At 42.2% G+C, this 57,671-nt stretch carries 48 protein-coding genes (2 of these 48 only partly in view); 31 read left to right on the forward strand and 17 right to left on the reverse strand.

Annotated features, from left to right (window positions below):
* The 7 genes from LEP1GSC192_RS01405 to pgsW form a co-directional block, all read left to right on the forward strand.
* Positions 1-340 carry the 3' portion of an RNA-binding protein gene (locus LEP1GSC192_RS01405; RefSeq protein ID WP_020768040.1) on the forward strand. 20 nt of this gene lie to the left of the window's left edge, so the window shows 340 of its 360 coding nt (coding positions 21-360); its start codon lies beyond the left edge, outside the window; the stop codon is at positions 338-340.
* Positions 337-741: an FKBP-type peptidyl-prolyl cis-trans isomerase gene (locus LEP1GSC192_RS01410; protein WP_020768378.1), complete on the forward strand. Its 405-nt coding sequence runs from the start codon at positions 337-339 to the stop codon at positions 739-741. The genes LEP1GSC192_RS01405 and LEP1GSC192_RS01410 overlap by 4 nt, the downstream gene beginning before the upstream one ends.
* Before the next feature lie 275 nt (positions 742-1,016).
* Positions 1,017-2,534, forward strand: a complete 1,518-nt coding sequence (locus LEP1GSC192_RS01415; RefSeq protein WP_020768315.1) for a PAS domain-containing sensor histidine kinase — start codon at positions 1,017-1,019, stop codon at positions 2,532-2,534.
* 35 nt (positions 2,535-2,569) lie between these two features.
* Complete coding sequence (locus LEP1GSC192_RS01420; RefSeq protein WP_020768450.1) at positions 2,570-4,177, forward strand: SpoIIE family protein phosphatase; 1,608 nt, start codon at positions 2,570-2,572, stop codon at positions 4,175-4,177.
* A gap of 42 nt (positions 4,178-4,219) precedes the next feature.
* On the forward strand, positions 4,220-5,410 hold the full coding sequence (gene pgsB, locus LEP1GSC192_RS01425) for a poly-gamma-glutamate synthase PgsB (protein ID WP_020768327.1): 1,191 nt from the start codon (positions 4,220-4,222) through the stop codon (positions 5,408-5,410).
* A gap of 1 nt (position 5,411) precedes the next feature.
* Positions 5,412-5,876: a poly-gamma-glutamate biosynthesis protein PgsC gene (pgsC, locus tag LEP1GSC192_RS01430; RefSeq protein ID WP_020768050.1), complete on the forward strand. Its 465-nt coding sequence runs from the start codon at positions 5,412-5,414 to the stop codon at positions 5,874-5,876.
* A 5-nt stretch (positions 5,877-5,881) separates the two neighbouring features.
* On the forward strand, positions 5,882-6,985 hold the full coding sequence (pgsW, locus tag LEP1GSC192_RS01435; RefSeq protein WP_232420944.1) for a poly-gamma-glutamate system protein: 1,104 nt from the start codon (positions 5,882-5,884) through the stop codon (positions 6,983-6,985).
* On the opposite strand, the gene LEP1GSC192_RS01440 is transcribed toward pgsW, so the two are convergent.
* From LEP1GSC192_RS01440 to LEP1GSC192_RS01450, 3 genes are read right to left on the reverse strand one after another with little or no spacing between them, the layout of a single operon-like run.
* Entirely contained in the window at positions 6,982-7,959 is a 978-nt protein-coding gene (locus LEP1GSC192_RS01440) for an alpha/beta fold hydrolase (protein ID WP_020768123.1), read from the reverse strand. The genes pgsW and LEP1GSC192_RS01440 overlap by 4 nt on opposite strands.
* Positions 7,960-7,969: 10 nt before the next feature.
* Complete coding sequence (locus tag LEP1GSC192_RS01445; RefSeq protein ID WP_232420940.1) at positions 7,970-8,218, reverse strand: hypothetical protein; 249 nt, start codon at positions 8,216-8,218, stop codon at positions 7,970-7,972.
* Between the two features lie 52 nt (positions 8,219-8,270).
* Positions 8,271-9,506, reverse strand: a complete 1,236-nt coding sequence (locus LEP1GSC192_RS01450; protein WP_020768420.1) for a DUF445 domain-containing protein — start codon at positions 9,504-9,506, stop codon at positions 8,271-8,273.
* A gap of 175 nt (positions 9,507-9,681) precedes the next feature.
* Between LEP1GSC192_RS01450 and LEP1GSC192_RS01455 the strand changes: the two genes are divergently transcribed.
* The 6 genes from LEP1GSC192_RS01455 (at position 9,682) to LEP1GSC192_RS01480 (ending at position 17,934) form a co-directional block, all read left to right on the forward strand.
* Positions 9,682-11,346, forward strand: coding sequence for a PAS domain S-box protein (locus LEP1GSC192_RS01455; RefSeq protein WP_020768523.1), 1,665 nt, complete (start codon positions 9,682-9,684; stop codon positions 11,344-11,346).
* Between the two features lie 49 nt (positions 11,347-11,395).
* A complete protein-coding gene (locus tag LEP1GSC192_RS01460) occupies positions 11,396-11,869 on the forward strand; it encodes a cyclic nucleotide-binding domain-containing protein (RefSeq protein ID WP_020768072.1) in 474 nt (157 codons plus the stop codon).
* A 7-nt stretch (positions 11,870-11,876) separates the two neighbouring features.
* Positions 11,877-12,788, forward strand: coding sequence for an alpha/beta fold hydrolase (locus LEP1GSC192_RS01465; protein WP_036088654.1), 912 nt, complete (start codon positions 11,877-11,879; stop codon positions 12,786-12,788).
* A gap of 42 nt (positions 12,789-12,830) precedes the next feature.
* Positions 12,831-15,062 carry a PAS domain S-box protein gene (locus LEP1GSC192_RS01470; protein ID WP_020768308.1) on the forward strand — a complete coding sequence of 744 codons (2,232 nt, stop codon included), beginning with the start codon at positions 12,831-12,833 and terminating at the stop codon, positions 15,060-15,062.
* Positions 15,063-15,180: 118 nt separating this feature from the next.
* Positions 15,181-17,043: an ABC-F family ATP-binding cassette domain-containing protein gene (locus LEP1GSC192_RS01475; RefSeq protein WP_020768363.1), complete on the forward strand. Its 1,863-nt coding sequence runs from the start codon at positions 15,181-15,183 to the stop codon at positions 17,041-17,043.
* A 195-nt stretch (positions 17,044-17,238) separates the two neighbouring features.
* Positions 17,239-17,934, forward strand: a complete 696-nt coding sequence (locus LEP1GSC192_RS01480; protein ID WP_036088799.1) for a hypothetical protein — start codon at positions 17,239-17,241, stop codon at positions 17,932-17,934.
* A gap of 40 nt (positions 17,935-17,974) precedes the next feature.
* Here the strand turns inward: LEP1GSC192_RS01480 and LEP1GSC192_RS01485 are convergent, their stop codons facing one another.
* The 5 genes from LEP1GSC192_RS01485 to LEP1GSC192_RS01505 are packed head-to-tail and all read right to left on the reverse strand — an operon-like array spanning position 17,975 to position 26,347.
* Positions 17,975-20,419: a hypothetical protein gene (locus LEP1GSC192_RS01485; RefSeq protein WP_020768024.1), complete on the reverse strand. Its 2,445-nt coding sequence runs from the start codon at positions 20,417-20,419 to the stop codon at positions 17,975-17,977.
* Entirely contained in the window at positions 20,413-21,594 is a 1,182-nt protein-coding gene (locus LEP1GSC192_RS01490; protein ID WP_020768088.1) for a hypothetical protein, read from the reverse strand. Before LEP1GSC192_RS01490 ends, LEP1GSC192_RS01485 begins: the two co-directional genes overlap by 7 nt.
* Positions 21,584-23,491 (reverse strand): FecR domain-containing protein, encoded by a 1,908-nt coding sequence (locus LEP1GSC192_RS01495; protein WP_369749976.1) that lies wholly within the window; start codon positions 23,489-23,491, stop codon positions 21,584-21,586. Before LEP1GSC192_RS01495 ends, LEP1GSC192_RS01490 begins: the two co-directional genes overlap by 11 nt.
* Complete coding sequence (locus tag LEP1GSC192_RS20015; RefSeq protein WP_020768134.1) at positions 23,386-23,703, reverse strand: hypothetical protein; 318 nt, start codon at positions 23,701-23,703, stop codon at positions 23,386-23,388. The genes LEP1GSC192_RS01495 and LEP1GSC192_RS20015 overlap by 106 nt, the downstream gene beginning before the upstream one ends.
* On the reverse strand, positions 23,687-26,347 hold the full coding sequence (locus LEP1GSC192_RS01505; protein WP_020768248.1) for an adenylate/guanylate cyclase domain-containing protein: 2,661 nt from the start codon (positions 26,345-26,347) through the stop codon (positions 23,687-23,689). The genes LEP1GSC192_RS20015 and LEP1GSC192_RS01505 overlap by 17 nt, the downstream gene beginning before the upstream one ends.
* 217 nt (positions 26,348-26,564) lie before the next feature.
* Between LEP1GSC192_RS01505 and LEP1GSC192_RS01510 the strand changes: the two genes are divergently transcribed.
* From LEP1GSC192_RS01510 to LEP1GSC192_RS01525, 4 genes are all read left to right on the forward strand, one after another.
* Positions 26,565-27,020 (forward strand): peptidylprolyl isomerase, encoded by a 456-nt coding sequence (locus tag LEP1GSC192_RS01510; RefSeq protein WP_020768317.1) that lies wholly within the window; start codon positions 26,565-26,567, stop codon positions 27,018-27,020.
* A 124-nt stretch (positions 27,021-27,144) separates the two neighbouring features.
* Entirely contained in the window at positions 27,145-29,370 is a 2,226-nt protein-coding gene (locus LEP1GSC192_RS01515; protein ID WP_020768244.1) for a PAS domain S-box protein, read from the forward strand.
* 2 nt (positions 29,371-29,372) lie between these two features.
* Entirely contained in the window at positions 29,373-29,816 is a 444-nt protein-coding gene (locus tag LEP1GSC192_RS01520) for a response regulator (RefSeq protein WP_020768170.1), read from the forward strand.
* On the forward strand, positions 29,813-31,240 hold the full coding sequence (locus LEP1GSC192_RS01525) for a histidine kinase dimerization/phosphoacceptor domain -containing protein (RefSeq protein ID WP_020768018.1): 1,428 nt from the start codon (positions 29,813-29,815) through the stop codon (positions 31,238-31,240). Before LEP1GSC192_RS01520 ends, LEP1GSC192_RS01525 begins: the two co-directional genes overlap by 4 nt.
* On the opposite strand, the gene LEP1GSC192_RS01530 is transcribed toward LEP1GSC192_RS01525, so the two are convergent.
* Positions 31,237-31,707, reverse strand: coding sequence for a Csp1 family four helix bundle copper storage protein (locus LEP1GSC192_RS01530; protein ID WP_020768266.1), 471 nt, complete (start codon positions 31,705-31,707; stop codon positions 31,237-31,239). The genes LEP1GSC192_RS01525 and LEP1GSC192_RS01530 overlap by 4 nt on opposite strands.
* A 178-nt stretch (positions 31,708-31,885) precedes the next feature.
* Here LEP1GSC192_RS01530 and LEP1GSC192_RS01535 point away from each other — a divergent pair, with 178 nt between their 5' ends.
* Positions 31,886-32,926 carry a diguanylate cyclase gene (locus tag LEP1GSC192_RS01535; RefSeq protein WP_020768498.1) on the forward strand — a complete coding sequence of 347 codons (1,041 nt, stop codon included), beginning with the start codon at positions 31,886-31,888 and terminating at the stop codon, positions 32,924-32,926.
* A 146-nt stretch (positions 32,927-33,072) separates the two neighbouring features.
* Complete coding sequence (locus LEP1GSC192_RS01540) at positions 33,073-33,444, forward strand: hypothetical protein (RefSeq protein WP_020768313.1); 372 nt, start codon at positions 33,073-33,075, stop codon at positions 33,442-33,444.
* 3 nt (positions 33,445-33,447) lie between these two features.
* Here LEP1GSC192_RS01540 and LEP1GSC192_RS01545 read toward each other — a convergent pair whose 3' ends face one another.
* On the reverse strand, positions 33,448-34,221 hold the full coding sequence (locus tag LEP1GSC192_RS01545; protein WP_020768159.1) for an exodeoxyribonuclease III: 774 nt from the start codon (positions 34,219-34,221) through the stop codon (positions 33,448-33,450).
* Between the two features lie 64 nt (positions 34,222-34,285).
* On the opposite strand from LEP1GSC192_RS01545, the gene hisD reads away from it, so the two are divergent.
* From hisD to hisF, 10 genes are read left to right on the forward strand one after another with little or no spacing between them, the layout of a single operon-like run.
* The gene (hisD, locus tag LEP1GSC192_RS01550; RefSeq protein WP_020768328.1) at positions 34,286-35,578 is read left to right on the forward strand and encodes a histidinol dehydrogenase; all 1,293 of its coding nucleotides are present in this window, start codon (positions 34,286-34,288) and stop codon (positions 35,576-35,578) included.
* A complete protein-coding gene (gene panC, locus LEP1GSC192_RS01555; RefSeq protein WP_020768264.1) occupies positions 35,575-36,426 on the forward strand; it encodes a pantoate--beta-alanine ligase in 852 nt (283 codons plus the stop codon). Before hisD ends, panC begins: the two co-directional genes overlap by 4 nt.
* Before the next feature lie 6 nt (positions 36,427-36,432).
* The gene (gene mfd / locus LEP1GSC192_RS01560) at positions 36,433-39,870 is read left to right on the forward strand and encodes a transcription-repair coupling factor (protein ID WP_020768460.1); all 3,438 of its coding nucleotides are present in this window, start codon (positions 36,433-36,435) and stop codon (positions 39,868-39,870) included.
* Positions 39,871-39,920: 50 nt separating this feature from the next.
* Positions 39,921-40,661, forward strand: coding sequence for a lipoprotein LipL31 (locus LEP1GSC192_RS01565; RefSeq protein ID WP_020768097.1), 741 nt, complete (start codon positions 39,921-39,923; stop codon positions 40,659-40,661).
* Positions 40,662-40,681: 20 nt separating this feature from the next.
* Entirely contained in the window at positions 40,682-41,527 is an 846-nt protein-coding gene (locus LEP1GSC192_RS01570) for an undecaprenyl-diphosphate phosphatase (protein ID WP_036088658.1), read from the forward strand.
* A gap of 29 nt (positions 41,528-41,556) precedes the next feature.
* Positions 41,557-44,502, forward strand: coding sequence for an LPS-assembly protein LptD (locus LEP1GSC192_RS01575; protein ID WP_020768010.1), 2,946 nt, complete (start codon positions 41,557-41,559; stop codon positions 44,500-44,502).
* Between the two features lies 1 nt (position 44,503).
* A complete protein-coding gene (locus tag LEP1GSC192_RS01580; protein ID WP_036088660.1) occupies positions 44,504-45,919 on the forward strand; it encodes an undecaprenyl-phosphate glucose phosphotransferase in 1,416 nt (471 codons plus the stop codon).
* A gap of 24 nt (positions 45,920-45,943) precedes the next feature.
* On the forward strand, positions 45,944-46,234 hold the full coding sequence (gene gatC / locus LEP1GSC192_RS01585) for an Asp-tRNA(Asn)/Glu-tRNA(Gln) amidotransferase subunit GatC (protein WP_020768448.1): 291 nt from the start codon (positions 45,944-45,946) through the stop codon (positions 46,232-46,234).
* A complete protein-coding gene (gatA, locus tag LEP1GSC192_RS01590) occupies positions 46,231-47,691 on the forward strand; it encodes an Asp-tRNA(Asn)/Glu-tRNA(Gln) amidotransferase subunit GatA (protein WP_020768395.1) in 1,461 nt (486 codons plus the stop codon). The genes gatC and gatA overlap by 4 nt, the downstream gene beginning before the upstream one ends.
* Positions 47,688-48,455, forward strand: a complete 768-nt coding sequence (hisF, locus tag LEP1GSC192_RS01595; RefSeq protein WP_020768165.1) for an imidazole glycerol phosphate synthase subunit HisF — start codon at positions 47,688-47,690, stop codon at positions 48,453-48,455. The genes gatA and hisF overlap by 4 nt, the downstream gene beginning before the upstream one ends.
* Positions 48,456-48,702: 247 nt before the next feature.
* Here the strand turns inward: hisF and LEP1GSC192_RS01600 are convergent, their stop codons facing one another.
* The 5 genes from LEP1GSC192_RS01600 to folD form a co-directional block, all read right to left on the reverse strand.
* The gene (locus tag LEP1GSC192_RS01600; protein WP_020768286.1) at positions 48,703-49,680 is read right to left on the reverse strand and encodes an alpha/beta hydrolase; all 978 of its coding nucleotides are present in this window, start codon (positions 49,678-49,680) and stop codon (positions 48,703-48,705) included.
* Between the two features lie 365 nt (positions 49,681-50,045).
* A complete protein-coding gene (rlmB, locus tag LEP1GSC192_RS01605) occupies positions 50,046-50,789 on the reverse strand; it encodes a 23S rRNA (guanosine(2251)-2'-O)-methyltransferase RlmB (protein ID WP_020768056.1) in 744 nt (247 codons plus the stop codon).
* Positions 50,786-52,195, reverse strand: coding sequence for a cysteine--tRNA ligase (cysS, locus tag LEP1GSC192_RS01610; RefSeq protein WP_020768074.1), 1,410 nt, complete (start codon positions 52,193-52,195; stop codon positions 50,786-50,788). The genes rlmB and cysS overlap by 4 nt, the downstream gene beginning before the upstream one ends.
* Complete coding sequence (locus LEP1GSC192_RS01615; RefSeq protein ID WP_020768434.1) at positions 52,192-53,157, reverse strand: acetylxylan esterase; 966 nt, start codon at positions 53,155-53,157, stop codon at positions 52,192-52,194. The genes cysS and LEP1GSC192_RS01615 overlap by 4 nt, the downstream gene beginning before the upstream one ends.
* Positions 53,158-53,173: 16 nt before the next feature.
* Positions 53,174-54,028, reverse strand: a complete 855-nt coding sequence (folD, locus tag LEP1GSC192_RS01620; protein ID WP_020768509.1) for a bifunctional methylenetetrahydrofolate dehydrogenase/methenyltetrahydrofolate cyclohydrolase FolD — start codon at positions 54,026-54,028, stop codon at positions 53,174-53,176.
* A gap of 80 nt (positions 54,029-54,108) precedes the next feature.
* Here folD and asnS point away from each other — a divergent pair, with 80 nt between their 5' ends.
* Both asnS and LEP1GSC192_RS01630 read left to right on the forward strand, forming a co-directional pair.
* The gene (asnS, locus tag LEP1GSC192_RS01625; RefSeq protein WP_020768017.1) at positions 54,109-55,416 is read left to right on the forward strand and encodes an asparagine--tRNA ligase; all 1,308 of its coding nucleotides are present in this window, start codon (positions 54,109-54,111) and stop codon (positions 55,414-55,416) included.
* A 146-nt stretch (positions 55,417-55,562) separates the two neighbouring features.
* Positions 55,563-56,357, forward strand: coding sequence for a hypothetical protein (locus LEP1GSC192_RS01630; protein WP_020768093.1), 795 nt, complete (start codon positions 55,563-55,565; stop codon positions 56,355-56,357).
* Here LEP1GSC192_RS01630 and LEP1GSC192_RS01635 read toward each other — a convergent pair.
* Together LEP1GSC192_RS01635 and LEP1GSC192_RS01640 are read right to left on the reverse strand one after the other, a co-directional pair.
* Entirely contained in the window at positions 56,326-57,189 is an 864-nt protein-coding gene (locus LEP1GSC192_RS01635) for a hypothetical protein (RefSeq protein WP_020768106.1), read from the reverse strand. The genes LEP1GSC192_RS01630 and LEP1GSC192_RS01635 overlap by 32 nt on opposite strands.
* Positions 57,186-57,671: the final stretch of an ATP-dependent DNA helicase gene (locus tag LEP1GSC192_RS01640; protein ID WP_020768022.1), read on the reverse strand. 1,512 nt of this gene lie beyond the right edge of the window; only the last 486 of its 1,998 coding nucleotides appear in the window; its start codon lies off the right edge, out of view; its stop codon occupies positions 57,186-57,188. The genes LEP1GSC192_RS01635 and LEP1GSC192_RS01640 overlap by 4 nt, the downstream gene beginning before the upstream one ends.

The following is a 57,671-nucleotide window of genomic DNA, read 5'->3' on the forward strand; positions in this document are numbered from 1 at the left end:
TCTTCCTCAAGAATGGAAGGAAGAAGATTTGGAAAAATTATTTTCTAAATATGGAAAGGCAGAACATATTTCTATCAAAAAGGACAAACTCACAGGACGTTCTCTGGGATACGGTTCTTTGGAAATGGAAGATGCAGCGGCCAAAAAAGCCCTGGAAGCTTTAAACAAGTACGAGGTTTCCGGAAAAGTTTTGACGGTGGTGGACGCCGAAGAATGGAAAAAAGAATTCGATAAAAAACAAACCGTAAAAGGTGGGCCAAGTCACAATAAGGTGCATGGAAGCCAAACCACGGGAGGATTCGGAAGCTCCGTCAGACGTACTGGAGGTAGAGGAAAATGAATTTAAAAAGAATCTATATACTAACTGCAATTTTAATCTCAGCATTCGTTTTAAGCCTAGGTGTATTTGCTCAAGGGCAGAACGGTCTTGTGATTAAGGACATCAAAAAGGGTACAGGAAAAGAGGCCTTCAATGGGTCTAACGTAACCGTTCATTATACTGGGTGGCTTACCAACGGAAAAAAATTTGATAGCTCCAAAGATAGAGGGACTCCCTTTCGTTTTGATTTGGGTGCTGGACAGGTGATCCGAGGTTGGGACAAAGGAGTCCAAGGTATGAAAGAAGGTGGGATCCGTAAATTGACCATCCCTCCTGAAATGGGCTATGGAAGTTCCGGAGCTGGTACAATCCCTCCGAATTCTACGCTGATTTTCGAAGTAGAATTGATCAAAGTTTACTGACATTTCTGTGTTAATTCTGTTGCTTCTATTCTAACGGATCGGAAGCAACAGATGAAAATATCACGATTTCACTGCAATTCACGACAAACCAGCATCTCGACTTATCCTGCTTATTCTTTTTTTTCCAAATTTGTAATATTTAAACAAGCTCTCTCTTCCCATTAACTATAAGAGCCTGATCGGAAGATCTAGGATTCTTGAAACCCGAAATCGAATACTATTCAATCACTTAGTTTTGGTACGGATGATAAAAAGAAAGAAGGAGGAGGAAGGTCTTGGATCAAAAAAACACACTAGCCGCTGCGTCTTCTTCCGAATATCGTACCCTATTCGAACACCAACCGTTAGCCGCCTTTTTGGTGGAACGAGATGGAACCATCACACTAGTAAACCAGAAGTTCGAGGATATTTCCGGAAAGAAAAAATCAGAGATCGAAGGAAGAATGAGATGGTGCCATTTTGCGCATCCCGATGATAAGGAAAGCCTTCTGGACGCATTCTTAGACAAATCTAAACATGAAATTCCTAGAGTGTTTTCCGCAAGGACAAGACTTCTTTCTGCAAACGGATACAAAAAGGTATTTGTAAGAGCAAACCGGATCCCAACGGAAGAAGGCAGAGTTCTTGTTCAATTTCAAGAATTGGATGAGGAAGGTCTTCTCAAAGATTATTCATTGGAAGACTCGGACTATCGCTGGCGTTCCTTTTTGCTGGAAGGAATGGATTTTGTGGTCATTATGGACCTGAACGGCAATGTATTATTCATAAATAGGACATTTACCGGAGTTCCCACGGAAGAGATCCAGGGAAAAAATTTTTTTGAAGTATTAAAAACTTCTGATGCTTTAAAACTACAAGCAGTCATTACCCGAGTATTGAATACGGGAAATCCGGAAGCATTCGAAGAATGGAGCAGCTTCACAGGTAAACGAAGTCATTATTATATCAGGATCTCTCCGGTTACAAAACAAGGAGAGATCAGTGCGATCCTACTTGCGATCTCAGACACCACCCAACAAAAGGAATCCGATTCGGATCGTTTGAGAAGAATGGAATCCCAAAGGCATAGACAAAAATTGGAAGCGCTTGGTACCTTGGCGGCTGGAGTTGCCCACGAGATCAATAATCCCCTTACCGGCATTCTGAATTATGCCGAGCTGGTTCGTACTCAGGTGGAAGAAAACGAATCTCTCTCCAAAAATATGGAAGTGATCATCCGCGAAAGCGAAAGAATTTCCGGCATCGTAAGAAGTTTATTAGGTTTCGCTCATAAAGAAGAAGGTATCAAGGCGTTTGTTTCTACCGGAGAAATTATGTATTCTTCCATTCAACTTTTGTTGCCATTCTTAGTCCGAGACGGGATCCGAATTGAAGGAATGGATCGTTTAGTGGATGCTGATAGCGAAATTCCTTTGGTAGTAGGTGAGCCTCAAAAGTTAAAACAGGTTTTTCTAAATTTGATCACTAATGCAAGGGATTCTCTGAATGATAAGTATCCTTTTGAAACGGATCAAAAAAAGATCGAAGTGTCTCAGTCGATAATCGAAAGAGGAGATACCCGCTTCGTCAAGATCACGGTCAAGGATTGGGGAATCGGAATCAGTGAAGAGAATATTAATCGTATTTTCGATCCATTTTTCACTACAAAGCCAACTACGGTCGGAACTGGGCTTGGGCTATCCGTTAGTTATGAAATCGTTCGTGAAATGGGTGGAGAGATAGAGGTTGAAAGTTCCGAGGAAGAATACGCTACATTTCATATCATGATCCCAGCTTCGGAAAAGATTTCTTGACCTTGCTTTAGCTAAGGAGATACTTTTGATCTCCTATGTCAGAAGCAGAGGAAAAATCTTCCGGATCGCGCACCCCCTTCCAATCCGCTTCTAGAAAAGACGTAATTCGGATCTTAGAAAGAATTACGGACGCATTTTTGTCCCTGGACAGGGAACTTAAGATTTTATACGCCAATTTCGAAGCCGAAAAACTTCTGGATATTATCCGCGAGAATTTAGTAGGCAGAAGATTACCCGAAATACTTCCTCAATTTAATTATAGCGCATTGTTCCCTGCGATGATCGAATCCATGCATACGGGACTCCCCAAGGACTTAGAGATCTTAGATCCGAAAGAAAATATTTGGTACGAGGTCCGTATCTTTCCTTCCGTCGAGGAGATTGCTGTATATCTGCGTGATGTGACTTCCAGAAAAGAAGGAGAGGTAAAACTCAAAGAATCCGAAGAAAGACTTTCGGAACTTGTGAGAACTTCTTTGGATTCTATTCTTTCCGTGAACGAATCCATGGAAATCGTAATGATGAATCCGGCAGCCGAAAAATTGTTCGGATATTCTTCTTGGGAAGTGAACGGAAAGTCTTTGGAATTTTTACTCCCGAAAAGACGTAATAAACTTTTTTCTAAAGTGTTACGGAAGATAGGAGAAAGTTCCGACAGGGGAATTTTCGGTCCGTTTAGAGCCAAACGTAAGAACGGATCGGAACCAATTTTAGAAGCTTCCGTTTCCAAAGTAAATACTTCCTCCGGAAAAGGATATACTCTGATACTTAGGGATATAACAGACAGGATTTCCATCCAAAAGAAGCTGAGAGGAACCGTAGAAGAACTAAAAACCGTGGATAGAGAAAGGTTGGACCTCCTACAAAATCTGGAAGCGGAAGTGGAATCGCGCTCCAAAGAGCTTACCAGATTTTATCGTTTGATGAAGGAAGAATTGAATCTGGCAAAAAAGGTCCAGAACAGTTTACTTCCACCGATCGATTATTCCATTCCGGGAGTTCAAACTTTCGTAAATTATCTTCCGGTAATGGAGGTAGGAGGGGATTGGTTCGATATATTCGAATTTCGTCCCGGTGTACTTAGGGTAATCTTGGCGGATGCTACCGGGCACGGGGTACAGGCTGCGCTAGTCACGATGACAATCAAAGGTGTTTACGAACCGCTAAAATATCTGGCGGATTCTCCCTTGGAACTGATCAAGGGGATCAATACGGATTATTGTCGGAACTTTAAGAATTTACAGATGTACTTTTCCTGTTTTATCCTGGATGTGGATACGATCGAAAGAAAGATCCGATTCGCATCCGGAGGTCATCCCGCACTCTTATGGAAATCCAAATCGGGAATTAACCTTCTGGAAAGAACAGGCTCTCTTCTGGGTTTGAACGCGAAAATGGAATATTTGGAAGAAGAATTCGAATACTCGGAAGGAGATTCCATACTCATGTTAACCGATGGGATATTTGAAGAATTCGATTCGGAACAAAATCCATTCGGAGAAGAAAGAATAGAAAAAATTTTCAGAGAGTCCGGGCTAAGCGGGTTGGAATTACATTCTCAGATCATACGCGAAATGAAAGCCCATTTGGGAGATAAAGAACCCCAAGACGATATCACATTGATTTCTTTGAACTTAAGCTAATCTCAGTTGACCTAAGGACTTGTTTGGAAACACATTCTTTACGTGTCCGAATTGCTAATATTATTTCCATTACTTCTAATTCTGTTAGGATTCGGATTTGCAGAATATATTCTTCATATTTATAGAAGGAATAAGATCCCGATCCGAATTCATGTGAATGGTACTCGAGGAAAAAGTTCCGTCACTAGACTGATTGCATCCGGCTTGAAAAAGGGTGGATATCGGGTGCTTGCCAAAACAACAGGAACTGTTCCGAGACTTATATTACCGGACGGTTCCGAAAAAAATATTATCCGATACGGAGCCCCCAACATTTTAGAACAGAAGTTTGCGATCAAAGAAGCTGAAAAACAAGGTGTGGATGCGATCGTTTTAGAATGTATGGCCCTTGTTCCATTCAACCAGAAAGTTTCGGAAGAAAAATTAATAAGGGCCACGCATGCAGTCATTACAAACATAAGAGAAGATCATTTGGAAATTATGGGTCCTGAAAAGAAGGACGTAGCCTTGGCTCTAAGCGGATCCATTCCGGAATCGAAGGTCTTATTTACTTCCGAAAAAGAATTTTTTCCTTTTTTCCAAGAAATAACAAAAAGGAAAAAGACTGAAATCATTCCCACTCATCCCGGAAAATATTCACATCTAAACTATATGCAAGGTTTTGCATATTATGAACATCCTGAAAATGTGATCCTTGCGCTGGAAGTCTGCGAGTTTTTAGGGGTAAAACCTGAGATTGCAATCCAAGGAATGTGGTCTCACTCTCCCGATTTAGGCGCTAGTTTTTTTGCAGAATACGATCTGGGAGAAAAAAAGATCGCATTTGCAAACGGTTTTGCGGCAAACGATCCCAGATCTGCTGCTAGTATTTGGGAGAATGCCATCTTACGCTTCCCGGCATATTCATATAAAGTGGCTCTTGTCAATTGTAGAAAGGATAGACCGGAAAGATCCGAACAAATGGCAAAAGAAATCCTATCTTGGAAGAAAAATTCTCCCGACCTAATTTTGATTGCCGGAGAAGAAACAGAAGTATTCCAAAAGACCTGTTTGAAATTAAGTTCAGGAAATCCTAAAATGGAAAATCTGAAATCTATGAATGCGGGTGAAGTATTGGGATTTTTCAAAATATTTTTACCTTCTAATTCGATGATAGTCGGATTGGGGAACATAGGCGGTCTAGGCTTAGAACTTCTGGAACATTTAAAACAAACAGGAATGATGAAAGGATGATATGGACTTATTAAGTATTTCCATAGGTATAGGACTAGGCATCAGTCTATTCTTTTCCGAATTTTTCGGGATCGCCGGTGGGTTGGTCGTTCCCGGCTACTTTGCTTTACAGCTCCAGAATCCGGTCAATATTCTTCTTACATTATCGGTAAGTTTGGGAGTTTTTGGCCTAGGGAAATTCATTTCAAAATTTGTAATATTGTACGGAAAAAGAAGGACGGCAATCTTACTTTTACTTGGATTCGTTTTAGATGCGGTCGGCAACGAATGGATATTTCCTCGGATCTTTACGGAGGTTGTCCAGTTAGAATCGGAAGTAAGGGCGGTTGGCCATATTATTCCCGGTCTGATCGCCGTTTGGATGGATAGGCAAGGTTGGTTGGAAACTTTGGCGTCTTTACTCACGGCATCCGTGATCGTTCGTTTGATATTGATCCTATTTCTTGGAAAGGAGTTATTACCTTGAAGGGAATGTATTGGAATTCTTCTAATAAGTCCGTTCTATATTATTTGCTCTTAGTCGTATTTTCACTTTTTGGAATATTCTTAGTGGAATATTTTCTTTCCGAGAAAATTCAGCCCCACTATTCGGAAAAAATCGAAGCGGCAAAACTGACTGCTAAAGCGTTTCAAGAAATCAGGGAATACAAAGTATCGATAAACAAAAAGATAGATCCGGTTTCCGACCCATCCGATTCGGGATTGATCGGTGAATTTTTTACAGTTGTTACGAGCAATTTGGGATCGCTTAGGGCCAAACAAACTTCCATCAATCCCAACTTTGGAGCCTTAGTTTTGGAGTATCTCATCCAAGCCGGGGTCCAAAAGGGCGATACTGTCGCCGTTTCTCTGTCCGGATCTTTTCCCGCTTTGAATATAGCGGTATATTCCGCTGCGAAAGTTTTGGATCTGAAACTTGTGATCATCTCCAGTTTAACTTCTTCCCAATGGGGCGCGAATGATCCTGATCTTTTATGGCCGGATATGGAGAAGAGACTCTATACCCGAGGAATTTTTCCCTACATCTCTTTGGCTTATAGTTGGGGAGGGATTGAGGACCAGGCGTTCGGGATCCCGAAAGAAGGGTCGAAGCTACTACAAAATTCCGCTTCCAAACATTCTCTCCCCATGCTCCAATCTAGGAATTACTCGGAAAGTCTGGAAGAACGGATGAATCTGTATTCCGCAGGGAGCCCCATTTCAGAATATAAAGCTTATATCAATGTAGGTGGGGGAACAGTTTCCGTGGGAACTAAAAAAAACGAGGGAGAATTTTCAGCCGGATTGAATTTGAAACATCCCATCTCTCGACAGGGAAAAGATTCCGTCATGAGGCGTTTTGCGAATGCGGGGATACCGGTCATTCATTTGGTCCGAGTGGAAGAACTTGCGACCCAAAACGGATTTACGATCCAACCGAAAAAAATGCCGGAGCCCGGAGAGGGGAAAATATTTAAAAGATACGAATATGATCCTCGATTAGCCGCTGCGGTTTTAGTCGGAATATTCGTTTTACTTTATATATTTTTTAAAAGAGATCATTTTATAGAAGAAGATCGGGACGAATCTCTTTAAAATTGCAGAAATTTTAGTATTTCTCGGTCTCTTTCCGTATCTTCCAAAAGTACGGATTCATAATGGTTTTTGTCTTTTAATTCGTAAATTTTCAGATTTTGGATCTTTTCTTTCATCCTCTCTATTGCGGAAGATGGTAATAGTTCGTCTCCCGGTTTGAAATTCGGTTTTAGGGCTCGGATCACAAGCACGGGACAATGTAATGAGGAGTAGGGCATGACCTTATTATCTTGGACGGTTTTGAAAAATTCTTTTGGATTTTTCAAAAGTCTGGCAAAAATACCCGTCGGCTTCATGGCACCCCCCATGTTCTTTAGCTCGCTATCGATCACAAAGGGAGGAATAGAACAAAGCACAGGTCCGTACAAAGTATCTCCTGGCATCAAGGAAGAAGAAAGTATTCCGACCGGTTCCAGTTCATACATTAAGAAATTTTGAATATTCTTATTCCAGGCGGAAAGTAATGGGGACTTTTTAGCCTCTTGTAGATAAATTTCCTTACTAGGGATCCTTCTGCCTAAACGGGCTAAGGAACCTTGTATCATAAGAAGATTGGAAATTTTACGTTTGATGGAAAGTTCTCCGCCTCCGTCTATCAAAACCGCTTTTTCCAAAAAATCGGAGTATTTTTCCGCAAATCTGAGAGTGATCCAGGCGCCTAAAGAATGGGAGAGAATGGAAATTTTAGAATATCCTAATATTGATGAAAGATCTTTTAGGTCCTGAGCATGTACTCTTGCGGAATATTCCTCTTTGGGCTTGTCCGAATTTCCTCTTCCGCGTAGATCATATACGATTACGGTGATCCCTTTTTTAGAAAGCCCTTCCGCGATCGGTTCGAAGTTTTTTAAATTTCCGGTCAGACCATGAACGCAGAAGAGCGGGACTTTTGATTTGCCGGGAAAGACCCGATAGGCGATTCGGATTCCGGAAGGTAGAGTCGCTATTTTGGAATCCGAACCGAATTGTAACATTCTGTAATATTTAAGAGACTTCCGCTCCGAGTCGGATCAGAATATTCTCCAAATTTTTTTCCATTTCTTGCCGGAATGCTATATGTAGTAAAGCAATCTTTTCCCTTTTTTTGACGGCTGAAAATCCTTCCGCTTCCCTCTGCAATTTGAACCAGATCCTGGATTCACCTAATCCCGAAAATTTAATACAAAAATCGTCTTCTTTCAGATCGAATTTAGTGATCGCACCTAATTCTCCTCCGGAGATTGCTTTTGTCAATTTCCGGAGGAAAGATTCTGGATCGGAACCTTCTACCTTAATCAGCTCCATATTATACCGCGATCATGTAGATCCCTTGCACAAGACCTACGATCGCTCCTAAAACGGAACCGATCAGGATAAGAACGTACTCGTCTTCTTGGAAAGCGGATCTTAAGATAGGTTCGAATTCTTCCGGTGGGAGATCTTTCATACGTTTGAACATATTATTCTCTATGCTCATCGCTCTTCCCATATACGTTTCGAGTTTCGTAGAACTTCCTGCTAAGGAATCGCTTACTTTGCGGATGACTTCTTTTTTGGTATTTTCGAAATCGGAATCTTCTCCCTTATTCTCCGCATCCAGTTGTCCGGATAAGTTCAGCCTGGCAGCGGCGGATTCCGTTTCCGCTTGGATAGTCTCTACCAAAGTCCTTGCGGCTCTTTTGTATAAGATCTCTTCTAATACGTTTCTTGCTGTGAGAACTTGGGTTGCGAATACGTTCGAATATTTTTTGGAAACTTCTTCCTGTCTTGCGATGAATAAACCTCTATATTTGATCGGTCCCAATCTTTTTTCGTAAAGAGGACGGAATATCATCGTGAGCGCCACCCAGTTGGTGATATATCCTACGATCACTCCTTGGATGGGAAGCGTCCACCAGATAGGAAGATAATTCCAAAGCACTGCCTGGGCGATACCGAGTGCACCGCCGAGGGCCCAACCGCAATGTTCTATAAATTTGAATTCTTTAGAACCTACTTCCTCGAAGATGTTTACGATCCTTTCTACATTCGGTCCTGTAAGTTTACGCAAAACCAGGGATCTGAAATTGAAAACGGAGGATACGTTCTCCTTTACCTGGGTCATGATATTTTTCACCGTATGAGCGCATTTTTCTTGGACAGCTCTTACGATCTCTTCCCCATGCCCGTTCTCTAAATGTTTTCTTAAGACGGGATTGATATGATGAACGATTTCATGGGTTGCCGAAGGGATCAGATCATTTAATACAGGTTGGAATTCGGTCTCTAATTGATCCGGATCTACTTTGGAGAAAAAATCCTCTACCTTGATCAGCCTTTCGGTCATGATATTCACCGATTTTAGGGCCAATTTCTGGGCCTTTTTCGGAACGATCCCTTGCCATCCTAAATAAGGTGGAATCCCTACAAATTCCAACGGGTAGAAGGTCATTTTTAAGGCTACCACGTTGGTAAACCAACCTACGAATCCGTAGGTAAGGGGCATCATGAAGACCCCGATCAATTCTTTGGTTATAGTGATATTGAGGAAGGGCAAATCCATATTTTCAATTCCTGTAGCGTGCGCTATACTATTCGGTTCTATTGCAAAGTCCTTTTCGACCCAATGCACTGCAAGTTATTTTTCCCAACTTTCTGGGAACTTTCCCGAAGGTTTTGAAAAAAGATTTTTCAGAGTCGAATAACTCTTGGAAATAGTGCTCTCCAGTTTTTAAATTATGAAATCCTCCTTCTTCCCTTATTGGTGTATTCTAATGGATCCGTCCGGTTTGATCCTTGAGACAAATCTTCCTCTGGAATCCTGGAGACAAAATCCACTCTCCTATTTTTTGAACGGAACGGACAAGATCCAAGGGGAAAACGGAAGCGCTGTACTTTTTTGGCAACCGGGAAAAAGTCCCGTGTCATTTCCGGGAAACAAAGGTCTTCTTGCGAGTTGGTCTCTCACTCATGGGATGTTTTGGGTCAAAATGGAACCGCTGGAGGAAGATTCCGCTTCTCTAATGGAAAATTCCTTTTGGAAAGAATTTTTATCCAGCGACAGGCCCTTCCGACAGATTTTTGAGACAAACCAAGCAATTAAATGGATACTCGATCCTGACTCGGGCGATATTTTGTACGCGAATCAGGCTGCGAGCCAATTTTACGGTTACAGCCAAGAAGAACTTCTGCAGATGAAGGTCACCGATATCAATACTCTCACGAAAGAACAAATTTTCGAAGAGATGAGAATGGCTGCGATTGAAGCCAGACAATATTTCCGTTTCAGACATAGATTAAAGAACGGAGAAGTCCGCGATATGGAGGTTTACAGCGGGCCGTTGCAGTTCGGTGGAAAAAGGGTATTATTCTCCATTTTATACGATGTGACTGAAAGAGTAAGAGCGGTCTCTTTATTGGAAGAAAATGAACGAAGGTATCGCTCTTTGGTGGAGAACGCGTCCGATTCGATCATTATTACAAATTTTGAAACTAAAATTTTAGAAGTGAACAGGAGAATGTGCGAACTTTTAGAATATACCAAAGAAGAACTCCAAACATTTACATTAGAGAATATTCTCGATGAAGAAAGTTTTAGGCAGTCTTTGCATAGAATTCCTGCATTAGAGATCGGCAAACCTGTGATCCTAAGCAGAAAATTTAAAAGTAAATCCGGTAGAATTATAGAAGCGGACGTGAATGCCGTGCGAATAGACGAGTCCCGATATATGGGAGTTGCCAGAGACGTGACGGAAAGAAATTGTATGACGAGGACTTTGGAGAGATCCTTAAGGGAAAAAGAATCCATGCTCCAAGAGATCCACCATCGGGTTAAAAATAATCTGCAAGTGATCTCTAGTCTTCTTGGACTTCAATATGAGAATACGGAAGATCCTAACCTAAAACGAATCTTAAAAGAGTGTGAGAATCGGGTAAAGTCGATGGGATTTGTTCATGCGGAATTATATAGGTCGGAAAATTTCGCGGCAGTAGACTTAGAAAATTATTTTACCACGGTTTCTTCTAATCTGATCCGAGCGTATGGCGGACTTCCGCGAATACAACTGCATCTGGACCTCAGTTCTCTGGAGGTGAGTATTGAAAGAGCGATCCCTCTCGGACTGATCCTAAACGAACTTCTTACCAACTCCTTAAAATACGCATTTCCGAAAGATCGTTCCGGAAAAATACAAGTGCGGATCTTTAAAGAAGAATTGAATATCGTCTTCTCATATTCGGACGATGGGGTCGGATTTAGAAAAGAAAATCATATCGGTTCTGGGACTATCGGCATTCAGCTCATTGAGATCTTGTCCAGGCAGCTGAAAGGAAGTTCCGAATTTACTTCGGAAAATGGAGTTGTTTTTCGTCTTAGAATTCCGGACTGGAATCCAGGAAAGTAGCTTGATGGTTTTTTTCTAGGCTTAATACTCGGTCTTTGGTAAGGAACACATGCAACACACTACAGAAGAAATCCTACACCAGATTTATTTATTTTCCAGCTTCTCAATGGACGAGCTGGCTAAAATAGCCGAGAAGACCAAATACAAGGTGCTTGAACAAGGAGAAGCGGTTTACCAAGAAGGGAACGAAGCCAAGGCGTTCTATGTGGTAATGTACGGAACTCTGAAAATTTTGACTTCCACCGAAAAAGGGGACGATGTGAGCGTAACTACGATCGCTACCGGTGACCATTTCGGAGAATTCCCGTTTCTGGATCAGGGAAAACGAGCCGGAACGGTAGAAGCGATGGAACGTTGCGAACTCTTGGAAATCCCGTTCGATCATCTACAGCATATTTTGGATTCCGATAAGGAACTTGCTCTGAAATTTTATAAAGGGATCACCACCTATTTGGTGAAAAGAATGAGACTACTTACTCATGACTTGGCCTATGCTAGGGAATTAAAGAAACGTTATTCGTAATTTGACTATGCATAGGAAATTTTCCCCAATCTACTTATTGTTTATTTTTTTCGGGCTGACCTATTGTTCCGAGACTCTGGTTAAAACCGGTATCGGTTATGAAAGATGGAAAGCAGGACTCGAAAAAAAACAAACCAAGATAGAACCTTGGAACTGGGTATATTTAGAAGGGGGGCAAGGTAGCGAAAAGATCCTGATGGTCCACGGATTCGGCGGAGATAAGGATAATTGGACTAGATTTTCCAAGTGGATCACTCCTCAATACACAGTGGTGGCTGTGGATCTCCCCGGTTTTGGTGAAAACGATAGAATCGCAGGTCAGGATTATAATATCGTCGAGCAAGTAAAACGCTTGGACGAGTTTGTCGTTAAACTTGGCTGGGAAAAATTCCATATTGTAGGAAATTCTATGGGGGGAGCGATCTCGGGAGTGTATGCTGCGACGTATCCGCAAAAAATCTTGTCTCTCGGATTATTTGCACCCTCCGGAATTAATAGTCCTGAAAAAAGTGAATTGTCTAAAAACTTGGAAAAGGGAAAGAATAATTTAGTTGCGACTAACGCGGAAGAATTTAATGAATTGATGAAATTCATTTTTGTAACACCGCCTCCGGTTCCTTCTTTTTTGGCATCCTATTTTGCGGAACGAGCCGTCAAAAATTCCGAGTTTAATAAATATATATTTAAACAGATCCGATCTACCGGTTTTCCCTTGCAGGAAAATATGAATAAGATCCGGACAAAAACTCTTATCTTATGGGGAGATACGGACAGGGTGCTGAGCGTTTCCGGCGCCGGGGTGTTAGAAAAGGGGATTGCGGGATCTAAAAAGGTGATCTTGAAGGATATGGGTCACGTTCCCATGTTAGAAAGACCCGAAGAAGTTGCGAATACTTACAAAGAATTTTTAGTGAAGTAAGCTCTCGAAAACCACGGTTTTTAGGAGTTATTCGGAGTTGCGATGGCTTTTGCCAAACTTCTAAAATGGTTTCAAAATCGGAATCTTCGAAAAAAAATTGATAAAGAGATCCGCGCGCTTGCACCCGAGGTGTTTAACGATTATCTTTACCGGGTAGACGTATTAGATAACGGAAATCTAATATTAAGCTGGGCAAACGACGGTTTTTTGAAATTCTGCGGGATAACCATCGACGACTTAAATAGCCCCTGGGCAGCCGCAGATCCCAAATATTTTCATCCCGACGATCTGGAACTGATCAGACAAAGAATAAGATCATTATTATCCGGAGCTTCTCGTACGGATGAATATCGAGTGTACGGTCCGGACGGTGCGATCCGTTGGCTTCGGGACCACGCACATCCTATTTGGGATCCGATCAAAAAAAGGGTAACCGAGATCTACGGTTCCATCCAAGACTTAACTCCATTACGAAAAAGTGAAATAATTCTACAAGACCAACTTTCTTATATCGGCATTCTTTTGGATAGTACGGAAGAATGGGTCATTAGAGTTAACCAAGCGGGAAAGATACAATATGTGAATTCTTCCGGGAGGTCCGAGGTCAGAAAACAATTTGGGATCGAATTGGCCCAAGATTCCAAGATACTTTCGTTGATCTCGGAAACACATCGGGAAATTTTCCAGGCACAATTGAATAAGGCATTTTCCGGTGCGAAGGTTAAATGGCATTTTTCCAAATTATTTCCAGTACAACCCAATTCGGAATTGGAAGTTTCGTTCGCTCCATTGTCCAAGGAAGGAGCAATTAAAGAAGTCGTAATATTCGTAAAAGACGTGACTCTTAGGACCGTTTGGGAAACCGCCCTACTTGCAAGTGAGGAAAAATACAGAAAACTAGTGGAAGTTTCTCCCGACGCAATAGGTTTACATGCGGACGGAAAAGTAATATATATAAACCAAGCCGGGCTAAAAATGCTCGGATACGATACTGTGGAAGAGGTGGAAGAAAAGCCGATTATAGAATTCGTACATCCTGATTCGAGGCAAATCGTTGCCGAAAGAGTGCTGAGAGCAATGCTCAAGTCCGAACCTCTCGAACCTATCGAGGAAAAATTTATTCGAAAAGACGGAACAGAGATCTCTGTTGAAGTTTCCGGTGTTGCTTTCGAGCAAAGAGGGCAAAAGTTAATGCAGGTGATCGTCCGAGACATCACGGAAAGAAAAAAGGCCGAACATGAGTTAAGTGAACTGAGAAAGAAGATATTACAAACGAACGATAGACTCCAAGCGATCATTGAAGGTGTGAAAGACTCGATATGTGCGGTGGATATGGATTTAAGAGTTATCTCCTGTAATACCGCATTTGAACTTATGGTCTGGAAACTGTATGGAAAAAGGGTTACTGTCGGCCAAAGGATCTGGGATATCGCTATAGATAATGCGGAAGAAAAAGAAAGGATTATCCAGAACTGGAGTAGGGCACTTACCGGTGAAGTTTTTAAATTAGAGAGAAAAATTTCCGGACTGATTAAGGACTCCGTAGTACTCGAGATCAATTATAGTTCTATCCGGGATGAAAGTCATAATATGATAGGGGCTACTCAGATCATTAGGGATGTAACGGATCGATACCAATATGAAGAAACGTTACGGAAATCTTTGGACGAAAAAGAAGTGATGTTAAAGGAGATTCATCATAGGGTCAAAAATAATCTGCAAGTGGTTTCCAGTTTGTTAAGTTTACAAACTGATTTTACGGATGATCCAAAACTGGTTTCTATTCTGAAAGAATGTGAAAGAAGGATCCAGTCCATGGCTTTGGTACACAAGGAACTTTACCAAAACGATACGATTGCTGATGCGGACTTCACCGAGTATCTGAACAATTTACTTGTGGCGCTCGTTCAGTCTTACGGTGCGAACAAAAAAGTGGGTTATTCGATAGAATCTCAGGATATACGTTTAAATTTGGATTTTGCGATCCCGCTCGCATTGGTTTTTAACGAACTAGTTTCAAATTCCTTAAAGTATGCTTTTCCCGGTGAGCAAAAAGGGGAAATATTCATCTCTATTTCCAAAAAAGAAAACGGGCTTTCCATTTCTATAGGAGATAACGGTGTGGGACTACCTAAAACGGTGGATGTCAGGAATTCCGAAGGATTGGGGCTACAATTAGTCGGAATGTTATTGGAGAAGCTGAAGGCAAAATGGGGACTTGAAACCGTAGAAGTAGGCACCAGATTTAAAATAGAACTTCCTATTCCTAAATAGATCTTTATAATCCGTTCCGAAATTTTGTTTTTCTTAACGTGTGTAGTCTCGAGTTAAACGCCCGGGGCAGGCTCTTAAAAGAATTGCTTCTAAGCCGGATTCATAAAGGCTGGAAGCGATGAATCTAATCTCCGTAGATAAGGTCGGAAAATCCATCGGCGAAAAACAGCTCTTTCAAAACCTAAGCTTTGGGATAGATGAGGGAGAAAAAACAGGATTGCTTGGGATCAACGGATCCGGAAAATCCACTCTACTTAGGATCTTACTCGGAATGGAAGAACCGGACACAGGTAAAGTTGTCCGCAATAGAGAACTTAAAATTTCATTCTTATCCCAATTCCCGGAATTCGATCCGAATAAAACGGTATTAGAACATATACTTTCGGGTTCCGGGATACTTTTGGATACGGTAAGAAGGTACGAAAAAGCTTGTATCGAATTGGAAAACGGCGGAGATGAAGCCGAAAAAGAATACCATCTTGCAATGGAAGAAATGGATTCTAAGCAAGCTTGGGAATTGGAATCCAAACTCAAAAATATATTAAGAGAACTGAATATACCGGATCTATCCCGAAGGATGGGAGAACTTTCCGGGGGAATGGCCAAAAAAGTGTCACTTGCACAGGCCTTAACGGATGAGTCCAATTTTTTAGTGTTAGACGAGCCAACCAACCACCTGGATATAGACGCGATTCTTTGGCTCCAAGAATTTTTAAAAAATACGGATAAAGCGGTTTTGCTCGTTACACACGACAGATACTTTCTGGAAGAGATCGCAAATCGTATCTTAGAAATTGATAGAGGGAACTTCAGGATCTATCCGGGAAATTACGATCTTTATTTGGAAAAAAAAGTAGAGATACAGGCGATAGAAGAAAAGGAAGAAGCAAAACGAAAATCCTTTCTTAGAACGGAGCTGGAATGGCTTAAGCGTCAGCCTAAAGCAAGAGGGACGAAACAAAAGGCAAGAACGGACCGTGTTATCGAAGTTCTGGAAAGAAAAAAGGCAGGTAAGGATATCGTCCTCGATATTTCCGTTTCCGGCAGAAGGCTTGGCGGAAAAATATTAGAATTAAAGAATATTAAAAAATCTTACACAAACATGGAACTGATCTCCGGATTTTCCTACGTATTTAAGAGTAAGGAAAGGATCGGAGTTGTAGGCCCTAACGGTGCCGGGAAAACGACACTTCTAAATTTGATCACCGGGAGAGAGAAGGTTGACTCCGGAGATGTGGCAACGGGTGTGAATACAAGTTTCGGATATTTCGATCAACTTAGCAAAGAACTCCCAGGGTCCAAAAAGGTATTGGAATACGTAAAGGAAGAGATCGCGCCGACGATCAAAATGAATGATGGGACTTCTTGGACAGCGTCCCAGTTTTTGGAAAGGTTTTTGTTTCCTCCTCAATTACAACAAACCAAGATAGAAAGACTGTCAGGCGGTGAAAAGAAAAGGTTATATCTCATTCTACTTCTTATGAAAAATCCGAACTTCTTGGTTTTGGACGAACCTACAAACGATCTGGACATTCCCACACTCTCAGTGCTCGAAGAATTCCTGGATGATTTTCCCGGTGTCGTGCTCGTAGTTTCTCACGATCGTTACTTCATGGACCGTGTTACCGATTACTTATTTGTGTTTAAAGGAGAAGGTAAGATAGACAGGTTCCCGGGAAATTATTCCGAGTATTTGGAGTATAGGGAATTCGAGGAAAAGGAAGCGAAGAGCGGGGTTCCTAAGCCCAATGAAAAACAAGCAGATAATAAGAAGAAGGGACTAAGCTACCAAGATAAAAGAAAACTGGAAATATTGGAAAAAGAGATCCACTCTTTGGAAACGGAAGAGAAGGAGCTCGTCCAACGCTTGCAATCATCGGACCCTGAGCTGGCCAGAAAATCAGGGGAACGTTTGACTCAGTTACAAGATGAATTGCACCTGAAGGTAATAGAATGGGAAGGGCTTGCTTCCAAAGAATAGAATCTGCTCTAATCAGCCAATGCCGTGGTGTTCCAGAATAAGAACCTAAATCCTGCTAGCTAAATTAGACACTGTTAAACGAACTAATCCAAAGTGATTAGTTTTCATTACGGAATATTCCGAATTTTATGATTTTTGTTCCTTTGTCTCGCTCGTTGCTTGACTAAAAAAAGAACAAGAAAGATCTTCCATCCTATGAAACGTCTGACGGTGCTTTTTCTATTTTCTTCTCTTTCTTTTACTAATTGCGGCAGTGGACCAAGCCAAGATCTAAGCGGCTTACTATTATTATTGGCCGGAGGAGGAGGGGGAAATTCTACTTTTCATTGTGGTCAGACAGTTGCGAATCCGGTTTCAGTCTCATTCGGTGCCTCGAGCGGAAATTTTGTGACTGAATCAGACTTACTTACAGCTCTAGGCGGAGATAATTGCAGTACTCCTAGTCTTACAGATAATAATAATGGAACGGTTACAGATTCAGAGAATCGTTTCATTTGGACACTTTGTGTACTCGATAATGCTTCAGACGCTCCGAATACCTTTACCTCTCCAAATTGCAGTGACTTCGATGCAAATGATTCTAGTTTTAATCAGACTAACGCTTTGACTACTTGTTCCAATTTGACATTCGCAAGCCGATCTGATTGGATTTTGCCAGATGCAATCCAATTGCATTCCCTTCGAAGTACAAGTTCTCCCTATGTACTCGGAGCTTTTGGAACTGCAAATAATTCTTTAGGGGATTCTCAGACTGCTTGGTCCAGCACCATTATTAACGGTACAACAGAAACTCTAGGGATCACTGCACTTTATGAGGCTACAAATGTGTTTCGGGCATTTACACCTAACAGCGTAAGCGTAACAACTGTAGTTTGTGTCGCAAAATATTAATAATATTTAAAATTCTTAAACCTTGTTAATGGTTGTTAATTTAAAAACAACCGGCATCGTCTAACTCGAAAGCTCCGATCGTATAACCTGCCGAGCCGCTCGGAGTAGTTCCGCCAAACGAGGTCGTTCTAGTTACCGGAGTTCCGATGACTGCATCTAATTTATAAAATGGATCGAAACTATTCAGATAGCCGGAAGTTTCCACTCCACCGAATGCAATCGCGCATGGTCCGCCGTTGGAGGGGGTCATCGCTAACCAAGGTTGCGTCAGAGGATATCCGTTGAAGGTTGGCGTTGAAATAAAGTTTTGATTGGATCGATTTGCTGTGAGCACATCGTTCATGAATGCTGTTGTTACGAGGCAAAGTCCGCTAGAGTTAAACGTTCCGTCTCCGCAAAAAATGGAAAAGTTTGTGGAACCCGCTGCCACAAATATTTTTGTACCAGCTGCACAAGATAGATTATTTCCTCGGAATGTTGCATTAATTGAAGGGGTATTATCAAAAGTAGCACATACTCCGTTAGGCCCCTGAGCCATGATCAAATTATTCGTCATTTGTGCATTTGTTCCTGAACCTGACATGAAGATCCCGTAATTTGATCCGCCGGATGCACCTGCAGAATAGATCGTATTCCCTGCAATATAGTATTTTGTATTCGGAGAATCTTCATAACTATAAATTCCGTAAGTATAAGTGGAAGTTACTGTACCATCCGAATATTGACGAAAGTTCATCGTATTGTTAATGATTGCGACAGCGGGATCATTATAACTTGTAAGGCCGATTGCTGCCGAAGTGAATCCTTTATCCCCACTAATTCTATTTCGGAATAAAAACGCAGTGGAGTCATAGTTATAAACTCCATAAGAAGTATCTGCTCCGAAACCACCCTTAAGCACGTTTGTATCTATCTGATTATTCGATTTTGAATTTAGTAGATAGATAGCTCCACGGATACCTCCCGCTGCGGAATTTTCCAATCCGAGCCCGCCTTGTCCTCCGGTAATATAATTTCCGAAGATAAAAGAATAACTATTTGCATCTCCATTTATGATACGGATACCGAATGAGAATTTTTTTGTCTCATCCGCAAAAATACTGAATCCTTGTACCACATGCGCTTTAGAGGTATCCCCACTCATTCCGTTTGGTGAGATCATGATTGGAGCACATTCATTCGTGCCTAAGGTGCTTCCTGCACATTGTGCCAGAGTTCGGTTATCAATAATGCGGGTTGGCGTTATATCCATATTTTGTATGGAATACGAAGGATCGAAACTTCCTAAAAGTCGTACTCCCCCTGTAGAAGTGAGAGAGATGGGTGACGTTGTACCTGAAATGATATAATCGCCGCCTTCAACAAATACCGAACAAACGCCGGAAGCAGAACATTGATTAACCCCCGTTTGTATCGTTTTACATGAATCGCTAGGGTCTGCACAGCTATTGCTATCATCGCCGTTCGTATCACTTACGAAATAAACATCACCGTCCATCATTCTGACCGTCACCGACAGTGCGGCCCCATTGTTCGCCGCAGCCACTGCATCCGCACAACCTGTCAGAGTAAAGTTCACTTGTAGAGGGAAAGTTAGAGCTCCAAAAGACCAAGGTAAAGGGGTCGGAGCTATCCTGGCATTATTTCCAACATAAGTCACACCAGGGCCTCCGCTAGCCGTTCCTGCGGAATAAGGAGGACCTCCTCCGGTTGAATCTAACACACAACCGGTAACAGGGCCAGAGAAAGTAAATGTCATCATCTTGGTGGAAGGCATAAATCCGCCTGCAGCCACACTTGTTTTCATTAGACTTAAACAGCTAACCTGTAGGTTTACATCCGCTCCACTGATCGTCCCATTTGCAGGGGAGGTAACAACCTGACAGGTATGTGTAGAAGGAACTGTAGGAACCGCACCTATAGTGATATTATAAGGAAGACCGTCTCCGACATCGAAACTGACGGTTCCGTTGGAGGTCCTAGTTTTTAGGTCCGTGCCATTATTATAAATTTGTAAATTTGTATTGTTTGTGCTGTCTATTCCCGTGACGCTTACGTTGGCCTTATACCAATTCTCCGCGCAGTTTACGACGAATGTAGTGCTCGCAAAAGTAAGATTGAGGTTAGGATTGCTAATGATGCAGGTTTGTGTGGGAAGTGTTGCAGGCTGTGATACAATGGTTAAAGTGTAAACGATATTCGGATCAAAAACCCCGGTAAACGTATCGGAACCGGCTGCAGTGAACGTCAGCTGTTCTCCTGTGAGGGCTAACTCCACAACAAGCGTTCCGGAGTTGGTTAAGCCGTTTACCTGTACGTTCAACGGAAAGGAAGTCCCTGTTAAATAGGATACAAAATTAGATATGTTCATAAAATCTAAAAGACCCGATTTTTTAGGACGGCTATAACAGCCCATCGTATTCAAAGTAAAAACGATCAAAAGAAGCGAATATACTTTTGGGAGAAAATTCTTCAAAGTTACCATGCGAATTCCACTCCTAATTCCATTCTCTGTTGTAGAAGATAAGAATTTCCGGAAGCGTACGTAGCCGCTTTCTCCGATTCTATTGCGTTCCTTAGGATCGGAGAAACTGTTACGGGGGCGTCGGTGCCTTCCACTTTTACTTGTTTAGGTCCCGGGAAAAATCCGGCGTCTACCACGTTGATTATATAAAAAAATCCTAATATTCCTAACGCGATTCCTAACTGGTTATATTCCCCTACGGCGCTGGAGTATTTCGGTGAGATTTGTGTATAATTGTACAATGCCAAATTGAATAATGCAGGATCCCCTGATTGTAAGAATGCGGAGTTGTATAAAATGTTACTTTGTCTTGCGGCATCCAATTCATTAATGGAGCTCATATAAGAACTTCCTCTTGCTGCAGCGTAACCGCCGGCGACTAAAACCAAACTGGGGAAAATAGCGGTCCTAAATGCGGATTTTTTTTGGTAATACTGTCCCCATCCTGGAAGGACTGCGGATCTTGCCGCTGCCCCGAGATCGAAAGTTCCCGAGGCTCCTGAATAAGAGGATTTGGATTCTAACGCCGCCAATTCGTCTTCAGTCTCCGCGACGAAGAAATAATTTTCCTTTTCCGTAGATTTATTCCGCGGATTTTCCAAACGTAAGGAAACTGCACCTTCCGGAGCCTTTTTCTTATCTATGGTAACTACCATAGTTTCCGAATTTTTAATATCAATGGACTTAACGGGGATCTCATTCCCTTTAGAATCTTTTAATATTACTTTTGTAGCTTCAGTGAAATGTTTTCCCTTGATTTCGAAACTTTCGGGCATGTCCTTGGTTAAGAATTTATTTTTTTCTGCGGCGATCACTTCGGGTTTTTGGGAAAGAATAACTTCGAAAGGGATCCAAGCGGAAAAGACGGACACTCTACCGTACTTGTTTAATACGCCTATTCTGTGTTCGTAAGCGCCTGGAGGTAATTCCAATTGGATCTGAGATGCATTCGTTTTTTCTCTGGTAATCTTTCCACGAGAATCTTTGATCTCTACTTGGTAACCGCCTGCGTCCGGAATAGGTCTCCATTCCAGTTTTACACCTTCTTCCTTTGCACCAAGTGAAAGAGAGAAAAAAAGGAAACCGACTAAAAGAGCCGCAATCGTATTAGATTTTTGGAATCTTTTATTCAACATAAAATTCCTTAGGAGTCAAGATCTCCGGCGCTTTGAAAGTGGCGGACATGATGACTTCGAAATCCCGGGTCAAAGGAAGGGTGGTACGGAGTTGTCCGGAGCTGTCCCTGTATTTTGCGCTCAATCTCCACTGGTATTTTCCTTCCCTTAACCTATACAACTCTCGATAGTCGTAGGATTCTCCCTTAATTTCCTTTTTGAATACGGTTTTTAGGGTTTTTTGATCCGCCTCTAATAGCTCCAATATGTATGCCTCGGATTCGCCTTCAATTTCCCAATAAAATGACAAACTTGCTTTCTCATCCAGATCTATCTTATCTCTATCCCGTGGATATACAGGAGATACAAACGGAGCAGAGTCCGAGGTCCTAAACCCGGAGGAAGGACTGCTTGTCAAAACCTCTCCCTCCGGCGAAAGAAGAGTAACTTTCCAATAATAGTCCCCCGGACCCGCAAGGGGCACTGAATTTTGTCCAGATCGCACGGAGGTTTCGTATATCCTAGAAACGAAATTAGGATCTTTAGAAACTTCTAATTTATAAGTTCCGCTTGGATCCGGTCTATCCCATCTAAATTGTAATTTACCGTCCATCGGATGTCCTAACTCGGATCCATCCTTAGGAAAAGAGAGTCTGATAACACCTAGAGGTTTTAAAGTGAACTTACCAATCGAAGAAGAAATCTCTCCTTCAGAATTAGAACTTGCTTTAATTCTCCAGAAGAATATACCTTCCTTCCAATCCAGATCCGGTTTCATAAAATTCGCGTTAGTCGATTTGGAGAAAAGAATATTTTTGAAATCGGAATCGGCGGCTATTTCCAGGGAATAAGATTTGAATTCCTTGTTGGAGCTCCAACTGAAGAAGGAGCCTGCTTTGAATATACGGATCCCTATCTCTTCTCCTTGCAGAGGTTTTAGAAGTTTAGGAGGTTCTGCCTGTTCCGATTTACGTAAAACGAAGGAGATCGCATCCGAGCTCATTTCGCTGAATCCCTGTTTATCGGAACTCATTTTGACACGAGCGAAAAATTGTCCTTCCGATCTAGGTTCCCATTTCAAAAAACCTGCGGCAGAATCTCCGGAATAAACGATTTGTTTAAAGTTCGCGTCCGAAGATACTTCCAGTTTATATTTGGTCTGGGAATCGAAAGTATTCCATTGGAATCGGACCGGAGGTGCGGTTTCCGTATACGAGAATACTTCCTTATTGTTAGGTGAGAGCAGTTTGGGTTTATTCCAAGAAACTAATTTAAAGTTTTTGGAAGAACTAAATTCGTCTTTTCCCGACTGAGGATTATTTCCCGCAACTCTCCAATAATAAGAACCGTTCGGAAGAGAGATGGAGGCGTTCGTTCCGATTGTATTCAATTTTTTTAAACCGGTTCTAAAGCCTGAATCTCTGGCGATTTCCAATCTGAACGTTTTAACACCTGGAGAATTCTTCCATTCGAACTTGATGGGGAGAGTTTCCCCCGATATAGGAAAGTAGGTCTTATCGGGAGGTAATACTGTTTCCAGATTTAATGAATGGACTTCTACTTTTCCGTCTTTTAGTTCCGCGGATTGATTTTTGCCTACGGTATTCTCTCCGGAAGAGGAGACCACTTTGGCTTCTCCTTTTTTTACTTCTAGATTTAGGCCTTTATTCTCATCCTTGGAAATTTTCAAATCCGAATTTCCGAGGGAGATCTTTGTATCACCGGAACTAATCTGTAAATTGCCCGATCCTCCGCCGGTCGCGGAAAGTGAGCCGGACACAAAACTGATCTTGTCCGTATCTTCCACTAGGATCATACTTCTTTCGTCCATTCGGATCTCTGCGGAATTTTCTCCATCAGTAAAAAGTAGTACTGCTTCGGAGCCTTCTTCCGTGCGGATTGTGTCCCTGTATCGGATCGGATCGGATCGGACTCGTCCAATTCCTCCCAGATGACTTCCGAATCAAGTTTTCTTAATATTTTGAGTTGTTTTGTCTTAAGTTGGCCAACGACCTTATTGGTCCCAGTTTTAGGTCCGGCGTTGGCATAAAGATATAAAAGCCCCGAAAAAAAGAGCAGTAGTAGAATCAAAGCAGTGACGACGACACGTCCGTCAGTCAAGTATTTCATACTTTAATTCCTCTTCCTCATCTCCTGTTTTAGTTTTTTTCTTGGATTCGTATTCTATTCCGAGCTTTTTTCTTAGCTCGCTTAGGTCCTTCGGACGATCCACATCGTCTTTTCTTCCTAGGACCGCATAAATGGTTTGCGGTTCTTCCTTTCCCTTCACCTTGATGGATTGCATTTTTTCGACCGCAAAAATATCCCTTACATGATCGAGTAGATCTTGTGTGATCAGAATATCCGTACCGAAAGGTTTGTTTAAAGCTTCCACACGAGAGGCGAGGTTCACTGCATCTCCGATCACTGTATATTCCAATCTTTCCTCGGAACCGATCTGACCTGCGATCACCGGTCCGAAATTGATACCACAACCGATCCGAATAATCGGCTTTTTATCTCCACCCCGTCCTTCATTGAACTTGATTAGCGCGGCTCTCATGAGAAGTGCTCCGTTTACTGCATTCTCCGCGTCCTGGTCGGAGGAACGGACGGCTCCCCAAGTTGCCATGATCGCATCTCCGATAAACTTATCCACAATACCGTGTGTATCGTTCACACAACGTACCATCTCGGTCATGTACTCGTTTAAAAATTCAACCACTTCTTCCGGTTGTAGTTTTTCCGATATGGAGGTAAAAGATCGTATATCCGAGAAGAAGATCGCACACATCTTTCTTTCTCCACCTAAGGTAAGTTCCTTGTTTAAAACCATTTCGGCGATCTCTTTGTTTACGAAACGGCCGAGTGCGTCTTTTACCTTCTCCCTTTCTTCCAGACCTTTTCCCATACTCACGAAATAATCGGTTAAAACGCCGATCTCGTCCTTTGTACTGGACTTGATCCCGATCCTGAAATTTCCTTTTGCGATCTCTACCGTAGCGGTCAGAAGTTTTAAAACAGGAATGGTAATTGTTCTCGCTAAGAAGAATACGATGATAAGTGCGATACAAAGTGCGATCGCCATGATAAGAAGGTTTTTGGTCTGGATCCGGTACACCATTTCGAAAACTTTTTCTTCAGGGACCGAGACGATCACTCCGGCCCCGCCAAAGCCTAATTTTTGGTAGGAACCGTAATATCTAGTTTTGGTGGAATCCTCGTACCTTGTCTGTTGGCTATCCTCTCTTACGGAAGAAAGCATTGTTTCGAAAATAGGCAAGTCCGCCCAATTCGTCTGAGAGGCAAGAAGTTGGAGATCATGATGTGCGATCAGGTCCCCGTCTCCATTGACTAAGAATGGGACGTTAATATCTTGTTTCTGGAATACGGCTAAAAGTCTTTCCGCTCGGATGATATAAAGTAGGATCGACTTACTCTGCGAATCATAGACTGAAATGGAAAACGTAGGTTCCTTAAAATTAGGAGTGAGATTGTCTATCCTTCCTCCCGACTGGATGGTTTTTAAAAAATAAGATTCTTTTTGGGAAACCGCCGCATCCAATTCTTCCCTATTGGAAGAGATCCCTTCTAAATATGAATCGTTGTACAATATCGTTCTTTTTTTGAGTTTGTCTCCTTCTGCGGAATAAATCCCGGCCAAAAGAAAATCCGGTTCGTTCCGAAAGAAAAGATCGGCATAAGCGCCAGGACCCTTCGGGTCCAAAAGTTTTTCCGTAAGAGTTTTACCTTTGTCACGAATATCCTTAAGATCCGATTTTACTTTGATCCCTAAAATATTTACCAAAGAAAAATTGGTCTCTAATACTCTTATCTCGTAGTTCTTTTTAAATTCACTGGACGCGTATAAAATGACGGTGGAAACCGTAACGGTGAGGAGCAGTGATATAACTGCCATTAATTTTAATTGAAGAGGGAATTTCGCACTCGTTGCCAGATCCGCACTCTCAGGAGATGGGGTAGGAGTGGATTCCTTTTTTGGAATATTCTTTTTTTCTGATGTTACTGCGGTAACTTTCGGCTCTTCCGATACGGGTGATTTTGTCCCTGATTCCTGTTTTTCATCCGAGAATACGGTGTCGAATGAAATAACCGGTTTACTTTCCAAGGTGCGGAAATTCTCCGCTTCTTGGAATTTTGGGACCTTCTTCTTTCCGTTGGAGTCCTTATGGCCGTTTTTGAAAACCCCAAGTTCGATTCCGGAAATAGCCAAAGGAAGTTCCTTTAAAAATATGGAAAATTCCCCTCTTGTAGGATCAGGGATCTCTTTGGGTGCCTTTTTGCGGGTAGCATAGGATTTGAATTCTCCTAAAAATCGAGTTTCCGCTTCTCCTTGTAGGCTTGGGAACCATGCGCCTAACTCTCCTGAGGCGATATGAGGATAGGAAGAAATTACCATTTTGGAAAGTATAACTTCCCATCTTTCTTCCACTTCTTCCGGGATCAAAAATAAGATATTGGATTTTCCCGCAGCAGAAATTAATTTCCACGCGGAGAAAAATACGGACTCGTTCGTTTTCGGTCCGGGAGGGATCTCTAAAGCAAAAAGTTTCCACTCTCCCGCATGTAGGACTTCTTCCAACTCTGTAACGAGAGAAGAACCTTTTTCCGAGAATACACAGACTACAGTTTTGATCCCTAGGTCCGCCCAGGCGCGAATTTCGTCCTGGTTCTGGATCTTATCAGTTGCTTTGGCCCAGAAGGCGACGGCACCGTTTGGTCCGAAGGGAATATATTTTGTAGATGATGGCATTTCGTTCCTAAGGAAAGTTCCAGAATAAAAATTCTCTTTTTAGAAAGCTAAAAAATCGATCCGTCTAGCGGAAAGTAGATTCTGGAAATCCTCCGTTAAATTATCGGAACAACAGCATTCTATATTGAAAGCAACTAGAATAGGTTCTCTCCCAATAAGGATACCTATTTAGTTGATTATACGGACATCGGTAAGAATCTGGATTTTGAGGATATTTATGGCAACTGCTAAGTTTACCACCAATCGGGGGACATTCTCCGTTTTATTGGAAGATGAGAAGGCTCCGATCACAGCCGGGAATTTCATCCAACTCGCCCAAAAAGGCTTTTATAATGGTTTGGTCTTTCACAGAATTATTGCAAATTTTATGATCCAAGGCGGTTGCCCACAGGGAACCGGAACTGGTGGACCGGGGTATAAGATCCAAGATGAGTTTCATCCGGATCTCAAGAATAAGAAGTATACTATCTCTATGGCCAATGCCGGTCCAAATACCGGAGGTTCTCAGTTTTTCATCAATGTGAGAGACAACCTTTATCTGGACAATCGTCATGCTGTTTTCGGACATGTGTCGGAGGGAGAAGATATTGTCCAAAGTATCTCCGAAACTCCTACAGCACCGGGGGATCGTCCTCTCCAGCCTGTGGTGATTGAGAAGATAGAGATCATCTGACGTATCCCTTATGGGATGCTTATTTCATAGACTCCACAAAAAAACGAAATATGCTTGAAAATATCCATATTTCGCCATAATTAAAACCCCCTGCCCGGAATTCCTGTTCCGGGTGGATCTATATATGGGTTTACCTTCTCCTATTTTTTCAGACTCAAGCCCGGAAAATCACAAATCCTTATTAGATTATATCCTTTCCAATTCTCCTATCGTATTGTTTTCCGCGGATGAAACCGGGCTTATGAATTTTGCCTCAGGCAAAGCCTTAGACATGCTTGGTCTGGATTCGAGCGCATTCATAGGAACTAACTTCGTACAACATCAATGGAACGCGGAAATCAGGGAAGAAGACGGTACCGTTCGTAGCCTGGAACAGACAGAGGCATTAAAACTTGTACTTTCCGGAAGAGAGATCAGTGCGGAGACCGTTTTTTTAGGAAGGCATTTTGCCGTACGGATCTCTCCTGCAATGGGGGAGGACGGAAAAGTGAAAGGGCTGGTCGGAGTTTCCCTGGACATAACGGATCGAAAGATTGCCGAAGATATATTAGAAAAACGTACTGTAGATTTTCAGACTTTGATAGGAGTTTTACCCGTAGTCGTATTTTCCATCTCTCCGGAAGGAAGGATCATACTCGCGGATGGAAAGGGTTTGGAGAGGTTGAAGATCAATCCGAAGGAAGTGGTTGGAAAGACCATTTTTGAAAGGGCTCAAAATCAACCGGAAGTTTTAGAAGCATTCTCCCAGGCATTGAAAGGGGAAGAAAGTATCTATCATACTGAAATTAACGGCCTTCTTCTGGAAACGAGGATGTATCCTCGGTTATCAAGAAGCGGTCGGATTCAGGAAATATTAGGAATTGTTTATGATATTTCGGATAGGATGGAATACGAGAAGAAGATCAAACAGAATGAAGAAAAATACAGGAGTTTATTCCAGAACAATCCCCAGATCATGTTCGTATTCGATAGATCCTCTCTTCAGATCCTTGCCGTGAATCGTACGGCTATACTTGCCTACGGATATTCCGAAGAGGAGTTTATCGGTAAATCGATAGCGGATCTTAGACCGGAGGAAGATCGTCCCCATTTATTCGAAGCGATCCGAAATCTAAAGGAAGGTCTTAATTCTTTTCCGGAAATGAGACATTTAAAAAAAGACGGCGACATGATGTATCTTGATATCGTCTCTTCTCCCATCCGTTTTCAGAATACGGATGCGGTTTTGGTTTCGGGTACCGATGTTTCCGAAAGGGTCAGGGTCACTAGAGAAAACCGGTTTAATTTGGAAGTCATCTCCCAGGTTAACGATGCGATCATCGCCCTAGACGGCGATATGAACGTCACTTATTGTAATGATTATGCGGCTAAAATGTACGAAGTGGATGCGGGGGAATGTTTAGGAAAACATTATACTACTCTTTTTAAGGAAGATTGGATCTCCGAAGAAAACTACCAGGCCGCTATGCAGGATTGGGAAAATTTAGGAGCCTCTAAAAGGGAACTGATCCATACTTTAAGATCCGGTAAAAAGATCACGATCGAAAGTAATTTCAAAAAAATTAATGCGGAAGGTTATTTGGTCCCGGGTCTCATTATGGTTAATCGGGACATTTCTGAAAAAATAGAATCCAGAAGATCTTTGGAAGAAGCGCTACAAGGTCTCGCAAAAACCAACAAAGAACTGGAACAATTCGCTTATATCGCTTCTCACGATCTACAGGAGCCTCTTCGGACAATCGCTAGTTATCTGCAACTGTTGGAGAGAAAATTCTCGGAAGAGATCAAACCGGAGATGAGAGAATTTATCCAAGTATCGGTGGAAGCCGCTAAAAGGCAACAAGGGTTGATCGAAAGTCTTTTGAGTTACTCCAGGATCGGTTCCGATTCCGTAAAAAAATCCAAAGGAGATGCGAACCGGATCCTGGACGAGGTTAGAAAGGATCTTTCTTCGGTTATACAAGAAACCAATACGGATCTGGTTTTGGAAGGTCCGTTTCCGGAAGTGTATGCGGATCAGGATCAGATCAGACGTTTGTTCAGCAATCTTATCTCAAACGGGATCAAATTCCGTTCCCCGAATAGGGATCCGGAGATCCATATTAAGGTAAAACATGTTCCAGGCGCAAACGTGTTTTCGGTTTCGGACAACGGAATAGGCATGGATTCCAAATACTTTGATCGTATTTTTATTATATTCCAAAAATTACATACTAGATCCGAATATCCGGGAACAGGGATCGGTTTGTCCATTTGTAAAAAGATCGTGGAAAATCACGGTGGAAAAATTTGGGTCCAGTCTTCCCCGGGACATGGATCCGAATTCTTTTTTACCCTGCCAGAGGTTTGATCATGAATTCTTCTTCTAAACAATATTTTGATATTCTACTTGTAGAGGACAATCCGGCGGATGTTCGGCTCACGATAGAGGCTTTAAACGACTTGAAATCGGATAAAAGATTATTCGTCGCAAAAGACGGAGAGGAAGCGATCGATTTCGTAAGGGGAGAGGGGGATTTCGTGGGAGCAAAACGCCCAGATCTCATCCTACTAGATCTGAACCTTCCTAAAAAGAACGGCTTGGAAGTTTTGGAAGAACTCAAATCGGATCCTGAATATAAAAGTATACCCGTTGTCGTTTTGACTACTTCAGGATCGGAAAGGGACATTATTGCCACATACAATTTACATGCGAACTCATATATACAGAAACCGGTGGAATACGATAATTTTTTGGAAGCAATGGATACATTACGTATCTATTGGTTCAAAACTTCAAGGTTGCCTCCGAGATGAATGCAAAAGTTATGTCCGTCAGGATGAAACAAATATTAATAGTGGAGGACAACGAAGACGATTCTCGTTTGTTCGAAATTTTCTTAAAAGAAGCGGATCCTTCCGGAATTCGTTTGAAACATTCTCCGACAGTGGCGGACGCATTAGAGATACTAAATGAATCGGGAGAAGAGATAGATTGTATTCTTCTGGATCTTACCCTGCCTGATAGTTTTGGTTTAGACGGTTTCGAGGCTATTAAAAAATCCTTTCCAAAGATTCCTATCGTGATCTGTTCCGGGACCCAAGACGAAACTGTCGCCATGGAAGCATTACAATCGGGAGGTCAGGATTATCTCATTAAGGGAAAATTCGATTCTTATCTTCTTTTTAGATCCATCATATACGCGATCGAAAGACAGGACATGTTGACCAAGCTGGAAGAGCAGGCATTCCTCATTAAAGAGAATGAAAAAAAATACAGACTGATCTTCGAACATAATCCGCATCCAATCGTTTTATACAGTTATGATTGTGAAAGTATTTTGGATCTAAACCAGGAAGCGGAAAGAATTTACGGATTTGATCGGGAAGAACTACTTCGTATGAAATTTTCGGATCTATTTATGGGTACTTCTTCCGGTGAACAAAGACAATATCTCGCCTTGCATAACGGTAAAAATATTCCGGAAACACATATTCATAGATCCAAGGAAGGAACTCCACTCCTAATGGAGATCACTTCCTATAAATTCCGATTAGAGGGAAAAGAATCTGTTCTCGCGATCCTTGTGGACATGACAAAATGGAAACAGTCGGAAGATAATCTAATACAATCTCTGAGAGATAAGGAAGCGCTTCTTCAGGAGATCCATCATAGGGTCAAAAATAATCTACAGATCATGGCGAGTCTTCTAAATTTGCAGGCAAATTATGCTAAGAACAAGGAAGTCACCAGGGAACTTAGGGATACGGAGAGTAGGATATACTCCATGTCCTTGGTTCATAATGAACTTTATAATTCCAAAAACCTGGCAGAGATCGGTCTCGGTTCTTATGTGGATAAGTTATTGGATAATCTTTGGAATGTATACGGGATAGGTTCGGAGATCGGTAGGATCGTTGACGTAGGGAACTTAAGTTTAGCAGTCGAAAAGGCGCTTCCCATCGGAATGATAATCAATGAGATCGCTACAAATTCCATTAAGTATGCCTATTCTGAAAAAAAACAGGGACAGTTTTATATTACAGCGAAATCCCGAAATGGGATTTTCTATTTGGAAGTGGGGGACGATGGAAAGGGGATCCCGGATTATCCACAGATAGAAGCCAAAGAAACCTTAGGATTACAATTGATACGGATCTTATCCAAACAGTTGAAGGCAAAATTGGACATCAATACTGCAGCTCCGGGAACCCGATTCCAGATCGAGTTTGCGTATTAAGCGGCCAGTAGTTTTTTGAATTCGGAAATACAAGCCTTGCAAGCTTCCGAACATGATTTACATTCATCGTGGTGATCCGCGTGTTTATCACATTGAGCGGCACATCTTTCACAGGACTCCAAACAGATAGACGCTAATTTTTTGGTAGAAGAGGAACCCAAAGAAGACAACACAACAAACGCATCGCATAACGCAACGGTCTCTTCGACCGATCTGAGGCAATCCGCCATTTCTTTATGGCCTTCAGCCAGCATATCCACACACATATTGATGCAGACTCTACCTTTTAATATACAGGCGGAGGAAGCTTCGATCGCGGAGCCGGGAACGGAAATTTTTTCGGCCTTCTTCTTTTTAGAAGTTTTTTTATCGCCGTGGTCATGTCCTAACATGGAAGAACTTGCGAGTAAGGCCATAGTTGTCGCGCCCAGACCAAGGATTTGTTTTCTAGATATTTTCTGTTCCAATGGAACCTCCCTTGGCTCTCTAAATTATCTAAGAATCCGGTTTTCGTCGCCTAAAATAGGTTGAAATCCGCAAAAAAAACCGCTTTCTTTTCGGAACTTTTGGAATAGGTTTGGAAAATTCTTCCCGCTAAAGTTGCTCAAACTGAAATGACTCGTCGGATGAATTAAACCGGTTAAAATGTTCGGACCCGCGAAAGAAAAAAGCGACTTATCTGCAGCGATCGGAGAATCGGATACAATTCTTATTCTGGACGATGCTCCCGAAAACTGCTTTTTGGTGGAGAGGATCCTTAAAAAAGCAGGATACGGAAATGTGATTTCCACTCAATCTCCTGAGACCGCATTGGAATGGTTAGGTCTGCAAGGAAACCCGGAAAACAAAAAAGAGATCTCACTTTTGCTTTTAGACATTCTTCTTCCGGGAGGAATGAACGGCTTGGACATTCTTCGCAGCTTAGGTTCTAAAGAAGAATTTTCGGATCTACCCGTTATTATCATCACTGCGATCCACGATACCCAAACTTTAGAATCAGCATTTGAATTAGGTGCAATCGATTACGTTACGAAACCTTTTGATGCTCATGAGCTTAGAGCAAGGGTCCGTTCTACTCTGAGACTTCGGCATGAGATGCTTCAAAGAAAACAACGAGAAAGAGATCTGGAAGAGATCACGGATAAACTTTCGGAAGCGTACCGAACTTTGCTCAGGGTTTCTAGGACGGATGGTCTTTCCGGAATTTGGAACAGAAGATTTTTTGACGAGATATTGGAAGTCGAGTGGAAAAGAGCCTGCCGTTCCGAAAAACCTATCTCGTTACTTTTACTGGATATAGATTATTTTAAAAAGTTTAACGATACCTACGGCCACCAAGCGGGTGATGAATGTATTCGTCAGGTTGCGGGGGTCCTAAAAAATACTGCGAGGCGAGCGGGAGATTTTCCTGCTCGTTACGGCGGAGAAGAGTTTGCCGTGATCTTGCCGGAAACGGATTCTGAAAAGGCTCTTATCGTTGCTGAAAATATTCGGACTCGCGTGCAAGAATTGAAGATCCCCCATGAAGGTTCCCCAACTTCCGAGTTCGTGTCCGTAAGTATCGGGATCAGCACTCGTATGTCCGGAAAAGATAAAGAAAGTAAAAAGTTTTTAGAAGAGGCGGATAAGGCTCTCTATAAATCCAAAGAAGGCGGACGAAATAGAAGTACTGTCTATAAAGAATAAACCCTTGGGTTTAGGCCGGATTGGGGTCTTATTTCCTCTTTTTTTCCCGAATTGTAATGAATCTCCTGCATTTTTTTTCCAAAATTGGAAATTTGTTTGCATCGCACTAAGTCTTATAACTTACTAAACGATATATAGAGATAGAAATGGTTATATTGGATAAAATAGTACAGGAATTCAAAAACAGGTTTTTTGAAACCGTGAAGGTTCCGGTGCAGGTGCATTCTTCTTCCGGGGACTTCCAAGCAACTTGGGAGGGCATCGAAGGCACGGCGCTTAGCTTTACCTTAGATCGTTTTCATCCCGATCCTGAGGGTAGCAACGCTGTAATCGAGATCCGCGTTCCGTTTTGGAAGGAACCCTTATTGTTTTCTGGAAAACTTTTGGATAAGAGAGTTGTGAAATCTAAATCTTCCGAAAGGATCACGGATACTGTTTTGGTATTCGAATCGGAACTTTCAGAATTTTTAAAGAAAAATCTTCCAAAGATAGATCTAACTCTTCCTAAAAAAAAGTGATCCTTATTTTTTAGGAAGATCCACTTCTAAGATCATCGCTGCATGATCGGAAAGGATCGGATCTTTTTTGACTGTAAGGTTTTTCAGTTTGGATTTGAGTTCCGGAGTCACGAAAAAGTAATCGATTCTCCATCCTTTGTTATTCCCTCTTGCTCCCGCTCGAAATGTCCACCAAGTGTATTCCTGCTTACTCGGATATAATTCCCTAAAACTGTCCACCCAACCCGTGGAAAGAAATTTAGTCACCCAGGCCCTTTCTTCCGGAAGAAAGCCGCTATTTTTTGCATTTCCTTTCGGATCGTGTATATCCATTTCGGTATGAGCGATATTCACATCCCCGCAAAGGATCAGGTTAGAATGTTTCTTTTTTAACTTTGCGGAAATTTTTAGGAATTCATCCAAGAATCTCATCTTCGCAGCTTGTCTCACATCACCCGTGGTTCCGGATGGAAAGTAAACGGTCCAGATGGCGTAGGAATCGAATTCCGCTAGGACACTTCTTCCTTCTTTATCAAATTCATCGAGGCCTAGTCCATACGTTACTTTTTTAGGTTCCTGTTTCGTCCAAAGGGAAACTCCGGAATATCCCTTCTTTTCCGCAGAATGGAAGTATGCCTTGTATCCCAGTTTTTCCCAAATTTCAGAACTGAGTTGGTCCGGTTGTGCTTTTGTTTCTTGGAAGCAGACAAAATCTGGTTTTTCGGTGGTGATGACATCCCCAAGGCCTTTGCCCCAGGCGGATCGGATTCCATTGCAGTTCAGACAGAAAACTTTCATATATGTTCAGGAGTTCCCAGGATTTTCGGGATGCTAAGTCCGGGCAAAGAAAAAAAATGTCCGTATGAGCATTCGTATCAGGGAAGTAGGGTTGGATTTTTCCTTAGAACCCATTCTCCAGAGAGCAAAGCAGGACTTAAACGATACTTTGGCCCTGGTACGTCCCATTTTGGATCAGGTGAGAGTGGGCGGGGATAAGGCAGTCTATGAGCTCACCCAAAAATTCGACGGGTTAAAACCTGAAAAATTGGTATATCCTGTTTCAGAATGGAAAGGAAAAGCGGACCCGGAGTTGGTTTCCGCATTGGAAAAAGCTAAGGAGAATATTGAAACATTCCATAAGGCCCAAATACCTGCCGACCTGGATGTGAATGTCTCCGGAAATACATTAGGAATTCGTTATACTCCAATCGAGTCGGTGACCGTATACGCTCCCGGTGGAAAAGCATTATATCCTTCCACCATTCTGATGGGAGTCATCCCTGCAAAGATCGCCGGTGTAAAACATATTCAGATCGTCACACCTCCCCAAAAAGAAGGGATTCCGGACGGATTGTATGCTGCCGCTAAAATTGCCGGGGCCGATGCGATCGTAACCGTAGGCGGCGCCCAAGGAATTGCAGCCGCCTCGTACGGGACCGAAACCATTCCTCGTTCCGAATTTGTGATTGGGCCTGGCAACAAATATGTGACCGCTGCTAAAGTTCTGTTGAGCGGACAAGGTGTGATTGGGATCGATAGTCCTGCAGGTCCGAGTGAAGTTCTTGTGATCGCGGATATTTTCGCAAATCCGAATTGGGTAGCGGCAGATCTACTATCCCAAGCAGAACATGGAGAAGATTCGGCGGCTATACTATGTACCGATTCCATGGAATTTGCCAAAAAAGTTTCGGAAGAAATCGATAAGGCATTAAAAGAAAGACCGAAAAGGGAATCTATCAAAAGAGCCTCTATAGAGAACGAAAGTTGGATATTAGTTTTTTCGAATTTAGAGGAATGTGTAAACTTCTCCAATTTATATGCTCCGGAACATTTGGAGATCCAAACCAGAAATTATCGGGAATTATTCAAAAAGGTCAAACATGCCGGTTCCGTCTTCTTGGGCCCTTATTCTCCTGTGGCTATGGGGGATTATATCAGCGGCACAAATCATATCCTTCCGACGGCAGGGGGGAGTAGGATCTTTTCTTCCTTAGGAGTTCTTACGTTTTTAAAAAGAGTGACCTATCAGGAAGTGACTAGGGACTCTTTGGAAAGTTTATATCCGTATGTAAAAGCCCTCTCCGAATTCGAAGGTTTGGATGAGGAACATGGAAATTCAGTGAAGGTAAGACTTTCTCAAAACGGCAAACCATGATCGTATCCAAAGATCCAAACGAGGTCAGAGACCAAATACTCTCCTGGAAGTCCGAAAAACTTTCCGTGGGTTATGCTCCTACCATGGGTTTTTTACATGAGGGGCATGCAAATCTATTCGTCCGCTCTTCCGGCGAAAATTCCAAAACAGTCGTTTCTATTTTTGTAAATCCCGCACAATTTAACGATCCGGAAGATTATGTAAAATATCCGGTCAATACCGAAGGTGATTTAGAAATTTGTAAATCATCCGGAGTCGATCTTGTTTATTTGCCGGACAAGGATACCATGTATCCGGGCGGAATTCCGAAAGTCGAATTACGCATTCCTCATTTGATGAAAAATCTGGATGCGACAACTCGACCCGGTCATTTTGAAGGTGTACTTCTGGTACTTTCCCGTTTATTCCATACAATTCCTGCGGATCGTTCTTATTTCGGTAAGAAGGACTACCAGCAATATTTGATCGTAAAAGATTTTGTAAAAGCCCTCGGTTTTCCAATGGAGATTATTGGAGTGGATACGGTTCGCTCTGCGGAAGGTTTGGCATTAAGTTCTAGAAATGCACGTTTGATCGATTCGGAAAAAGAAGAAGCGTTATTACTCATCCGCGCATTACGTTTGGGAGAGAGCCTGATCAAACAGGGAGAAAAAGATCCTTCCGAAGTTCTGACTGTTATGAGGGATGTTCTGGATTCTTCTTCTAAAATACAAACGGATTATTTGGAAGTTTTGGACGCAAATACATTAGAAGAACTTCCTATTCTAAAAGGGGAAGTGCTTCTTGCCGTTGCCGCCTTTTTGGGTCAGGTTAGATTGATCGATAATCTTACCGTTAAGGTATCTTAATAGAATATGGCTAAATCGGTTTCCATTCAGGGCGATTGGAAAAAATCTTTGGAAGATCTTTTTTCTTCCGCAAAGGAGAATATTAAAGTTTCTTCCGTTCCTGGTTCGGTGCATTCTCTTCTTTCTTCCGTTATTTTCCAGTCTCAAAAGAATTCTAAGATCGTAATCTCTCCTACAAATACCGAATCCGAGTTTTTATTTAGAGAAAGTTTAAGTTATCTAGAGCCGGATCAGGTTTGTTATCTTCCGGGCCAGGAAGTTTTGCCTTACGAATACATGCGTTATCCTCAGGAAATGAAAAGAGAGAGGATACAGGCTCTCGCTCGTATATTGTCGGGGGAAAAAGTTTTAGTATTCACGTCCGTTTCCGGTTTTTTAAAAACTATTCCGGAACCTTCCGCTCTGAAAGAAAGATCCTTGTCGGTAAAAATAAACCAAGAGATCGAACCCGAAAACTTAATGAGAGAACTTGTCCGTTTAGGCTATCATCGAGTGGACATGTGCCAGGCATTCGGCGAGTTCAGTTTGAAGGGCGGGATCCTGGATGTGTTTTCCTCCTTTTCCGCGGATCCGATCCGGATCGATTTTTTCGGGGACGAGGTGGAATCCATTCGCACATTCGATCCGGAAACGCAAAGGTCGTTGGAAAATTTGGAAGAGGCGTTTTTACTTCCTGCAGACGAGTTTATTCTAACGGATTCCCAAAAAGAACAATATCGAAATCTTATTACGAATGCGGATAAGTCTTTGCATTTACCTGAGATCCCGGACGATTCAGGCGGGACCTATTACGAGGAACTTATTCCTATGGTCCGGGAGAATAAGGGAATATTATCTTTTTTTAAATCAAAACCCGGATTGATCTTTCCCGATCCGAACGGAGTAAAAGAAAGATATTCCCATCTTTTGAGAGAATACGATGCACTTTACGAAAAAAGAAGTAAAGAGATCTTATGTGCTCCTCCTTCTTTTCTTTTAAGAGATAAGGAAGAATCCGAACTTTTAGAAAATGTAAGCGGTATTAAATTTACTCAACTTCCACCAGGTAAACCGGAAGATCTGGTTTGTCCTTTACATCAGGCACCTTCTTTTAAGGGGAAGATTAGAGAGGTCCGGGAAAAAATCGGGGAATTAAAAACGGAAGGCGGGTGGAAGATCATTCTTACTTCTTCATTCGAGGCCCAAACACAAAGACTTTTAGGACTTTTTGAATCGGAAGGAATTCGTTTATTAAATCCGGAAGCAACCGAGCCCGAGCCGATCCTTCTTCCTAATAAATCCAAGGAAGAAGTCTATCTTGCAGTTTCCGAAATACGGAACGGTTTTGTATGGGAAGAGGAGAAACTTCTGTTCTTATCGGAGAACGACGTATTCGGTAGGGAATACAAACGTAAGACAAGATTCAAAAAACAAAGTAGCAAGGCCATCCAAAGTTTCCTGGATCTGAAGGAAGGGGACTTCGTGGTGCATGTAAATCATGGAGTCGGAAAATTCCTCAAAATAGAAAGGGTCAATGCCGGCGGAAAAGAGAGGGATTTTTTAAAATTAGAATATTACGGCGGTGACACGTTATTCGTTCCTTTGGACCAGATCTCTCTCGTCCAAAGATTCGTAGGCGGAACCGAAAGGCCAAGACTAGATAGCTTAGGGAAAAGCACCTGGAAAAAAACAAAAGATCGTGTTCAAAAAGCGGTCGAGGGTCTCGCGGAAGATCTGGTTCATATGTATTCCAACAGGATCAAACTTCAGGGATATGCTTTCCCTCCGGATACGATCTACCAGGAGGAGTTCGAAGCGGAATTCGAATACGAGGAAACTCCGGATCAAATAGAAGCGATAGAAGCCGTTAAAAAAGATCTAGAGTCCGCAAGACCTATGGATCGATTGATCTGCGGAGATGTGGGTTACGGAAAAACGGAAGTTGCCATCCGGGCGGCATTCAAGGTGGCAATGGCAGGCAAACAGATCCTGATGCTTGCACCTACCACGATCCTCGCTTTACAACATTATAATAATATGAAGAAAAGATTCGAGAACTATCCGATCACTGTGGAATTAGTCTCTCGGCTTAGGACTGCTGCGGAAACTCGCGATGTTCTGAAACGTTTTTCCTCCGGAAAAGTGGATATGCTGATAGGAACCCATGCGGTCCTTGCAAATTCCGTCCAACCTAAAAATCTGGGACTTCTAATCATAGACGAAGAACAAAGGTTCGGAGTGAACCATAAGGAATCCATTAAGAAAATCAAAAATCTTGTGGATGTTCTGACCTTGACCGCGACTCCGATACCGCGAACTCTTCATATGGCTTTAACCGGGATCCGGGAACTTTCTATCATAGCGACCCCTCCTAAAAACAGACAAAGTGTGGAAACCTATGTGATCGAAGAGGACGAGGATGTCTTAAGAGATGCGATCCGCACGGAACTTGCCAGAGAGGGACAAGTATTCTATCTTTATAATAGAGTAGAATCCATCGAACAAGAGACTAAAAAATTAAACGAGATCGTGCCGGAGGCTTCCATCGGGGTGCTTCACGGACAAATGACCGAGGATGAGATCGAAGAAACTCTCGTGGATTTTTACGCTCGTAAATTCGATATTTTGGTCACAACTACCATTATTGAATCCGGAATTGATATCCCGAATGTGAATACTCTGATCGTAAAAAGAGCGGATCTGTTCGGACTTTCCCAATTGTATCAGATCCGAGGCAGAGTGGGAAGAAGCGACAGAAAAGCATTCGCCTACCTTCTTCTTCCTAAGGATAGAGTGGTGACGGAAGATGCGGAAAAACGTCTGAACACGATCTACGAATACCAAGAACTCGGTTCCGGATTCAAGGTCGCAATGAGAGACTTGGAGATCCGAGGTGCGGGAAACCTTTTAGGCAAAGAACAGTCCGGCGATATTATGGAAGTGGGCTTCGATCTGTATGTGCAGATGTTGGAAGAAGCAATTGCGAGGATCAAAGGAGAAGAAGTTAAGATCGAAGTGCGGACCGCTATCAATTTGGATTCCAACTTCTTCATTCCTGAGTCATACATTCCGGACACAAGACAGAAAATAGAATTTTATAAACGATTTGAAGGCGCAAGAGATCTGGATGAAATTGAAGAAGTCACCAGGGAAATGACCGACCGTTTCGGTGAACCTCCGGAAGAGGCAAAAACTTTTCTTATGTTGGAAAAAATCCGTACCCTCGCTTCGGTTTTAGGTTTCGAATCCGTATCCGAGTTAGGGGAGGAAATCCGCCTAAAATTAGGAACACATTTCCTCGGCAGTTATGACAAAATCGTAAACTTGATTTCCGCGCGGATGGGTCTTACTATGAATCCTAGAGAACCGAATGTTCTTATATATGTTCCCGGGAAAGCCAACCAAAAGGACAAACTTGTGAAACTTGTTTACTTCTTAACGGAAATGTTGCCAGACAAAAAGTAATGGACGCCAGGCCCGGTTCTCCTATTTTTTGCGTAGGAATTCCAACACAGATGAAACGGCTATATTTCTCCCTCACTTTACTCTTATCTTTTTTCTCTTTCGCATATTGCGGGGACGGGACTCCTGTCATCGAGTCCATCGACGGTAATAAGATCACTACTGCAGGTTTTGAAAGCGCTTTTGACACGGCTTTGGATACTTTAAGCCGCACTCAAAATATCGAAAAAAAGAACGTAATCAAATTTTTGACCGAAGAAGAAAGTAAAGTTCCACAAAGCTTTCTGCAGCTTAGGAACGAGTTCAGAAAAAGAAAGTTTTTCGATCGTTATCACGAGATGATGGTAGTAAAAGCCGCCGCAGACAAAAGTGGTTTCAGCAAAAGATCCGATATTAAAGAAATCTTAAAGTTCCAAGAGATGCAGTTGATCTACGGAATGTATATAGCCGAGCAGATCGAGTCCAGAATTAAGATCACCGAGCAGGAATTGAACGAAGGTTGCCAAGAACTTCGTGCTAAATACAAACAAGCAGAGTCCTTAACTTTGGAACAATGTTACGATGCTGCAAGAGCTCAGATCAAGGGAAGAAAATCCGAAGAAGTTTACAAGTCCGTTCTGGATAGAATTAAGGAAACTGTCGCGATCAAACATAACGATAAGTTCGATCTGGAAAAATACCTGGATAAAGAGTTCAGCTTTCCTGAACTGAACAAGGAAGAAGGTTCTAAAGCTGAGGAGACCAAGGCACCGGAGGCTAGTGCTCCTACACCGGCGCCGGAATCTACTAAGTAAAAAAGAATTTTTTCAACGATTTGAATTCATATCTAAACGCAATCTTCCGTAGCGTAATTGAAGCGATTACGGAATTTTTACCGGTGTCCTCCACAGGGCACCTTTTCTTATTCTCGAACTTCTATCCTTTTTCGGAGGGAGCGGATTTCGACGACTTATTCGATATATTCATCCAGAGTGGTGCTATCCTTTCGGTTCTTGTTATATACCGTGTGAAGTTTTTAGAACAGGGAAGATTGGCAGTACGTTACCTTCTCCGCAAAGAAGATAACAAGGAAGGATTCCTTTTTTTAACCAAAGTTACGATCGGATTTTTACCGATTATGGCTGCGGGATTCTTGTTCAGAGGGTTTTTGGATAAGATCAAGGGTAGAGAAGACATCTTGGCGATTTTAGGATGGGCTTGGTTTATAGGAGGAATCCTGATCTTAGCCTCAGAGTTTTGGTTCAAAAAAAGAGAAAAGATAAAAACAAGCGAGCCTATCGGGATACAGGACGCAGTAGTGATCGGTATCTTCCAATGTTTAGCTTTGATCCCGGGTGTTTCTAGATCCGGAGCGACTATCGTTACCGCCAGATTTTTAGGAAAGGATACCAGAAGTTCCGCGGAGTTTTCCTTCTTCGTAGCGGTTCCGGTTTTGTTCTTAGCGGGTGCCTATAAATTATTCAAACATAGGGCGGTGTTAAATTGGGAGAATCTACCGATCCTAAGCTTGGGTTTTGTTCTTTCCTTCCTACTTTGTTTTTTAGTGATCAAATGGTTTTTAAGATATTTGCGGACTCATTCCTTTAACGGGTTCGGCTGGTATCGGATACTTCTTGGGATCTCAGTGCTTACCTTCTATAAAATAGTGATGCAGGGCTGACCCAACACGATAGTGTGGCTTAGATCGGAATGCGCCCCTGGATCCGAAATTGTCTAATTTTACTTTTTTTGCCTAACCTAATATGGGGGCAACCGGTCGACCTAGGGCCTAGGGGGCAGGCGGGTGATACGAACTCGGAAGACGATACCCAAAGATCAGTCGTTAAGACTAGAAACCGCCTTTTAAATAGATCCATCGAAGTCCTAAGTGAAAGGGAAGTTGACGAGCAGTTGGAAAACCTAGGTCTTTCCAGGGAAGGTTCCATCTATACCAGACGTAAAAGATTAAAAGCCGCTTTAGGGGAAAAGGAAGACAATAAGCCCGATTTTTCCGCGTTAGCCGGAACTGCTAAAAAAGATCTACCTATGGTAATCGAGAACGCCGCAGAAGGCGAACTTATGCGAGTGGATCAGACCAAGGGCGGGGTTTTGGTCTTACGAGGTCGGGTTCGTATTAAATTGAAGAGCGGAAGTTTGGAAGCGGAGACAATTTCCGTGGATTCGGACCGCCAAGAGGTCTATGCGGAAGGCGGGATCAAATACGAGGATGGAAGGGCAAAGATCACCGGAGATAAATTCATTTATGACTATAGATTGGATAAGGGTGTGGTCTATAATACCAAAGGAACGGTTGCTCCCGCCTACTTTTTCGGGGAGAAGGTAAAAAAATTAGATGATAAACGTTACATGTTGGAAATGGGATACTTCACATCATGTAACGCGGAGAAGCCTCATTATTCTTTTAAAGTGGATAAGGTGGTGCTATACCAGGATCGGACGGTTATAGGAACTAACGTTAAATTCCAAGTCGGAGGTACTACGGTATTCTGGCTTCCATTCTTCTATAATAATAATTTAGGCAACGGTTGGACTACTCAAGCGGGTAAAAATAATACCCAAGGATTATTCATTCAGAACTCTTTACAATGGTCTACGATCCCAACTTGGTCCTGGACTCCTATGGGATATAAATTCCGAGCGGACTTTTATGAAAAAACGGGGCAAGCCTTTCAAATGGAGATGTGGAAGCAAAGCACACATCTCAACTATTTAATAGATATCGGTTATGCAAACCATAAAGCTTACCAGATCACTTCCGGTTTCGAGGATAGATTTGCCAATTACGGTCTCGGCACAAGCGCAGTCACAAACCAGGTGGATAAGGGGAATTATTGGGGAACCAATATCCCGAATATAGGAGAAGATAAAGATCCATGGTGGAAGGGTAGAATATTCTTAAATTCTAAAATGAATAACACGGAGAAGGACGTTACTAGAAACTTATCCGTTCAATATGAGAATTTTACGAACCGTTTATTCGAATACGAATACGGAAATAGATACCAGCCAAGCAATAGTTTGCAGTCATTGTATACTTTTCGAGACGTTCGTTACGGTTATATTCGCAATAATTTGGAATGGAAATTGGACTATACCGAGAATAGGGGAGATCTTTCGGTAAATATCAATATGAAGAGAAATATGCTCTTCTATAACCTTTCTCCTTTGAACAAATCCGGCTATTTTCCTACGGTGGACGTTCTTCCATCCGTTACGATCAAGAATAGTTCCGAGATTACAAGGCTTCCTTATTTTGAGACTCCCGTGTATTGGGATGTGTATTTAACGAATACATTGATGAGATTTTACGGAGTTCCGACGCAGGAAAAATTGAAGATTCCTACTTCCGATGGAAATTACGAAAATCCGAACGGAGATTATAGGGAAAATCTTCTCAGGACCCAGAACTATTTACAGGGGGAAACCGGTTTTAGGACTTCTATGAACTTTGGAAGTTATGTGTCCTTGGCCCCGAGTGTTTATTATGGAGCTAAAAAACAATCCGCTCAGTTGCCGGCGGGAAATACCGATACCGTTTCCACGAATTTTACTTCCTTGGAAAGAAGTTTAGCCAGGGACAGTTACCAATATTTCAGGACAAATACCAATCTAAGAATCGGTGCTCCGATCCTATTCTTTAATACTACGTATCGTAAGTTAGAAGCGGAGAAGCCGGACTTACAAGATCCAATTCTCATGAAAAACCGACAACATGAGATGGAATTTTCTTTAGAAAGTTATGCTTTGGAAAATTTTGAAATCTCTCTAAGGACGATAAGAGACCTTCGGACATTTTCGGACGAATACCAACCTCAGCCTACAAGTCAGGAAAGGTGGTATTATACCGTTTTTCGTTTTGCAGGATACATCGATTTCTTGGAAGGATTCAGCAAAAGAAAGAGAACTCTTTTGGAAAGAAAAAGAAGTTTTTACACCGGCTTGTTCTTTAATAACGATTTTGTGTATCATACTCCTTTGCATCGTCCTTTGTCCAATAATTTCACTCTTTCTTATAAGATGGGGGGATTTCGCCTTCCTTTCCTAAGATATATCCGTGAATTGGAAGTAGGTGGGACATGGTACCATATCTATTACGCTTCTATGATGGATAATTATAGGATCTATGCCAAGGCAAGTATAGATATTACTAGAGAATTCGGGTTTGAGGCGGAGATAGATTCTAGAGTCACGGAACCTTGGAGATATACAAATCAAACCGATAATTATTATTATCAACGATATATTTTGAATACGGACCCTACTTCGCCGTTCACTTCTATGAATATGAATCCTACAAATTTAGGTCAGGATATTATCAACGGTTCCGGAATAAACGGTACCCAAGCGAGACAAACAACCGCTATGAACGTCAATCGTGCGATGGCAGTCTTAAAATACAATCTGCATACAATGAATTTTAGATTGGGTCTAAGTAGTGATCTAAGGTCCGTGCCTGGCGGTACAACCGGAGCGAGTCAGGTGACTTTCTATGATCAATCCATATTTTTTTCCATATCTTTAACGGATTTCAGTTTGGGTCAGGAAGATTCTTCCCAGCTTTCCAGAATACGTCTATTCAGGTTTAGAAAACGTCCGTTTAGGGCAGGTTATACGGAAGGAGTCGATTCGGAATAGTATGTTGAAAGAGAGAAGCCAAACTTTTAAATTATTATTCGTCTTCTTGGACCTGATCTTCTCCTTGGGAAGTTGTGTATTTGCATTCCTTCTCCGTTTCTATGTTGGAGATCCAACGGGAGTGGATAGATCTTATATAGATCTGGAAAGTTATTTTATATTGGGTTCCGTTCTTTCCGTTTCTCAAGTAATCGTTTTTTTATTTATAGATCTGTATCATCCGAGACGTGGACTCTCCTTTTTGGATGAGTTCCTAGCGATCTTCGGGGGTGTGTTCTTAAATTTACTATTCGTATTGTCTATGTTATTCTTCTTCCGAGGAGATTTCGGTAGCGAAAGATTTTCTCGTTCTTTCATTTTAGTTTTTGCCGGGACCAATATTTTTTCTATCGGGCTTCTTCACCTTCTCGCCCGCCAATTCTTACGATATCTTAGAAGTAAAGGTTACAATTTACGCAGGGTTCTTGTGATTGGAACTAGAGAAACTGCGCTACGTTTTGCTGATTCTGTACAAAGGCATCAGATCTATGGATATCAAATCGTCGGTTATGTAAGTTCCGGAAACACGAAGGCCATTCGAAAGGATATGAAGTTAGTCGGAAAAACCGATAAGATAGAAAAGGTTTTATCCGAGGTTAAACCGGACCTAGTTGTCTATGCATTGAATAATGCGGAAGGGGATTGTCTGGAAGCGGTATTGGATGCTTGCGATACGGAAGGTATCGATTTAAAAGTAATTCCCGGCTTCCAAGAGTTTATCAAGGCAAAGGGAAGAGTGGATGAGATGGACGGTCTTCCGGTCATTTCTATTCGAAACATTCCCGTACGATTAGGTTATAATCGGTTCATCAAAAGAAGTTTCGATATTCTATTTTCTCTTTTCTTTATTATACTTTTTTCACCCGTATTTTTGATCATTGCTCTTCTCATCAAATTAAGCTCAAAAGGCCCCGTCTTTTATTATCAGGAGAGGGTCGGCTTAGACAATAAAAGTTTTAAGATGATCAAGTTCAGAAGTATGGTCGTTCAAACCAAGTCACAATCCGAGACTACATGGACGGTCCAAAATGATCCACGGGTGACCGGGATTGGTAAGATACTGCGCAAGACCTCCCTTGACGAAATACCTCAGTTTTTTAATGTGCTTTTAGGAGATATGTCTGTAGTGGGTCCAAGACCCGAAAGACCTCATTTTGTCGAAAAATTCAAAACGGATCATAGGCATTATATGAGAAGGCATGCGGTTAAAGCAGGTATTACCGGTCTTGCGCAAGTCAAAGGTCTGAGAGGAGACACTTCCATCGATGAAAGGATCGATGCAGATATCTACTATATAGAAAACTGGTCTCTTTGGTTGGATATTAAAATCATCCTTCTCACACCTTTAAAAGGTGTGATGGATAAAAATGCCTATTAAGGGAAAAAAAGGAGAACGAAGGCCGTGAACCTAAACGAAGAATCCCTTCAAAAAATCGCAGAGTTATCTAGGCTCAAAATAGATCCGAAGGATATCCAAAACTTCCTTACGGATTTTAATAAGGTGCTGAATTATGTGGATACGATCACTGAGTTAAATGTGAGTTCCGTATCCGACGAGGACTTATATCCGAACGAAGGAAATTCTCTTCGTGTAGATAAAGCGCAAGAGGGCCTAAGCCGCTCTCAGATAGAATCCTTCGCGCCGAGTTTCCAAAACGGATACTTCGTGGTCCCAAAGGTGATCGAAACATGAAAGAACTTTGGAAATTAAAATATTCCGATATTAAAAAAGGTTTAAATTCCGGGGAATTTACTCCTATGGAATTGATCGAGTCTCTTGTCGCTCGTATAGAAGCGGAAGACTCTAAAATTAAGGCATTTCTTTCTTGGGAAAAAGAAAGTATCTTGAAGGCCGCAGCTGAAAGCACCGAAAGAAGAAAATTAGGTAAACCTCTTTCCGAATTCGACGGTATTCCGATCGGAGTGAAGGACAATATCTGTATAGAGAACACGATCACTTCTTGTGCTTCTAAAATTTTGGAAAACTATCGCTCTCCTTTTCATGCGACTGCGATCGAAAAACTTTTAGCAAAAGGGTTTGTTCTCATTCCAAGGGCCAATATGGACGAGTTTGCGATGGGTTCCTCCACGGAAAACTCCGCGTATCAAATTACTAAAAATCCTTTCGATACAACAAGGATCCCTGGGGGATCTTCCGGCGGGTCTGCTGCTGCCGTTGCGGCTTCCTTCGTTCCGGTAGCATTGGGTTCGGATACCGGTGGATCCGTTAGACAGCCTGCATCTCTTTGCGGGATCTACGGTTTAAAACCGACTTATGGAACAGTTTCCAGATATGGGCTTGTAGCTTATGCATCTAGCTTAGATCAGATCGGTCCTTTGTCAAAGGACATAGACGGGATCATCGATGTATATTCTGTGATTTCCGGAAAAGATCAGCGGGACGCTACTTCTAAAAATATTCCAGCATTCGATCCTTCTAATGTGAAAGAACTTCCTTGGAAAGGATTGAAAATAGGTAAGATGAAGATCACTTCTGAGATTGAGCCGGATGTTGCAAAGGCTTACGAATCTCTTTTGTCTGAGTTGGAGTCCAAGGGAGCTCAGCTTGTAGAGCTGGATTTTTCTCTTCTTTCCAATTCCATTCCTATCTATTATATCATTGCAACTGCGGAATGTTCTTCCAATCTCTCCAGATTCGATGGAATCCGTTTCGGACAAAGAAAGGACCCGAACGGTAAACTGGAAGATCTATACGTCACAACTAGAAGCGAAGGTTTTGGTAAAGAAGTCCAGAGAAGGATTTTACTCGGAACATTCTCCTTATCCGCCGGATACTACGATGCCTATTATGGAAGAGCTCAGAAAGCCAGAGTTTTGATCAAAAAAGAATACGAAGGTTATTTTTCGAAAGTGGATCTGATCCTTCAGCCTACTTCTCCTACGACTGCTTTCAAAGTGGGAGAAAAAACTTCCGATCCGATCCAAATGTATAAGGCGGATATTCTTACAACTTCCGTGAACTTGGCCGGAGTTCCTGCTATGTCTGTCCCTATCGGTACGGATTCAAAAGGACTTCCGATCGGTTTACAGATCACCGCTCCTGCTTTACATGAAAATAAAATATTCGGTTTTGCTAAAATGATCTCCGACTGGGCTTCTAAAGTAGAATTGCCCGAAAAGATCAAATGAGTGAACTTACCGCGAGAATTATTCCCTGCCTGGATATAAAAGACGGTAGGGTAGTCAAAGGAGTGAATTTTGTAAACCTGGTAGACGCGGGAGATCCTGTCGAATCTGCCGTGGTTTACGAAAAAAATCTCGCTGACGAGTTATGTTTCTTAGACATCACTGCTTCCAGCGATAAAAGAGACATCTTAATTCATTTAGTAGAAGCAGTTGCGGAAAGGATATTTATCCCATTCACAGTGGGCGGAGGAATTCGCACCTTAGATGATGTGAAAGCGGTTTTGGAAAAGGGCGCCGACAAAGTTTCCATAAATACTGCCGCATTCCAAAATCCGGATCTACTTCGAGCAGCCGCGGAAATTTACGGTTCCCAATGTATCGTATGCGCAGTAGATGTAAAATTTCATCCTGATAGACAAAGATACGAAGTATTCCTGCACGGTGGAAGAACAGAGACGGGAAGAGACGCCTTAGACTGGGGACAAGAAGCCCAGGATAGAGGTGCAGGAGAAATATTGCTCACTTCCATGGATAGGGACGGGACTAAAAAAGGATTCGATATCCAATTACTAAAATTATTTTCTTCTAATTTAGAAATTCCTATTATAGCAAGCGGTGGTGCCGGAAATCCGGAACATATGGTGGAAGCGATACTCAGAGGAAAGGCTGACGCAGTTCTTGCGGCATCCATTTTTCATTTTGGGGAATTTACTATCCAAGAAACAAAAGAAAATATGAGAGAAATGGGGATCAAGGTCAGACTCTGAAGATCAATAGGCGAAGAGGAATTCAGAATCTACATTCCTCTCATTGAACATGCGAAACTGACTTGCTAATTTAAGAATATTTTGATATAGAGGCGGATGTGCAATCTTCCCACGAGCCACTCCCCGCCACCCAAAGTTCGGGTGGGGGCCGTCGACTCCACACGCGTTGGAATTCCAACATGCACAAGAAGTTACCTCGCAGCACTTAAAAAATTCGAACTTAGGAATCGATCTTTCCTTCGGTTTTTTACAGTCCGTTCACAATTGTAAGCACTTCAGCGAATACATTATTAAAATGTGTTTTTACTTTTGTGAGTCCGCCTCCTGTTCCACCTTCATTCCTAAATGACATTTGGGAATGATCCATATCGGTTACAGTGTGTTCTGTTCCGGCCCTATTATTCAACAATGCGGAGGCTAAAGGTACAATCCCGTCTGAGCTAGCAAAGACCGGATTCCCATTTGTGATCACTGTACAAGCAGCTTGATATGTACCTGCATGATCGGCACCACCGCAATTTCCAGCACCCATATCCCCGCCGTAAACGGTTGTAATGGAGTCTCTGGAAGTATTTGCGATCATACTTTCTAAGAAGAAGTTAAATGCTTGGTTCGTTCCGTCTACAATCGTAGGAGAGATTGGATCCACGCCTGCACTAATCCCGTTGGTATACGCAAGTCCTTGTCCGCCGGGAGTGTCCGTCATAAATTTAATAATTGTTCCGATGGCGGTTAAATCTCCCGTGTATTGAGGTGAAGAATACGGAGATCCGTAATATGGAGTTCCTAAAGTGACTATATGATCTATCACATTCTTAGTATTATTTGCATGTTGGACTGCCGCTCTCGAAACAAGACCTCCCATTGAGTGAGCCACAACTACCACTTTGTCGGAAGATGTGAATGCTGCATTTAGAGAGTCGATGAATCTTCTTCCGTTCACTTGAATATAATCGGAAGTTCTATACGTAAAAACATAAATTTCGAATGTATCATACACACTACTGCTATAACCGCCGGGTAGATCGGTGGTCTGAGTGATGAACGCGAGGCCTTGGTTCCAAGTGCCAAGTAGGTTTGCCACTTTTTTATTAAAATCGGTAGGAAGATCCGTTTGCCTTTCCGCAAAATCCCAACCATGGATAAGTATGATTTTTGCTTTAGAATTATCTCGCTGAAAATAAGGATCTTGAAAATACAGGGGAGAAAGGCTTCCCACTGCCATATCCGGGAAGACCGTAGAAAATTTATATAATGCGTGGTTCTGTTCCGCAAAATATGCAGAAATGATATAATCTTTAATTTGATCCGCTAATGATTTGTTATCGGGAGGAGTAAGCCTGTCCTGTAAATAATCGCAATTTCCGAAAGATAGAAGTGTAAAAAATAAGAACAGAGTTCAGAAAGATAAAAATCTTTTCATTCGATATAATCCAAATTTCCGGAAAACGTCATGTTGGAGTTCCTTCAAGACATCGCAGAAGATATTATAGAAAGTCTGTTACTGATCCTCAAAAATCGCAAGCTAGAATTTGATCTAAACTTTCTCTTTCCATCGTAACAAAAAGGAAATAAATGTTTGAGTAAGATTTACTTTGGTCGGTTTTTCAAACGATCGAGTACAATCCCGGTGGCGACTGTCACATTTAAAGAGGAAATATGACCGTGAAGGGGAATACGGACCGTAAAGTCGGATTTTTCCATTAAGATCCTTTTTAGACCTTCTCCTTCATTTCCCATCAGGATCACGAGTTCTTCCCAAGCGGGGATCTTGGACCAATCTTCCGTACCTTTATCGGAAGTGGAAACCACCCAGAAATTTCGTTTTTGCAGTTTTTCTAATATTTGTGCCAGGTTCCCGACTTTAAAAACGTTAAGATAGGCGAGGGCACCTGACGCTACTTTTTCCACCGCAGGAGTGATTCCGGAGGAATCCCTTTCAGGTATAAGGACTGTTTCTACTCCGAAACATTCTGCCGTTCTCAAAATATTTCCCAGGTTGCCCGGATCTTGGATCCGGTCCAAAACCAGGATCGGTCCCTTGCAGTTTTCCAGATGTGAATCGAACGATTTTTTATCTCCGGAGTGGAGTTGGATCCGGAGTGCAAGTACTCCTTGGTGATTCACACCTGGAGCCATTTTGTCTAACTTACTGGGAGAAGCTTCTTTGATAAGAAGTTTCTCCCCTAAATCGGAGAAAATATCTTCTAGTTCTTTTTTGGCTCCGGAAGTCAGCCAAATTTCTTGGAAGGGGAGTTCGGAACCTCTTTCAATATGTCGCTCCAGAATTTCTCGGATATTTCTTCTTCCGTAGATATAATCCTGGCGGCTCATTTTCTCTTCCAGCGAAGACCTTCTTTTGTGTCTTCGATTACAATTCCTAATTCGTTCAGTTTGTCTCTGAGTCTATCGGCTTCCGCAAAGTTTTTGTTTTTGCGTGCTTCCTGTCTTTGTCTAACAAGTTCGTCTATCTCGGAGTCCAAAACTTCCACTTTTCTCTCGAAACTAAGAACCCCTAAGATGGAATCTATTTTATAGAATAATTCTAGTCTTTTGAGGATATCATTCTCGTTCGGAGAATTTTGATCCAAGTATTGGTTGGAATCTTTTACTAATTCAAAAACGGATGCTAAAAATTTGGAAATATTCAGATCGTCTGCGAGGCTATCTAAAAATTCCTCCCAGGAAGCGACTTCGGCTTTTCCCTGAGGTTGGAATACTTTTCCTAATTTAGATAATTCTTCTAATAATCGATTGATACAGTTTTGGATCTTTGAAACGGACCCGGCCGCTTCTTCTAATCTTTCTTTTGTGAAGTTTAATTTGCTTCTATAATGTGCGGAGAGTAGAAGGAAGCGGATATTACGCGGTTCCGCACCTTCTTTTATCAAATCCCTTAGGGTGAAAAAGTTGCCCTTGGACTTGGCCATCTTTTCTCCGTTTACGAGTAGATGTTCGGAGTGAAGCCAATATTTTACGAAAGATTCTTCCGGATAAGCTCCTTCGCTCTGAGCGATCTCATTTTCATGATGAGGGAAGGTGAGATCCACACCTCCGGTATGGATATCCACTCCGGAGCCGTAAACATCACGCACCATGGCAGAACATTCCAAATGCCAGCCTGGTCTTCCGGAGCCTATCTCGGTCTCCCAAGAAGGTTCTCCCTTTTGTTTCGGGAATTTCCAAAGAACGAAATCTCTTACATCGTCTTTGTCATATTCGTCGGTATCGTAACGTGTCCCCGTTTTCATACCGCTTACGTCTATTTTGGAAAGTTTTCCGTAATTTTTGAACTTGGAGATGGAATAATACAAACTTCCGTCTTTTTCGTACACAAGTCCTTGGGCCTGAAGATGTTTTATGATCTCCACCATGGAAGGGATAGAATCGGTGGCTCTAGGGTAATGTTCCAACTTTTGAATATTCAAAGATTCTAAATCTTCTTGGAACGCTTTGACCCATGGTTCGGTGAATTCTCTGATACCTTTCCCTTGGGCTAAAGATTCACGAATGATTTTGTCGTCGATATCGGTGATATTCATGGTCATATCCGGCTTATAACCGAATGCAACTAAGGCTCTTCTAAGAAGATCCACGAATAGGAATGCTCGCAAATTTCCCAAATGTGCGAAGTTATAAACCGTAGGTCCGCAGGAATATACTCTAACTCTGTCCGGAAATTCCGGGCGGAATACTTCTTTGTTTCCGCTGAGAGAGTTATGGAAACGGATCTCTTTCATTCAGGGAACAGGATCTCTTTCGCAAATTCCAGATTGGCCAAATTCTGTTTGTCCCCCGCGATCCCCGCTTCGTTTCCTTCCGTAGGATAAACCTGCATTCTTTTATCGCAAACCAGGTGATTGAATAATGCAAAAACGGATTTAGGGTGAGAGACTTTATCTTCCATTCCGACGGAAACTAAAGTTGGAATCTTGATCTTTTTGGAAAAATTCAAACTATCAAAGTAAGAAAGATTTTTTTTAAGTTGGGCCTTTTTGGATTTAGAGTTGGAGATCTGTTCCGAAATTTCTTTGGACCAGCTTGTTCCTAATTTCAGTTGAGTGTCGTCCACGTGGCAAAAATTAGGAGTTTCTAATATAAGAGCTTTGACTCTAGGTGAATTTGCGGCCCCGAACAAAGCCATTGAAGCTCCGATCCCTTTTCCGGCCAAAATGATCTTATCGCCATCTATACCGTCTGTGAGCCTTAAAAATTCGATCGTGCGGATCACATCCAAGTAATTTGCTTTTAGAAAGAAGGATTCCTTGGCTTCTAATCCTTTTCTATAATATCCTGGAGTCCAATCCGGATCCGGGATCTCGCCTTCCTTCAAAACTGGACGGATTAGTTGAGTTCCGTGACCTCGGAGGTCCAGGATCAGTTGGGCCACTCCTGCTTCCGTCAGTCCCTTAATGATCTGGGGTCTGTCTTTTGCATAATCGTGGAAATAGACGAGAACGGGAAGATCCCCTCGCTTTCGGGGGATCACCAAACTGCCTGTAAGCGTTGCGTTCCCGTAAGATTGGAAAGAAATATCGTAAATGGTTTCTTTTAAAATGGTCCCTTTGAGAAGAGCCTTGGTTTGGTTTTTAACAGGAAACCCTTTAAGTTCACGGATCGACTCCGCCCAAAAATCGTCCAAATCTGCGGGAGGAGAGAACGGAGGATATGTCTGGAAGCACTCGTCGAAACTGATAGCCATCAGAGTTACATCGTTTTCATTTCAACGGGGGTGTAAAGTGATCTTTTGCGGAATACAAAGTCTGGAGTAGAAGGACTGAAATTGTCATAGGTCCTACACCACCCGGAACAGGAGTGTAATAAGAGGATTTTTCCCATGCTCTGGAAATTTCGATGTCTCCTACGTTTCCTGGATTATAGCCTGCATCCAATAATACTGCGCCCGGTTTGATCCAATCCGCTTTGATAAACTCAGGCTTTCCTACCGCGCCAACAACGATATCCGCCTGGGATACGATCTCAGGCAAATTTTTGGTTTTGGAATGGCAAAGAGTAACGGTCGCGTTCATTTCTGTTAGAAGCATCGCCATCGGTTTTCCCAAAATAGGAGAACGACCGACCACCACGGCTCTTTTTCCTGCGGGGTCAATCCCGTATTCTTTTAGTAAAAGGACCATACCGTAGGGCGTGCACGGAAGATAGGTTTCCACTCCCATGGACAATTTGCCGAATGACAATGTAGTAACCCCGTCTACATCCTTATGTAAAGCGATCCGATCGAATGCTGCTCTTTCATCTATCTGAGGCGGAGAAGGGTGTTGTAAAAGAATTCCGTGAGTGTTGGGATCCGCGTTCAATCTATCTATGACAGCAAGTAATTCCTCGGTTGTAGTAGTTTCCGGAAGTTCGATCTTTTCGGAGATCATCCCTACCGCATGGCAGGACTTGACTTTCATATTCACATACGTTTCAGAAGCCGGATCATTCCCGACCAGGATCGTTGCGAGTTTCGGGGGCTTTTTTCCGGAAGCCGTGAGAGTTTTGATCTCTTCGGCGATTGAATCTTTTATTTTTTGGGAAAGTTTTTTGCCATCCAGTAAAATCGCGGTCATGGGTTCAGGATTTAGCTTCCGGTCCCGATGTCATCCGAAAATAATCCTTTTCAGTCGGGTAGAATGCTTAAAATAGGATCATGTCCGAAGTTTCCACCATTGATCTAAATCGTTTGCCGGAACATGTAAATCAAACCGTACGGATCCAAGGTTGGGTCCACGGTTTGAGAGGATCTAACGCCAGACAATTTTTAAGTCTGAGAAATTCCGGAAAGATACTGCAAGTACTCGCAGAAAAAGAGATTTTGGGAGAAGATCTGTTCTCCGAGATCAAACACCTAAAGCAGGAAACTTCCGTCGAGGTAGTCGGCAAATTAGTGGAGAATGAAAAGTCTCCCATCGGGTACGAACTTGTACTTTCTTCCTTCAAGAAGGTGGGGGAATCGGAAAATTATCCGATTACACCCAAAGAACATGGGATCGACTTCCTACTTTCCCAAAGACATCTATGGTTACGTTCCAGTAAGCAGCTTGCCATTATAAAAGTAAGAAGCGAACTTTCTTACCAGATCCGGAAGTATTTTCATGATAATCAATTTACCTTAATCGATACTCCCATATTAACAGGTTCGATCGGAGAATCGGCCGGTACGTTATTCTCCACCGAATACTTCGATCTTGGAAATGCCTATCTCGCTCAAACGGGACAATTATACTTGGAAACTGCCATATTCGCCCATAACAAAGTGTACTGTTACGGACCTACATTCCGAGCGGAGAAGAGTAAGACCAGACGACATTTGACGGAATTCTGGATGGTGGAAGCTGAAACCGCATTTTTAACACATGCAGAAAACTTAAAATTACAGGAAAATTTTGTAAAAACAGTGATCCGAGAAACTGTAGCCGCCTGTGGTCCGGAACTGAAAGTTTTGGAAAGGGATCCTTCTTCTTTACTAGATTATATTTCCAAACCTTTCGCATTGATAGATTACACGGAAGCCTTGGAATACCTACAATCCCAGAAAGAAGATATAGTTTGGGGGGACGATATCAATTCCGAAAGAGAACAGATGCTTTGCCAAAAATTCGGCGGCCCCGTTTTTATCCAAAAATATCCTAGAGAAGCGAAAGCGTTCTATATGAAAGTCAACCCGGAGGATCCAAGAACGGTGCTTAACGCGGATCTGATCGCTCCAGACGGAGTAGGGGAGATCATCGGCGGTTCGGAAAGAGAAGAAAGTTACGAAAATATCACTAAAAGGTTAGAAGAAGAAAACCTTCCTGTGGAATCTTATGAATGGTACTTGGAATTGAGAAAATACGGCTCCGTTCCCCATTCAGGTTTCGGGCTCGGGACGGAAAGATTGATCGCTTGGATCTGCGGACTACAGCATGTCCGGGAATGTATCCCTTTCCCTCGAATGATGGAAAGGTTGTATCCTTAAGGACTAATTTCGCATAGAGCTTACAAAGAACAAAGAGCTTACTTTTTTAACTCCGTGAACTCTGTGTCTCCATGCGAAACATCTTTGGGCTAAAAAAAATCGCAGGAAAAAGTGCGATTGGCCGATACCAAAAATAGAGGTATCGTATGGCTAAAAGTTCCGCCCTTTCCACACAGCTTTCTTTGGAAGAGTCCGCTTGGGAACTCTTTGAAACAGGAGCTTACGAGGAAGTAACCAAACTAGCGGAGAAGAATGCGAAGAACGTGTTCTTAAATCATTTAAGAGCGGTTTGTGAATTCGAAACGGAAACAAATACTGCCAATAATTTTCCTTTAGAAGGAAAAACGGTCCTCACACCTTTACTCGGTGCATATTTGCATAGAGCTAAAGGAAATTCAAAAGAGGCTGCGTTATTATTCCACGAATACTTCAAGGCATCCTCCAGCCCTGTATCCTATTCTATTCTAACCACAGGGATCAAGGCATGCGAAGAAGTGGGAGCCCACAAAGCCTGCGCGGATCTCATCCAAAGATATAAGGCACTTTGGTCCGATGGATATTTTGCCAGACTCGAATTTTTTTCCCTCTATCATTTAAGAAAATTCGAAGAAGCATTAAAAGTATTTAGAGAAAATTCTGAAAATTTAAAAGAAGACAGAGATGTTCTGGCATCTTTAGGATTATGTTTTGTTCATATAGGAAAATTCGAAGAAGCGTGTAATATCCTGGAAAAACTTCCTGGTGCAGGCGAGATCCCTTCTTACGAAGAGAAAGTGACCGAATATTCCGACAGGATCAAAAATATTCCGAAATATGAAGCCAGAAAAAAAGAACTCTCTAGGACGGAACTTTTGGATTTGGGATATGCGTATTTATTCTCGGAGTCGTATAAAAAGGCGGAAGAGGTATTTACTTCTCTTGTTTCCTTAGGATCACGATAACTTTTCCTTTCAAAAGTGCCTCCCTGGATTTGGGGGAGGCTAGGATCTTTTCCGCATCTTCGTTCGAGATCACAAGATCCGCTCCTAATTTTCCAAAAACACCCAAGGCGGTAGTCAAAAGCGGCTTTGATCCTGCTACCTCTTCCTTCATTGCATCCTGAACTCTAGAAAAGTAACGAATATAACCGTAATTCACTATGGAACTTTTTTTGACGAATAAGGGAGAATAGATCCCGATCCCATCCTCGTCCCTGATCTCCGAGAACAAAGCTGGCACAACTTCCAAATGTCTTGCATCTACTATGAGCCCTGTATAAGGGTCCGCTGGATTATGGATCGGATGAGCTTCCGGAAAATTTTCGGAAGAATAAGGGAGAGTAATATGGGAAAGGATCCCTTTTTTCCCTTTTAAAGAAAGAATGCCGGTCGCGATTAGCTGATTTCCTTTGAATTGATTATGGATCTCGATCGGCTCCTTCTCGTAGATCTCTTGGAAAATTTCGCGAAAGGACTCGTCTTGTTCGATCTTTTCACGCAAGAGAAGATTGGAATCCAACTTAAGATTTTCCATACTTCTATATAAGTATTTTTTAATTTCTTCCTTTGCTGTCTCTTTGGCGATGTTTCGAGCTTCCGTGATATTTTTTGCGGTTCCGATCTTATTATAATCGGGATCGTCGGGATGAAACGAGATTTTCGGAAGTTTAACTTCCACAGTTTTACGGATCTCACCCGTTCTCCAATTTACGATCGTTTCCGTTTTGTCTTTGGATTCCCAGGAATAAAGGGAAAGACCTGAGATCAAAAAGAATACAAGCGTCTTACATTTCATACCGCTTCTCCGGAAGAATAATTGGGAAGTTTAGAATATTCTAATTTTAGTTGGTTCCATTCGGAGATCCGTTTTGCAGGGGGAAGTGAATCGATCAGATCCTTGCCGTATGATTTGGTCCAAATCCTAGAATCTAATAGACTCACAATGCCGGTATCCCTTTCGGAACGGATCAACCTTCCAAAACCTTGTTTTAGTACCGTAGTTGCATAAGGAAGTTGTAGATCCTTGAATGGATTTCCACCTTTTTCCTTTAACTTCTCACTTTTTGCTTCCAGCACCGGATCGTTCGGAGGTTGGAAAGGAAGTTTTGTGAGGATCACGGATCTAAGTTTATCACCTCTAATATCCACTCCCTGCCAGAAGGAAGCTACTCCAAAAAGTACCGCGTCCTTTTCCGCTAAAAACCGATTCTTAGCCGCTTCGGGGCCCATTTCCAATTGAGAGATCACCGGAAGATCCGTAAGAGGGCGGATCGTTTC

Source organism: Leptospira sp. B5-022 (assembly GCF_000347035.1).
Lineage (GTDB): Bacteria > Spirochaetota > Leptospiria > Leptospirales > Leptospiraceae > Leptospira_B > Leptospira_B cinconiae.

Excerpts from the sequence above, each read along its gene's own strand:
- mfd (WP_020768460.1), top strand. The coding sequence starts at position 36,433 with ATGGCTAAATCGGTTTCCATTCAGGGCGATTGGAAAAAATCTTTGGAA.
- LEP1GSC192_RS01485 (WP_020768024.1), bottom strand. The coding sequence starts at position 20,419 with ATGGTAACTTTGAAGAATTTTCTCCCAAAAGTATATTCGCTTCTTTTG.
- LEP1GSC192_RS01450 (WP_020768420.1), bottom strand. The coding sequence starts at position 9,506 with ATGGATTTGCCCTTCCTCAATATCACTATAACCAAAGAATTGATCGGG.
- LEP1GSC192_RS01470 (WP_020768308.1), top strand. The coding sequence starts at position 12,831 with ATGGCTTTTGCCAAACTTCTAAAATGGTTTCAAAATCGGAATCTTCGA.
- LEP1GSC192_RS01455 (WP_020768523.1), top strand. The coding sequence starts at position 9,682 with ATGAAATCCTCCTTCTTCCCTTATTGGTGTATTCTAATGGATCCGTCC.
- LEP1GSC192_RS01480 (WP_036088799.1), top strand. The coding sequence starts at position 17,239 with ATGAAACGTCTGACGGTGCTTTTTCTATTTTCTTCTCTTTCTTTTACT.
- LEP1GSC192_RS01505 (WP_020768248.1), bottom strand. The coding sequence starts at position 26,347 with ATGCCATCATCTACAAAATATATTCCCTTCGGACCAAACGGTGCCGTC.
- rlmB (WP_020768056.1), bottom strand. The coding sequence starts at position 50,789 with ATGAGCCGCCAGGATTATATCTACGGAAGAAGAAATATCCGAGAAATT.
- hisF (WP_020768165.1), top strand. The coding sequence starts at position 47,688 with ATGAGTGAACTTACCGCGAGAATTATTCCCTGCCTGGATATAAAAGAC.
- LEP1GSC192_RS01420 (WP_020768450.1), top strand. The coding sequence starts at position 2,570 with ATGTCAGAAGCAGAGGAAAAATCTTCCGGATCGCGCACCCCCTTCCAA.
- cysS (WP_020768074.1), bottom strand. The coding sequence starts at position 52,195 with ATGAAAGAGATCCGTTTCCATAACTCTCTCAGCGGAAACAAAGAAGTA.
- LEP1GSC192_RS01600 (WP_020768286.1), bottom strand. The coding sequence starts at position 49,680 with ATGGCAGTGGGAAGCCTTTCTCCCCTGTATTTTCAAGATCCTTATTTT.
- LEP1GSC192_RS01465 (WP_036088654.1), top strand. The coding sequence starts at position 11,877 with ATGCATAGGAAATTTTCCCCAATCTACTTATTGTTTATTTTTTTCGGG.
- LEP1GSC192_RS01510 (WP_020768317.1), top strand. The coding sequence starts at position 26,565 with ATGGCAACTGCTAAGTTTACCACCAATCGGGGGACATTCTCCGTTTTA.
- panC (WP_020768264.1), top strand. The coding sequence starts at position 35,575 with ATGATCGTATCCAAAGATCCAAACGAGGTCAGAGACCAAATACTCTCC.
- LEP1GSC192_RS01615 (WP_020768434.1), bottom strand. The coding sequence starts at position 53,157 with ATGGCTATCAGTTTCGACGAGTGCTTCCAGACATATCCTCCGTTCTCT.
- LEP1GSC192_RS01565 (WP_020768097.1), top strand. The coding sequence starts at position 39,921 with ATGAAACGGCTATATTTCTCCCTCACTTTACTCTTATCTTTTTTCTCT.
- LEP1GSC192_RS01440 (WP_020768123.1), bottom strand. The coding sequence starts at position 7,959 with ATGTTACAATTCGGTTCGGATTCCAAAATAGCGACTCTACCTTCCGGA.
- hisD (WP_020768328.1), top strand. The coding sequence starts at position 34,286 with ATGAGCATTCGTATCAGGGAAGTAGGGTTGGATTTTTCCTTAGAACCC.
- LEP1GSC192_RS01515 (WP_020768244.1), top strand. The coding sequence starts at position 27,145 with ATGGGTTTACCTTCTCCTATTTTTTCAGACTCAAGCCCGGAAAATCAC.
- LEP1GSC192_RS01460 (WP_020768072.1), top strand. The coding sequence starts at position 11,396 with ATGCAACACACTACAGAAGAAATCCTACACCAGATTTATTTATTTTCC.
- pgsC (WP_020768050.1), top strand. The coding sequence starts at position 5,412 with ATGGACTTATTAAGTATTTCCATAGGTATAGGACTAGGCATCAGTCTA.
- asnS (WP_020768017.1), top strand. The coding sequence starts at position 54,109 with ATGTCCGAAGTTTCCACCATTGATCTAAATCGTTTGCCGGAACATGTA.
- LEP1GSC192_RS01575 (WP_020768010.1), top strand. The coding sequence starts at position 41,557 with ATGCGCCCCTGGATCCGAAATTGTCTAATTTTACTTTTTTTGCCTAAC.
- LEP1GSC192_RS01540 (WP_020768313.1), top strand. The coding sequence starts at position 33,073 with ATGGTTATATTGGATAAAATAGTACAGGAATTCAAAAACAGGTTTTTT.
- gatA (WP_020768395.1), top strand. The coding sequence starts at position 46,231 with ATGAAAGAACTTTGGAAATTAAAATATTCCGATATTAAAAAAGGTTTA.
- LEP1GSC192_RS01475 (WP_020768363.1), top strand. The coding sequence starts at position 15,181 with ATGAATCTAATCTCCGTAGATAAGGTCGGAAAATCCATCGGCGAAAAA.
- folD (WP_020768509.1), bottom strand. The coding sequence starts at position 54,028 with ATGACCGCGATTTTACTGGATGGCAAAAAACTTTCCCAAAAAATAAAA.
- LEP1GSC192_RS01580 (WP_036088660.1), top strand. The coding sequence starts at position 44,504 with ATGTTGAAAGAGAGAAGCCAAACTTTTAAATTATTATTCGTCTTCTTG.
- LEP1GSC192_RS01490 (WP_020768088.1), bottom strand. The coding sequence starts at position 21,594 with ATGTTGAATAAAAGATTCCAAAAATCTAATACGATTGCGGCTCTTTTA.
- LEP1GSC192_RS01545 (WP_020768159.1), bottom strand. The coding sequence starts at position 34,221 with ATGAAAGTTTTCTGTCTGAACTGCAATGGAATCCGATCCGCCTGGGGC.
- LEP1GSC192_RS01525 (WP_020768018.1), top strand. The coding sequence starts at position 29,813 with ATGAATGCAAAAGTTATGTCCGTCAGGATGAAACAAATATTAATAGTG.
- LEP1GSC192_RS01635 (WP_020768106.1), bottom strand. The coding sequence starts at position 57,189 with ATGAAATGTAAGACGCTTGTATTCTTTTTGATCTCAGGTCTTTCCCTT.
- LEP1GSC192_RS01630 (WP_020768093.1), top strand. The coding sequence starts at position 55,563 with ATGGCTAAAAGTTCCGCCCTTTCCACACAGCTTTCTTTGGAAGAGTCC.
- LEP1GSC192_RS20015 (WP_020768134.1), bottom strand. The coding sequence starts at position 23,703 with ATGAAATACTTGACTGACGGACGTGTCGTCGTCACTGCTTTGATTCTA.
- LEP1GSC192_RS01520 (WP_020768170.1), top strand. The coding sequence starts at position 29,373 with ATGAATTCTTCTTCTAAACAATATTTTGATATTCTACTTGTAGAGGAC.
- pgsW (WP_232420944.1), top strand. The coding sequence starts at position 5,882 with ATGTATTGGAATTCTTCTAATAAGTCCGTTCTATATTATTTGCTCTTA.
- LEP1GSC192_RS01410 (WP_020768378.1), top strand. The coding sequence starts at position 337 with ATGAATTTAAAAAGAATCTATATACTAACTGCAATTTTAATCTCAGCA.
- LEP1GSC192_RS01535 (WP_020768498.1), top strand. The coding sequence starts at position 31,886 with ATGTTCGGACCCGCGAAAGAAAAAAGCGACTTATCTGCAGCGATCGGA.